Annotated in this window: 59 protein-coding genes and 4 tRNA genes (1 of these 63 running past the window's edge); 22 read left to right on the top strand and 41 right to left on the bottom strand. The window is 71.1% G+C overall.

Features of this window, described 5'->3' with window-relative positions:
* The coding region (locus ACWD6P_RS15465) for a PAS domain-containing protein (protein WP_451444586.1) at positions 1 to 2683 on the bottom strand (2683 nt) is incomplete at its 3' end.
* A 191-nt stretch (positions 2684 to 2874) separates the two neighbouring features.
* Positions 2875 to 3318: an SSI family serine proteinase inhibitor gene (locus ACWD6P_RS15470; RefSeq protein ID WP_451444677.1), complete on the bottom strand. Its 444-nt coding sequence runs from the start codon at positions 3316 to 3318 to the stop codon at positions 2875 to 2877.
* 537 nt (positions 3319 to 3855) lie between these two features.
* Here ACWD6P_RS15470 and ACWD6P_RS15475 point away from each other — a divergent pair.
* Positions 3856 to 3946: transfer RNA gene (locus ACWD6P_RS15475), tRNA-Ser, on the top strand.
* A 493-nt stretch (positions 3947 to 4439) separates the two neighbouring features.
* A tRNA-Arg gene (locus ACWD6P_RS15480) sits at positions 4440 to 4512 on the top strand.
* Positions 4513 to 4592: 80 nt separating this feature from the next.
* Here ACWD6P_RS15480 and ACWD6P_RS15485 read toward each other — a convergent pair.
* From ACWD6P_RS15485 to ACWD6P_RS15510, 6 genes are all read right to left on the bottom strand, one after another.
* Complete coding sequence (locus ACWD6P_RS15485) at positions 4593 to 5876, bottom strand: tyrosine-type recombinase/integrase (RefSeq protein WP_451444587.1); 1284 nt, start codon at positions 5874 to 5876, stop codon at positions 4593 to 4595.
* Complete coding sequence (locus tag ACWD6P_RS15490; RefSeq protein WP_451444588.1) at positions 5876 to 6073, bottom strand: helix-turn-helix domain-containing protein; 198 nt, start codon at positions 6071 to 6073, stop codon at positions 5876 to 5878. Before ACWD6P_RS15490 ends, ACWD6P_RS15485 begins: the two co-directional genes overlap by 1 nt.
* Positions 6074 to 6125: 52 nt before the next feature.
* Entirely contained in the window at positions 6126 to 7427 is a 1302-nt protein-coding gene (locus ACWD6P_RS15495) for a DNA primase family protein (RefSeq protein WP_451444678.1), read from the bottom strand.
* A gap of 81 nt (positions 7428 to 7508) precedes the next feature.
* Positions 7509 to 8114, bottom strand: coding sequence for a hypothetical protein (locus ACWD6P_RS15500; protein WP_451444589.1), 606 nt, complete (start codon positions 8112 to 8114; stop codon positions 7509 to 7511).
* A complete protein-coding gene (locus ACWD6P_RS15505) occupies positions 8114 to 9145 on the bottom strand; it encodes a ParA family protein (RefSeq protein WP_451444590.1) in 1032 nt (343 codons plus the stop codon). Before ACWD6P_RS15505 ends, ACWD6P_RS15500 begins: the two co-directional genes overlap by 1 nt.
* A 925-nt stretch (positions 9146 to 10070) precedes the next feature.
* Positions 10071 to 10454, bottom strand: a complete 384-nt coding sequence (locus tag ACWD6P_RS15510) for a DUF5958 family protein (RefSeq protein ID WP_451444591.1) — start codon at positions 10452 to 10454, stop codon at positions 10071 to 10073.
* A 119-nt stretch (positions 10455 to 10573) separates the two neighbouring features.
* Here ACWD6P_RS15510 and ACWD6P_RS15515 point away from each other — a divergent pair.
* A tRNA-Met gene (locus ACWD6P_RS15515) sits at positions 10574 to 10647 on the top strand.
* Between the two features lie 146 nt (positions 10648 to 10793).
* Here the strand turns inward: ACWD6P_RS15515 and ACWD6P_RS15520 are convergent.
* A complete protein-coding gene (locus ACWD6P_RS15520; RefSeq protein WP_451444592.1) occupies positions 10794 to 11585 on the bottom strand; it encodes an NAD(P)H-dependent oxidoreductase in 792 nt (263 codons plus the stop codon).
* A 72-nt stretch (positions 11586 to 11657) separates the two neighbouring features.
* Between ACWD6P_RS15520 and ACWD6P_RS15525 the strand changes: the two genes are divergently transcribed.
* From ACWD6P_RS15525 to ACWD6P_RS15535, 3 genes are all read left to right on the top strand, one after another.
* Positions 11658 to 12752, top strand: a complete 1095-nt coding sequence (locus ACWD6P_RS15525; protein ID WP_451444593.1) for a GlxA family transcriptional regulator — start codon at positions 11658 to 11660, stop codon at positions 12750 to 12752.
* Between the two features lie 228 nt (positions 12753 to 12980).
* Positions 12981 to 13853 (top strand): DUF2797 domain-containing protein, encoded by an 873-nt coding sequence (locus tag ACWD6P_RS15530; protein ID WP_451444594.1) that lies wholly within the window; start codon positions 12981 to 12983, stop codon positions 13851 to 13853.
* Between the two features lie 110 nt (positions 13854 to 13963).
* Complete coding sequence (locus ACWD6P_RS15535; protein WP_451444595.1) at positions 13964 to 14854, top strand: amidohydrolase family protein; 891 nt, start codon at positions 13964 to 13966, stop codon at positions 14852 to 14854.
* On the opposite strand, the gene ACWD6P_RS15540 is transcribed toward ACWD6P_RS15535, so the two are convergent.
* On the bottom strand, positions 14844 to 15389 hold the full coding sequence (locus ACWD6P_RS15540) for an NADPH-dependent FMN reductase (protein ID WP_451444596.1): 546 nt from the start codon (positions 15387 to 15389) through the stop codon (positions 14844 to 14846). The genes ACWD6P_RS15535 and ACWD6P_RS15540 overlap by 11 nt on opposite strands.
* A 445-nt stretch (positions 15390 to 15834) precedes the next feature.
* Between ACWD6P_RS15540 and ACWD6P_RS15545 the strand changes: the two genes are divergently transcribed.
* From ACWD6P_RS15545 to ACWD6P_RS15570, 6 genes are all read left to right on the top strand, one after another.
* Positions 15835 to 16536, top strand: coding sequence for a response regulator transcription factor (locus ACWD6P_RS15545; RefSeq protein ID WP_451444679.1), 702 nt, complete (start codon positions 15835 to 15837; stop codon positions 16534 to 16536).
* A gap of 223 nt (positions 16537 to 16759) precedes the next feature.
* Positions 16760 to 18334 carry a sensor histidine kinase gene (locus ACWD6P_RS15550; RefSeq protein ID WP_451444597.1) on the top strand — a complete coding sequence of 525 codons (1575 nt, stop codon included), beginning with the start codon at positions 16760 to 16762 and terminating at the stop codon, positions 18332 to 18334.
* 85 nt (positions 18335 to 18419) lie between these two features.
* A complete protein-coding gene (locus ACWD6P_RS15555; protein ID WP_451444598.1) occupies positions 18420 to 19778 on the top strand; it encodes a glycosyltransferase in 1359 nt (452 codons plus the stop codon).
* The gene (locus tag ACWD6P_RS15560) at positions 19775 to 22126 is read left to right on the top strand and encodes an ArnT family glycosyltransferase (protein ID WP_451444599.1); all 2352 of its coding nucleotides are present in this window, start codon (positions 19775 to 19777) and stop codon (positions 22124 to 22126) included. Before ACWD6P_RS15555 ends, ACWD6P_RS15560 begins: the two co-directional genes overlap by 4 nt.
* A 368-nt stretch (positions 22127 to 22494) precedes the next feature.
* Positions 22495 to 24018 carry an MFS transporter gene (locus ACWD6P_RS15565; RefSeq protein WP_451444680.1) on the top strand — a complete coding sequence of 508 codons (1524 nt, stop codon included), beginning with the start codon at positions 22495 to 22497 and terminating at the stop codon, positions 24016 to 24018.
* Between the two features lie 135 nt (positions 24019 to 24153).
* The gene (locus ACWD6P_RS15570) at positions 24154 to 24960 is read left to right on the top strand and encodes a TetR/AcrR family transcriptional regulator (protein ID WP_451444600.1); all 807 of its coding nucleotides are present in this window, start codon (positions 24154 to 24156) and stop codon (positions 24958 to 24960) included.
* An 18-nt stretch (positions 24961 to 24978) separates the two neighbouring features.
* Here the strand turns inward: ACWD6P_RS15570 and ACWD6P_RS15575 are convergent, their stop codons facing one another.
* The 4 genes from ACWD6P_RS15575 to ACWD6P_RS15590 form a co-directional block, all read right to left on the bottom strand.
* A complete protein-coding gene (locus ACWD6P_RS15575; RefSeq protein ID WP_451444601.1) occupies positions 24979 to 25164 on the bottom strand; it encodes a hypothetical protein in 186 nt (61 codons plus the stop codon).
* A gap of 13 nt (positions 25165 to 25177) precedes the next feature.
* Entirely contained in the window at positions 25178 to 26020 is an 843-nt protein-coding gene (locus ACWD6P_RS15580; RefSeq protein ID WP_451444602.1) for a YceI family protein, read from the bottom strand.
* Between the two features lie 256 nt (positions 26021 to 26276).
* A complete protein-coding gene (locus ACWD6P_RS15585) occupies positions 26277 to 28883 on the bottom strand; it encodes an MFS transporter (RefSeq protein WP_451444603.1) in 2607 nt (868 codons plus the stop codon).
* Positions 28884 to 28894: 11 nt separating this feature from the next.
* On the bottom strand, positions 28895 to 29368 hold the full coding sequence (locus ACWD6P_RS15590; protein WP_451444604.1) for a MarR family winged helix-turn-helix transcriptional regulator: 474 nt from the start codon (positions 29366 to 29368) through the stop codon (positions 28895 to 28897).
* 323 nt (positions 29369 to 29691) lie between these two features.
* Here ACWD6P_RS15590 and ACWD6P_RS15595 point away from each other — a divergent pair, with 323 nt between their 5' ends.
* Positions 29692 to 30270: a Uma2 family endonuclease gene (locus tag ACWD6P_RS15595; RefSeq protein WP_451444605.1), complete on the top strand. Its 579-nt coding sequence runs from the start codon at positions 29692 to 29694 to the stop codon at positions 30268 to 30270.
* 85 nt (positions 30271 to 30355) lie between these two features.
* Entirely contained in the window at positions 30356 to 30574 is a 219-nt protein-coding gene (locus ACWD6P_RS15600; protein WP_451444606.1) for a hypothetical protein, read from the top strand.
* 69 nt (positions 30575 to 30643) lie between these two features.
* Here ACWD6P_RS15600 and ACWD6P_RS15605 read toward each other — a convergent pair whose 3' ends face one another.
* From ACWD6P_RS15605 to ACWD6P_RS15615, 3 genes are read right to left on the bottom strand one after another with little or no spacing between them, the layout of a single operon-like run.
* Entirely contained in the window at positions 30644 to 31192 is a 549-nt protein-coding gene (locus ACWD6P_RS15605; protein ID WP_451444607.1) for a hypothetical protein, read from the bottom strand.
* A 19-nt stretch (positions 31193 to 31211) separates the two neighbouring features.
* Positions 31212 to 31490: a hypothetical protein gene (locus ACWD6P_RS15610; protein ID WP_451444608.1), complete on the bottom strand. Its 279-nt coding sequence runs from the start codon at positions 31488 to 31490 to the stop codon at positions 31212 to 31214.
* Complete coding sequence (locus ACWD6P_RS15615; protein WP_451444609.1) at positions 31487 to 31735, bottom strand: hypothetical protein; 249 nt, start codon at positions 31733 to 31735, stop codon at positions 31487 to 31489. The genes ACWD6P_RS15610 and ACWD6P_RS15615 overlap by 4 nt, the downstream gene beginning before the upstream one ends.
* Positions 31736 to 31892: 157 nt before the next feature.
* Between ACWD6P_RS15615 and ACWD6P_RS15620 the strand changes: the two genes are divergently transcribed.
* Both ACWD6P_RS15620 and ACWD6P_RS15625 read left to right on the top strand, forming a co-directional pair.
* Positions 31893 to 32168, top strand: a complete 276-nt coding sequence (locus ACWD6P_RS15620; protein ID WP_451444610.1) for a GntR family transcriptional regulator — start codon at positions 31893 to 31895, stop codon at positions 32166 to 32168.
* Positions 32169 to 32286: 118 nt separating this feature from the next.
* A complete protein-coding gene (locus ACWD6P_RS15625) occupies positions 32287 to 32571 on the top strand; it encodes an SCO0607 family lipoprotein (RefSeq protein ID WP_451444681.1) in 285 nt (94 codons plus the stop codon).
* On the opposite strand, the gene ACWD6P_RS15630 is transcribed toward ACWD6P_RS15625, so the two are convergent.
* Entirely contained in the window at positions 32511 to 32930 is a 420-nt protein-coding gene (locus ACWD6P_RS15630; protein ID WP_451444611.1) for an alpha/beta fold hydrolase, read from the bottom strand. The two genes, ACWD6P_RS15625 and ACWD6P_RS15630, sit on opposite strands and share 61 nt — an antisense overlap.
* Before the next feature lie 96 nt (positions 32931 to 33026).
* Here ACWD6P_RS15630 and ACWD6P_RS15635 point away from each other — a divergent pair, with 96 nt between their 5' ends.
* The gene (locus ACWD6P_RS15635; protein ID WP_451444612.1) at positions 33027 to 33380 is read left to right on the top strand and encodes a peptidase inhibitor family I36 protein; all 354 of its coding nucleotides are present in this window, start codon (positions 33027 to 33029) and stop codon (positions 33378 to 33380) included.
* An 89-nt stretch (positions 33381 to 33469) separates the two neighbouring features.
* Here the strand turns inward: ACWD6P_RS15635 and ACWD6P_RS15640 are convergent, their stop codons facing one another.
* The 6 genes from ACWD6P_RS15640 to ACWD6P_RS15665 form a co-directional block, all read right to left on the bottom strand.
* Positions 33470 to 33943 (bottom strand): VOC family protein, encoded by a 474-nt coding sequence (locus ACWD6P_RS15640; RefSeq protein ID WP_451444613.1) that lies wholly within the window; start codon positions 33941 to 33943, stop codon positions 33470 to 33472.
* Between the two features lie 159 nt (positions 33944 to 34102).
* Positions 34103 to 34879, bottom strand: coding sequence for a hypothetical protein (locus tag ACWD6P_RS15645; RefSeq protein ID WP_451444614.1), 777 nt, complete (start codon positions 34877 to 34879; stop codon positions 34103 to 34105).
* 178 nt (positions 34880 to 35057) lie between these two features.
* A complete protein-coding gene (locus tag ACWD6P_RS15650) occupies positions 35058 to 35894 on the bottom strand; it encodes an RNA polymerase sigma factor SigF (protein WP_006604265.1) in 837 nt (278 codons plus the stop codon).
* 190 nt (positions 35895 to 36084) lie between these two features.
* The gene (locus ACWD6P_RS15655; protein ID WP_451444615.1) at positions 36085 to 36894 is read right to left on the bottom strand and encodes an RNA polymerase sigma factor SigF; all 810 of its coding nucleotides are present in this window, start codon (positions 36892 to 36894) and stop codon (positions 36085 to 36087) included.
* A 265-nt stretch (positions 36895 to 37159) separates the two neighbouring features.
* Entirely contained in the window at positions 37160 to 37453 is a 294-nt protein-coding gene (locus ACWD6P_RS15660; RefSeq protein WP_451444616.1) for a Dabb family protein, read from the bottom strand.
* 75 nt (positions 37454 to 37528) lie between these two features.
* Positions 37529 to 37693 carry a hypothetical protein gene (locus ACWD6P_RS15665; protein WP_384424520.1) on the bottom strand — a complete coding sequence of 55 codons (165 nt, stop codon included), beginning with the start codon at positions 37691 to 37693 and terminating at the stop codon, positions 37529 to 37531.
* A gap of 463 nt (positions 37694 to 38156) precedes the next feature.
* On the opposite strand from ACWD6P_RS15665, the gene ACWD6P_RS15670 reads away from it, so the two are divergent.
* Positions 38157 to 38642: a hypothetical protein gene (locus tag ACWD6P_RS15670; RefSeq protein WP_451444617.1), complete on the top strand. Its 486-nt coding sequence runs from the start codon at positions 38157 to 38159 to the stop codon at positions 38640 to 38642.
* Positions 38643 to 38724: 82 nt separating this feature from the next.
* Here the strand turns inward: ACWD6P_RS15670 and ACWD6P_RS15675 are convergent.
* The 4 genes from ACWD6P_RS15675 to ACWD6P_RS15690 form a co-directional block, all read right to left on the bottom strand.
* Positions 38725 to 38811, bottom strand: a tRNA-Ser gene (locus ACWD6P_RS15675).
* Between the two features lie 90 nt (positions 38812 to 38901).
* Complete coding sequence (gene tadA, locus ACWD6P_RS15680) at positions 38902 to 39414, bottom strand: tRNA adenosine(34) deaminase TadA (RefSeq protein WP_451444618.1); 513 nt, start codon at positions 39412 to 39414, stop codon at positions 38902 to 38904.
* A 23-nt stretch (positions 39415 to 39437) separates the two neighbouring features.
* Positions 39438 to 39956, bottom strand: coding sequence for a tRNA adenosine deaminase-associated protein (locus ACWD6P_RS15685; RefSeq protein WP_451444682.1), 519 nt, complete (start codon positions 39954 to 39956; stop codon positions 39438 to 39440).
* A 211-nt stretch (positions 39957 to 40167) separates the two neighbouring features.
* A complete protein-coding gene (locus tag ACWD6P_RS15690) occupies positions 40168 to 40398 on the bottom strand; it encodes a hypothetical protein (RefSeq protein WP_451444619.1) in 231 nt (76 codons plus the stop codon).
* Positions 40399 to 40572: 174 nt separating this feature from the next.
* Between ACWD6P_RS15690 and upp the strand changes: the two genes are divergently transcribed.
* The gene (upp, locus tag ACWD6P_RS15695) at positions 40573 to 41208 is read left to right on the top strand and encodes a uracil phosphoribosyltransferase (protein ID WP_451444620.1); all 636 of its coding nucleotides are present in this window, start codon (positions 40573 to 40575) and stop codon (positions 41206 to 41208) included.
* Positions 41209 to 41283: 75 nt separating this feature from the next.
* Here upp and ACWD6P_RS15700 read toward each other — a convergent pair whose 3' ends face one another.
* The 8 genes from ACWD6P_RS15700 to ACWD6P_RS15735 all read right to left on the bottom strand — a co-directional run bounded on the left by ACWD6P_RS15700 (position 41284) and on the right by ACWD6P_RS15735 (position 45853).
* Positions 41284 to 41931 carry a LytR C-terminal domain-containing protein gene (locus ACWD6P_RS15700; protein WP_451444621.1) on the bottom strand — a complete coding sequence of 216 codons (648 nt, stop codon included), beginning with the start codon at positions 41929 to 41931 and terminating at the stop codon, positions 41284 to 41286.
* A gap of 98 nt (positions 41932 to 42029) precedes the next feature.
* Positions 42030 to 42326 carry a type II toxin-antitoxin system VapB family antitoxin gene (locus ACWD6P_RS15705; RefSeq protein ID WP_362912149.1) on the bottom strand — a complete coding sequence of 99 codons (297 nt, stop codon included), beginning with the start codon at positions 42324 to 42326 and terminating at the stop codon, positions 42030 to 42032.
* A gap of 183 nt (positions 42327 to 42509) precedes the next feature.
* Positions 42510 to 43136, bottom strand: coding sequence for a DUF4232 domain-containing protein (locus ACWD6P_RS15710; protein WP_451444622.1), 627 nt, complete (start codon positions 43134 to 43136; stop codon positions 42510 to 42512).
* A 116-nt stretch (positions 43137 to 43252) separates the two neighbouring features.
* Positions 43253 to 43810 carry a hypothetical protein gene (locus tag ACWD6P_RS15715; protein WP_451444623.1) on the bottom strand — a complete coding sequence of 186 codons (558 nt, stop codon included), beginning with the start codon at positions 43808 to 43810 and terminating at the stop codon, positions 43253 to 43255.
* Positions 43807 to 44520, bottom strand: coding sequence for an RNA polymerase sigma factor (locus ACWD6P_RS15720; RefSeq protein WP_451444624.1), 714 nt, complete (start codon positions 44518 to 44520; stop codon positions 43807 to 43809). Before ACWD6P_RS15720 ends, ACWD6P_RS15715 begins: the two co-directional genes overlap by 4 nt.
* Before the next feature lie 32 nt (positions 44521 to 44552).
* Positions 44553 to 45119: an LAETG motif-containing sortase-dependent surface protein gene (locus ACWD6P_RS15725; protein WP_451444625.1), complete on the bottom strand. Its 567-nt coding sequence runs from the start codon at positions 45117 to 45119 to the stop codon at positions 44553 to 44555.
* A 161-nt stretch (positions 45120 to 45280) separates the two neighbouring features.
* The gene (locus ACWD6P_RS15730) at positions 45281 to 45517 is read right to left on the bottom strand and encodes a hypothetical protein (RefSeq protein ID WP_451444626.1); all 237 of its coding nucleotides are present in this window, start codon (positions 45515 to 45517) and stop codon (positions 45281 to 45283) included.
* A gap of 12 nt (positions 45518 to 45529) precedes the next feature.
* Complete coding sequence (locus tag ACWD6P_RS15735; RefSeq protein WP_451444627.1) at positions 45530 to 45853, bottom strand: ArsR/SmtB family transcription factor; 324 nt, start codon at positions 45851 to 45853, stop codon at positions 45530 to 45532.
* 304 nt (positions 45854 to 46157) lie between these two features.
* Here ACWD6P_RS15735 and ACWD6P_RS15740 point away from each other — a divergent pair, with 304 nt between their 5' ends.
* Complete coding sequence (locus tag ACWD6P_RS15740; protein WP_451444628.1) at positions 46158 to 48362, top strand: MMPL family transporter; 2205 nt, start codon at positions 46158 to 46160, stop codon at positions 48360 to 48362.
* Here the strand turns inward: ACWD6P_RS15740 and ACWD6P_RS15745 are convergent.
* Positions 48329 to 49384, bottom strand: coding sequence for an NAD(P)-dependent alcohol dehydrogenase (locus ACWD6P_RS15745; RefSeq protein ID WP_451444629.1), 1056 nt, complete (start codon positions 49382 to 49384; stop codon positions 48329 to 48331). The genes ACWD6P_RS15740 and ACWD6P_RS15745 overlap by 34 nt on opposite strands.
* A gap of 65 nt (positions 49385 to 49449) precedes the next feature.
* Positions 49450 to 50046: a PadR family transcriptional regulator gene (locus ACWD6P_RS15750; RefSeq protein WP_451444630.1), complete on the bottom strand. Its 597-nt coding sequence runs from the start codon at positions 50044 to 50046 to the stop codon at positions 49450 to 49452.
* Positions 50047 to 50173: 127 nt separating this feature from the next.
* Here ACWD6P_RS15750 and ACWD6P_RS15755 point away from each other — a divergent pair, with 127 nt between their 5' ends.
* Positions 50174 to 50632, top strand: a complete 459-nt coding sequence (locus ACWD6P_RS15755) for a nuclear transport factor 2 family protein (RefSeq protein ID WP_451444631.1) — start codon at positions 50174 to 50176, stop codon at positions 50630 to 50632.
* A gap of 75 nt (positions 50633 to 50707) precedes the next feature.
* On the opposite strand, the gene ACWD6P_RS15760 is transcribed toward ACWD6P_RS15755, so the two are convergent.
* On the bottom strand, positions 50708 to 50914 hold the full coding sequence (locus tag ACWD6P_RS15760) for a ferredoxin (RefSeq protein WP_451444632.1): 207 nt from the start codon (positions 50912 to 50914) through the stop codon (positions 50708 to 50710).
* 53 nt (positions 50915 to 50967) lie between these two features.
* On the bottom strand, positions 50968 to 52206 hold the full coding sequence (locus ACWD6P_RS15765) for a cytochrome P450 (protein WP_451444633.1): 1239 nt from the start codon (positions 52204 to 52206) through the stop codon (positions 50968 to 50970).
* Positions 52207 to 52486: 280 nt separating this feature from the next.
* On the opposite strand from ACWD6P_RS15765, the gene ACWD6P_RS15770 reads away from it, so the two are divergent.
* Positions 52487 to 52966: a MarR family winged helix-turn-helix transcriptional regulator gene (locus tag ACWD6P_RS15770; RefSeq protein WP_451444634.1), complete on the top strand. Its 480-nt coding sequence runs from the start codon at positions 52487 to 52489 to the stop codon at positions 52964 to 52966.
* Between the two features lie 102 nt (positions 52967 to 53068).
* Here the strand turns inward: ACWD6P_RS15770 and ACWD6P_RS15775 are convergent, their stop codons facing one another.
* On the bottom strand, positions 53069 to 53744 hold the 3' portion of the coding sequence (locus tag ACWD6P_RS15775; protein WP_451444635.1) for an SPFH domain-containing protein. Its footprint extends 488 nt past the window's final position; the window shows 676 of its 1164 coding nt (coding positions 489–1164); the start codon falls outside the window, past its right edge; it ends in the stop codon at positions 53069 to 53071.

A 53744-nucleotide genomic window follows, 5' to 3' on the forward strand; every position in this document is an offset into this window, starting at 1 on the left:
CCAAGACGGACATCGCCGAGGCGGTCCGCTTCGACGAGGCGGAGTTCCGCGCCAACGTCGAGCGGATCAACCCCGGCGTGGCGCCGTCCTGCGCGGCGGCCGCCTGCGCGGGCACGTGGCCGGCGGCCGCGGGCAGCGCCGGCAGCGCGGACTGCGCCGGCTGCGGGGTCTGGTCCGCCGCGGCAGGAGGCAGCGCGAAGGCCGTACGCGCACCGCCCGACTGCTGGGCACCGGCAGCCGCGGCCTGCGGGGTGCGCTCGGGCGCCTCGGCCAGCGCCCGGCGCGCCCGTCGGCCGCTCGGCTGGACGGGGCCCAGGCCCTGCGGCTGCCCCGCGAGCTGCGCCTGGCCGGGCGCGTGGGCCTGGCCGGGGATGTGCGCCGAGGGATGGGCCGGGGCCTGGCCCTGCGGCGGAACCGGAGCGACCTGCCCCGCAACGGCGGGCTGCGGCTGCCCGGGACCCGAGGCGGGACCCGGCGCCGAGGGGCCGGCACCGGCCGGAGCCCCCGTCGGCCCGTTGGCCGGAGCACCCGTCGCCGGCTCCTGAGGACCGGCTGGACCGGCTGGACCGGCTGCCGGACGGCCCGGCTGCTGCCCGGACGCCTGGCCCGCGCCGGCCGGGAGCGCGGGCAGCCCGCCGCCCTCCGGCGCGCCCTGCCGGGCCCGACGCCGCCCGGTAGGCGGTACGGCCTCGGCCCCCGCCATACCCGGCGGCAGCCCCCTGCCGTCCGTGCCCGCCGCCGCACCGCCGTCCTGCGGCCGCGCCTGCGGGCCCCGTTCGTCGCCCTGCGCACCCTCACCGGCTCCGTCATGGGCCTCGTGCCCACCACCGGTGCCGGGGCCGCCGTCCGCCGCCGTCGTGGACGACGCCGCGTCCTGCTCGGCACCCGGGCGCCGGGCCCGCCGACGACCGGTCGGCTGCGCCCCACCGCCCTCCGTACCGGGACCGCCCGCGCCACCGGCCACCGGCCGGCCGGCACCCGCCGCCAGGCCGTGCTCGGCACCCTCCGCACGCTCGCCCGCGGCCGCCTGGCCGCCGTCCGCCGCATCCCCCTGCGTGCCGCGCGCACGGGCCGCCGGTACCGGCATCACCGTCGTCTCATTGCCGACCGGCCCGACCACCCCGTCGGCCTGGTCCGCGCCGGCCGCCGCCGTGCCGTCCGCCGCCACCGGCAGCTCCAACACATACGCGCTGCCGCCCGCACCGCCACCCGGCGCCCCCGGAATGTCGTGCGTCTGCATCAGCCCGCCGTGCTGCCGCACGATCCCGCGCACGATCGGCTCATGGACCGGGTCGCCGCCGCCGAACGGCCCGCGCACCTCGATCCGTACGACGTCGCCGCGCTTGGCCGCCGCCACCACGATCGTCGAGTCGCCGGGGATCGCCCCCGTACGCCCGCCCGCGCCGGGTGCACCCGCACCGGCCGGCATCCGGCCCGTGGAGTCCACCCCCGCGACGTCCGCGATCAGATGCGACAGTGCCTGCGCGATCCGCTCCGCGTCGACCGTCGCCTCTATCGGCGGCGCGTGCACCGCGAACTGCGCCCGACCGGGCCCGATCAGCTCGACCGCACCCTCCACGCCCGCCGCCACCACCGCGTCCAGCGACACCTTGGTGCGGTTGAGCTTCTCCCGGCCCGAATCCAGCCGCTGGTAGCTCAGCACGTTGTCCACCAGCGTCGTCATCCGGGCGTGACCGGCCGCGAGGTGGTGCAGGATCTGGTTCGCCTCGGGCCACAGCTGGCCGGCCGGATCGGACGCGAGCGTGCCCAGCTCGCCCTTCAGCTCCTCCAGCGGACCGCGCAGCGCCTGCTCCAGCACGGCCAGCAGCTGCGCGTGCCGCGCCGCCAGCGCGTCGAGGGCGCGCCGGTCGGTGAACGTCATCACCGCGCCGACCAGCTGTTCGCCGTCCCGCACCGGCGCCGTCGTCAGATCGACGGCCACCGCCCGCCCGTCCTTCGCCCACAGCGCCTGCCCCCGCACCCGGTGCTTGCGCCCGGACTTGAGCGTGTCGGCCAGCGGCGTGTCCTCCCACGGCAGCGCCGACCCGTCCGCCCGCGAGTGATGAATGAGCGGATGCAGCTCCTTGCCGCCCAGCTCACTCGCCCGGTAGCCCAGAATCTGCGCGGCCGACGGATTGACGAGAACGACCTTCCCCTCCGCATCGACCCCGACCACACCCTCGGCCGCAGCCCGCAGGATCATCTCGGTCTGCCGCTGCTGGCGGGCCAGCTCGGTCTCGGTGTCCAGCGTCCCGGTCAGATCCCGCACGACGAGCATCAGCAGCTCGTCGCCCGTGTAGCCGTTGCGGTGATCGGCGTAGGCGGCCTCGAAGGCGCTCTCGTACGGGGTGCGCCCGTCCTCCAGATTGGCGCTGGTCACCTCGACCAGCAGCTCGGTCCCGTCCGTCCGCCGCGCGACCATCCGCGTCGGCTTCGTCCGGCCCCCCTCGCTCTCCTCGTCCCGGCGCCGCATGGAGCCCGGAATGCGCTTGGAGTCGAAGGACGGCAGCAGATCGAGCAGCCCGCGCCCCACCAGGGCCGTACCCGGCGCCTCGAAGGTCTCCAGCGCGATGGTGTTGGCGTTGACCACCGTGCCGTTGCAGTTGACCAGCAGCAGGGCGTCGGGGAGGGCGTCGAGTATGGCTGCGAGGCGAGCAGCGCCTCGGGATGGCCTGCTGCTCACGAGACGCTTCCCTCCTGTTACCGCACCGTGCCGACCCGCCGGGACGGATCGCTGAGATGGAGTCTACGGGCACTTGCCCGCGACGCGGAGGCGGATGACGAGGAGGCAATGCCACGCCGGTGCGCGTCTCACCGCACGCCCGACATGTGCCCCTCGTCCTGACCTGGCGCGCTACTACGGCACGAAACGGGTCACAAAGTCGTCCGGGGCAGCACGGGTTCAAAGCGGCTCCAGCGGCTGATCTCACATCCGTCGGTGCGCTTGAACTCGGCGTCGACGGGACGCCCCGCCCAGATCCCGATGACACGCGCGGTGGCCGGCCCGCCGTACATCATCGTGCACTGCGCATCCCTCGGCACGGGCGCGAACGGGTCCTTGCCCCACTTCGTCATCTGGTCCAGCTTGTCGCAGGCGCCCTTGGCATCGGCGTGGTTGCCGCGCCCGGGGTGGCAGTACAGCTCGAACGTGCCATCGGTGTCGGCCGACCCGGAGTTGCGCACGGCAATGGTGAGGTGGTCCCCGGGCGCGTGCGCGCGCGCCGCCTGACGACCGCCGTGCCCGACGGGCCCGTGCTGATCCACCACCCCGTAGTCACCGATGGCATCGGGAACCCCGGTGAGGTCGCTGACCTTCATGGCCTTCGCGATCTTCGTGAACTTGGTGATCTTGGTGAGCCTGGCGAGGTCGGAGACGTTGCCCGTGTCCGTGGCGACGGTGCCCCCGAGAAGCCCCGGACGACTTCCCGACCCGTGGCGACCATGCCCCGCCCCCGCCCCCGCCCCCGCCTTCGCCCCCACCACGCCGTCTTCGGCCCGGTGGTGCGGCAGCGGGATCGGGGCGGCCGACGCGGCGGGCGACACCAGGGCCAGCGCGGCGGTGGCGGCGGTGGTGGCCGCGGCGAGGAGATACGGGGTCCGGCGGTGCAGCATCACAGGCTCCAGAGAGGCGAGTGCGAGGCGGTACGCGGTACGTACACGCCGGGGGCGCACGACACGCGTGTCGCCACGGCCCCACACTCCCTAACGCGTCGCCGCCCCCGACGTTGCGCCGCAGGAACGTCTTTGCCGGGTGGCCCGCGCGCCTAGTACCGTAGGGGGCGATTGGTGACAGCCCTTGTAGCTGTGCCATCATCTGGACACACCACAGCGTGCATGCGCGCGTGTGGGGTGCGTGGAGGCGTCGCCTAGTCCGGTCTATGGCGCCGCACTGCTAATGCGGTTTGGGGCTTACCCCCCATCGAGGGTTCAAATCCCTCCGCCTCCGCTCTCCTTCGTTCAGGCCCCGGTCACTCCGACCGGGGCCTGAACGCTTTTTGTGCGGGGTGCGTGGGCGTGCCTGGGGCGTGCGTGGCCTGCGTGGGTGTGCGTGGGGCGTGTGTGAGGGGTGCGTAGGGGCTCAGGGCTGGAAGTGGGGAACCGGCGGAGGGCACCGAAACCGGCGGAGGCTGCGGAGGCCGGCGGAGGTCACCGAAACCGGCAGGGGGCGCGGAGACCGCAGAGGACGCGGAGACCGACAGAGGCCGACCGAGCCCCAAAGTGACCCGCAAGCGACCCCGCAAGCGACTCGCAAGTGGCCCGCGTCACAGCAGGCGTAGAACTCGCCCTTCCCCCGGCCCCGGCAGCTCCCCGGATTCCCGCCCCCGAGGGCATTTCCGCAGGTCAGAGCCGCTACGCCTAATGGATTTCGCCTCACGCCGCAGGTCATGTAATGTTGTTCCCGCAACGCCGACCGGCAAGAAAAACCGCCGGAAAGCCAAGCGCTCGTAGCTTAACGGATAGAGCATCTGACTACGGATCAGAAGGTTGCAGGTTCGAATCCTGCCGAGCGCACACAGGTCAAAGGCCCCCTGGACATCGTCCAGGGGGCCTTTGACATCAGCGGGTGACATCAACGCGGGGGTCGGTCTCCGTCACGCGGCCGGCGCGCACCCCGGACCGCCCTCCTCGTCCTCGGTCGGCTCGTCAACCCCCAGGGCGTCGTCCATCCGGTCGGCCGCCGCCTTGAGAGTGGTCTGCATCACGTGCGCGTAGGTGTCCAGCGTCATCGTGATGGTGCTGTGGCCGAGTGTCTCCATGATCGTGCGGGCGTCGACGCCCTGGGCCAGCAGCAGTGAGGCGCAGGTGTGCCGGAGGTCGTGCACCCGTACGCGCCGCACCTTGGCGTCCCGGCAGAGGATCGTGAGCATGCGGTTGAGGCTGCGTGGGTCCGTCGCCCGGCCGGTGGCCGTGGTGAAGACCAGGCCGCTCGGGTGCCCGGGGACCGGCTGCCATTTGGCGCCGGCCACCTTCCGCTCCTGCTCCTGCTGCGCCTGGTGGTCGATGAGGGCGGCTACGCACTTCCGGGGCAGCGACACCGTCCGGAGCGACCGAGCCGTTTTCGGCGTGCCAAAGAGCAGCTCGCGCTTGATGCGCTGGAGATTGCGACGGACCCGGAGCTGGCCGGCCGCCAGATCGATGTCCGACCAGCTGAGCCCGAGGGCTTCTCCGCGGCGCAGGCCGGTGGAGATGAGCAACAGCCACAGGGCGTAGAGGCGGTGGTTGCGGGCCGTCCTGAGCAGGATTTTCGCCTCTGCGGCGTCCAACGGGCGTACCTCCTGGCGTTCGATGCTGGGCGTCTCCACGATCCGGGCGACGTTGCGGGCGACGAGTTCTTCACGGACGGCCTGCTGGAGCGCGGACCGGAGTACGGCATGGACGTACTGGACGGTGCGTGCCGACGGCCGCCGCTTGCAGCACTTGTTCACGGCGCAGCACGTCCGGTCTTCCTTGGCGCGTGCGGCGTCGACGCCTCGCAGGCAGCAGAGGCAGCCGCCCTTGAACTCCGCCAGGAACAACCGGATGTCGGTAGGGGAGAGGCGGTTGAGCTTCTTCTTGCCGAGGGCGGGTTTGATGTAAAGCCGCGAAAGGCCCTCATAGCTGTTGAGCGTCGCGGGCTTGAGGCGGGCGGGCGCGATGGCGGCGAGCCAGTAGGTGAGGAAGTCGCCGAACGGTATGGCGGACGTGGCGGCCGGGATGCCCTGCCGGGTCTTCTCCTGGAGTTCGATGAGCTTGCCGCCCACCTCCTCGCGCGTCTTGCCGTAGACGAACTTCCGCACTCGTGTGCCGTCGGGCCGGTAAACGTACGCGGCTGCCTGATAGCGGCCGTCGGTGCGCTTCGTGATCGTGCCTTCTCCGTTGGCGCGCCTCTTCGCCATCAGGCAGCCTCCTCAAGCTTGTTGTGGATGTAGGTGCGGAGTGCGTCGAGGGGAATGCGGCGGGTGCGGCCCTCGGTGAAGCTCGGCAGGGTGCCGGAGCGGATCAGGTCGTAGACCTTGCTGCGGCTGAGCCGCAGGGCCGCCATCACCTCCGGTACGGTGACGGCGGTGGGCATCTCGGGCAAGGCGATGCTCACGGGGTGCCCCCTTAGGGGAGGGGCCGATATGGCGGCCCCTCCCGGTCGCGGTTCAGCGGCAGTCGCGGCAGTGCGGGTTTCCGTACGGGCCGTACCGGACGGTGGGGGTCTGGCAGCGGACACGGGGGCCGACGTTGGGCCCGGAGATGCCGACGGGTTGGGCGTCGTCCTGTTGAGTCCGCAATGCGTTGGGTCGCGTCTCATCGCGACTCAAGGTCGGTTCGATGGTGCTGAGTCGCGTTGAGTCCCGGCCCGGGTGACTGTGGGGCGAGTTGATCAGCGTGATGCCCGTGTAGGTCGGCACCTGCTTGCCGGTGTCGTTGCGGGGGCGGGTACGCCGCAGCTGCGGGACGACGGACTGGAGGTTGCGGCCGAACATCTGCTTCGTGCCGACGCTGCGTACGCCGTTGTCCTCGGCCCAGTCCTTCCAGACAGCCCACAGGGCGTCGACGGTCACGTCTACGGCCGGGCCGGTCTGGCAGCACTCGCGGACGAAAGCCGAGGTGGGCGAGGCCGTGTCCTGCATGGTCGTGACCGCCTCCCGTGAGGAGGGCGGTTCGGTGATGCGGCCCTTCTCCTCGAGGCGGGCCAGTCTGTCGAGGGCCCAATTGAGGATGCCGGGCATCTCGGCGGCGAGCTTGTCCGTGAGATCGGTGTCTTCCTTGCCGAGCCCGGAGACCGTCATGTTCAGCGCGATGAAGCGGCGGGCGATCACGCCGGAGGAGTCGCCGAAGTTCGGCAGCTCGTTGGACAGGATCATCAGGCGGGTGGGCAGCTTGCCCGTCCACGGGTCGCGGAACTTGCGGTCGATGTCGATGGTGTCTTCGCCCGAGATGGTCAGCAGGCGCTCGACGACCTGCCCGCCGTCGCGGCCGGAGAGCCGGGCGTCGGAGATGATGGCCAGCGGCTTGCCCAGCAGCGTGGAGAGCCCGAAGTTGCTGCCCAGACCGGCGAGGGTGGGGCCGGCCAGGTTGCCGCGACCCACCAGCTCGGCCATGACGCGGGCGATGGTGCCTTTGCCGGACCGGGTCGGGCCGACGATGAGCAGGATCTTCTGCTGGTCGGTGCGGCCGGAGAGCACGTAGCCGAACCACTCCTGGAGGGCGTCGATGGAAGCCTGGTCATCCGGCCAGACCTGGTGCAGGAACCGTTCCCAGTTCGGTGCGGTGGCCCGCGGGTCGTAGGAGAAGGGGACGGAGACCAGGTTGAAGAAGTCCGGTGTGAGGGGCAGGAGTTCGCGGTTGCTGACCCGTAGGAGCCCGTGGAGGCGTACGGGGTGCGGGTGCTTGATGGGCTTAATGCCGGGGGGCGCAGGTGCGGACCCGCGATGGCCGTCGGCTGTTGGGAACCTGATTTTGGAAGTGCTTGCGCGCCGGCATCCCCGCCTATATCGAGCGCCATACGGGGTGAAGGACGGCGACCAATGCGGGCCCCATCAGCAGCACGCATCCAACCTGACAACGATGCGCTCGATTGTGGAAATAGCGTCCAGTGCATCTTCTGGAGTGATTGGCGTGGTGTTGCCACCCGGCAGAGGGTCAAGATCGCATTGATGGACTATGCGATTTCGGCGACTCACAATTACTCCGAGGGCTGTTTTGTGTGCATGTGCATCGATGGGGAAGGCCTTTGACCAGATCTTCGAAATTCCCACCATCGACAAGGCCGAGCCGATGTCATCCGGACGTTGAAATGTTTCTAACCCAAGCCGCTCGGCAACATAAGTTCGAGCGCTAAGTTCGACAGCCGCGCTACCCGGGGGGCCCGCAGACATGATATTTCCGATAGCTGAGAAGCTCAAGCCAACCTTCGATGCGGCGGCGATTTTAAGGCGACCCATCAAAATGTCCACAGCTCTGTCCAACACAACGCCGTGAATGTAAGAGTCAAGGGCTGCCACTGCGTGCACTAGCGCCGACCTGAAGTGGTCCTCTCCGCCTACCAGGCCATTCGTGATAGATGACAGCGACTGGCCGATGCCGACCAGATCGCGTGCACGCTTGACTTCAATTTCGAAGTCAAATAGGCGCTTAGTGGACACTACTGGGACTGCCCTGTCAGCTGCTCGACTCGGCCGGCCAAGCTGTCAAAAGTTTCGTGGAACTTTCGAATGTTGACCTCGGTCGCCTCCCATACGCTACCGCCGCGGCCTACATCCTCTTTCGTCAGCATGAAGACCGGCTTTCGACTCTGCTGGGAGTTGGCGATCAGGGTATTGAAGTCCGGAATTGAGGCAAGGCGGTAGGGCGGCTCCTCGCCGACTCCTGAATAGGCGGCCTCGCTGAGCATCAAGTCGCTGGATCGAAGCGCAGGGACGAGTGTGTTGGTAATGGCTCCATCGAGCGCGTCGAAGTACTCTTGAAACGCAATAGTCGGTGCGCCATTTTTGAGCCTGTAACGCTGCACGATGGTGCCCATGAACTTGAGCTTGGGTCGGGGGAAAATGTAGTCCGCTTTAGCCAGTGCATCCAATTCGGCTGCCCGTTCCGCCCAGCGCATCCATTTTGGCAAAACTCGCGCTAGTGAATCCATCGCCATCACGGAGAAGACATCTGGGCTTGCAGGGACAATGAAATAGTCGGAGATGGATACGAGGTTCTGATTGATCGACCCTAGGCCCGGGCTGAGATCGAGAATCACGTAGTCTGCTTTATATTTCTCGGCGGTAATATCGAAGAGGTGGGAGAAGCTTCCGGGGAGATTCTTCAAGGCCTGAATCGATTCCGAAAGCTGCTGCGCAACTCCTAGGGACACCTCATCTTCTGCCAATCCGACGTGCCCAGGGATTAGGTACAGCCCCTCGCGTCCCTTGACGGGGACGCAATCTACAGGGACAAGAGGGCGAGGGCGAGATTGGAATGCCGGGTCGAGGGCGTCCCGGAGATTCTGGTTGGGGTGATCTGAATAGAATTGATCTAGTGCATCGACCTGAGTTAGATCGAGGACCATGCCGGTGAGATTGCATTGCGGGTCGGCGTCAACCATGATTACAGTTTTTCCGCGCTCGGCAAGCATCCAGGAAAGATTGAAGCAAGTCGTCGTCTTGCTGACGCCACCCTTGTTATTGAACATGGCGATAACTTGAGCCATTTCATTCCCCCAGCCAATCCGCACCGACACGAGCCGGGCTGCGGCTCGTGCAGGAACCGTACCGTGCGTGACGCCTCTGTGACGCCTCGTTGGCGAGATTGGTTAACGGCTGACAGTGACTGGAGATCCAGCGCCGGGGCCTGGTGGGGCGTCTGCCTGGGTTTGTTGATGAATCAGCGCACTGAGTCATGGTGCGCTGCGGTGGATCATGCGGTGGCACTTGCCATCGTGCAGGAGCAGGTAGGCGCTCGTGAGACCTGAACCCGGGTTGCCCGGCCCGGGAAGCAGGTCCCCCTCCCGGCCTGGCGAGTGGAGAGTCGCCGGTCTGCTTGGTCGGACCGACTGACATCAATCCCTGACATCAATGGTGGCGTATGTAGGGCGACTCATGTAAACGGTCAGGTGGTGAGCCACGGGCCGCAGAGGCTGCGTTTCGACCTGCGGGATACAAGCGCACCCGCCTACGGATCAGAAGGTTGCAGGTTCGAATCCTGCCGAGCGCACAGCAGGTCAAAGCCCCCGCCGGGTCATCCGGACGGGGGCTTTGTCGTGCCGTACAGCAGCGAAGTACGGCAACCGGGTCAGCCGGTGCCACCCCTCGCCTCGGAGGGCTGGCCCAGGGGTGATCGCAGCTCTTGCTTACTCGCCTCGGCGGGGGCCTCCATCGTCATCGCGGTGTGTGGTTGCCGCAGGATGCGCTGAGTGATCTTCGGTGGATCTTCAGGGCGGCCAGAAGCGAGCTGGAGGTGTGTCTGGTGTTCCGCGGCGGGGCGATCCGGAGGTTGGTCCGACGAGCCCGCGGCGCGGGCCCTGGTGAAGCGTTCAAGGCTTAAGTCCCGCACCAGAGTTGCTGGTCAGGGGTGGTCTATCGGCTACCTGTGGGGTGACGTTGCCGCCACGGCGGGTTTCAAGACTGCTCCGCGAGGTTGTGCCACTCGTGACTGCAGCTGCCGATGCAGTGCAGCGTTCGCCTGCGGGTATCGGCGATGGTGAAGAGGGCGACGAGTAGGCGAAATGACTTCGTGAGTTCGTAGGCAGGAAGTCGGTCCATTCCGAAGCGCCATTTCGTGAGCATCACTGCGGGTGTGTGAGTGGGGCGAATGCCGGAGCGCGCGATGCTCGCCGGCACATCGTCCTCCCGCGCGCGGGCCTGCCCGCAGAACAGCGCCAGTGCGTGCACGGTCTTGCGCTGGTCATCCTCCGAGAGGCCCTCGAACCACTCGACCCCCTCAGCCACAGGTCTGAGCCCTTGCGCGAGTTCGTTGAGGATCACCTCGTGTGCGTACAGCACAGCCGCTCCCTCCCCCATGCGGTCAGGCCCGACGGTACGTGTCTACGGGGGTGTCTGAGGGGGAATGGGAGAAACGATTAGGCGTTGGTGCGGGAGTCGCGTACTGTTAGGGCAACCGACGCGGGGTGGAGCAGCTCGGTAGCTCGCTGGGCTCATAACCCAGAGGTCGCAGGTTCAAATCCTGTCCCCGCTACTGATGCCGCAGGCCCAGTGGATTTACGTCCGCTGGGTCTGCGGCTTTTTTGCGTGCCCTTGCGTGCCCTTGAGTGCCCTTTGTGGGTATTTTCTGGGGCTTTTTGCGTTTTGGTGCCCTGTGGGTGTGGGGGTGGGGGTCGGGCGTCAGGTGTGTGCGGGTGGGGGTGGGGCGGTGTAGTGGGCGGCTGGGCCTGTGGGGGGCGGGGGGAGGTGGGGGTGGAGGAGGAGGTTGTCGTCGTAGTCGCCGGTGTTCTGGTGGCGGAAGGGGAGTGGGGTGGTGGTGGGGAGGGTGTGGAGGCGGTCCCGTAGGCGGGTGGTGGCTGTCGCGTAGGTGGTGGGGGTGGTGCGGTCCGCGCCCGGTATCAGGAGGGGCGGGACGACGGAGATCCCCGTGTACCAGAGGGTGCCGTGCTGGAGGGGGAAGAGGAGGTCGTTGAGGTCGCCGTTGACGCCGCGCGGGCCGAGGGTCGCGGCGCGGGCGCCGGCGGTGGTGACGACCATGGCGCGCTTGCCGGTGAGTCTGCCGTCGCCGTAGCGGCGGGGGCGGCCGGTGGCGGGGTCGGTGAGGCCGAAGGCGAAGCCCTTGATGAAGACGCGGTCGAACCAGCCCTTGAGGATGGCCGGCATTCCGTACCACCAGAGGGGGAACTGGATGATCAGCGTGTCCGCCCAGGTGAGCTTCTGCTGTTCGGAGGCGATGTCGGGACTCAAGTGGCCGTGGGTGTAGGCGTGTTCGGAGGCCTCGCCGATGTGGAGGCGGGCTGCCGGGTCGTGGTCGTAGTCGGCGGCGTCGACCACCGGGTTCCACTTCATGGCGTACAGGTCGGAGACGCGGTACTGGTGGCCGTGGGCTTCGAGGGTGCGCAGGCCCTCCGTCTTGAGGGCGCCGCTCAGGGAGCGCTGGTCGGGGTGGGCGAACAGCCAGAGGACCTTCATGGCGTCCACTGTCCGGCGGGGGCGGGGCGGCGGACGAGTGGCCGGATGGTCATAGTGTGCAAGGATCGGGCCATGGGAGCCGAATGGGTGGAGCAGGGGGCCGGTGGGCGGCGGCATCGGGTGGCGGTGCTGGTGCGGGACGGGATGCTGCCGATCGAGGTGGGGATCGTGCACCGGATCTTCGGGGAGGCCAGGTCGGCCGACGGGGAGAAGCTCTACGAGCTGGTGACGTGCGCGCTGCGGCCCGGTGAGGTGCGTACGGATACCGACTTCACGGTGAATGTCGCGCACGGTCCGGAGGCGCTGGCGGAGGCCGACACCGTGGTCGTACCGGCGTCCGGGGCGGACTACGACCTCGGGGAGGAGCGGTGTGCCGGGCTGCTGAGCGGTGCGATGGCCGAGGCGCTGCGGCTGATCCGGCCGGGGACCCGGATCGCGTCGATCTGCACGGGGGCGTTCGTGCTGGCCGCGGCCGGGCTGCTGGACGGGCGGCGGGCGACCACGCACTGGCGGTCGGTGGACGACTTCCGCCGGCTGTTCCCGGCCGTCGAGCTGGATGCGGATGTGCTGTACACGGACGAGGGGGACGTCCTGACGGCGGCCGGGGTCGCCTCGGGGATCGATCTGTGTCTGCACATGGTCCGATGTGATCACGGGGCGGCGGTGGCCAACGATGTCGCCCGGCGCACGGTCGTGCCGCCGCACCGGGAGGGCGGTCAGGCGCAGTACATCCGGCGGCCGATGCCGGAACCGCAGCTGTCCTCCACGGGGGCGGCGCGGTCCTGGGCGCTGGAAAACCTGGAGCGGCCGCTGAGCCTGCGGGAGCTGGCGGCGCGGGAGGCGATGAGCGTACGGACCTTCACCCGGCGCTTCCGGGAGGAGGTCGGGGTCTCGCCGCTGCAGTGGCTGACCCAGCAACGGATCGAGCGGGCCCGGCAGTTGCTGGAGGAGACGGATCTGACGGTGGACCGGATCGCGGCGGAGGCGGGCTTCGGGACGGCTGCCTCGCTGCGGCAGCATCTGCAGTCGGCGCTGGGGGTGTCGCCGCGGGCGTATCGGAGCACGTTTCGGGGTGCGGGTGCGGGTGCGGGTGCGGGTGTAGGTGCGGGTGTGGGTGCGGGGCCGGGTGCAGGTGCAGGTGCGGGGGGCCGTGGGTTGGTGGCGTGAGAGTGGCGCGGGTGGAGCCTGGCGGCGCGGCTGGAGCCGGCGGCGCGGGAGTCCGGTGTGGGCGGGGGCGTTGTCAGTGGGTGGTCGTACGCTGGCGATGTGTGGCGATGTACGGGACCGCGCTGGTCAGGTAGTGGGTCAGGCGGCGGGTCGGGGTCGGTGCCGGGGCCAAAGGGGCGGTTCGGGCAGCGGCTCGGTTGGTACTGCGCCGAGCGGGGCGAGGAGCGGGTGAGCATGCTTCCGGAAGGCAAGCCGCTCGCGTTCGCCGCGCTGGGGGAGCGGCGCTGCCTGGGCGTGCGGCGGGCCGGCCGCTGGATCGTGTGCCCGTATGCGGCGGTGCTCGACGGTGCGAGCGCCAGGGACCAGTGCGCGCGCTGTGCCCAGCTGGACCGTTCGCGGTCGGTGGCCGCCGACACCATGGCCGACGATCCGCGTCCGTACGGCGTCTATCTCGCGTACTTCGGCCCTGGCCTGCTCAAGGTGGGGATCACGGCCGCCGAGCGTGGTCCGGCGCGCCTGGTGGAGCAGGGCGCGGTGGCGTACGCCTGGCTGGGGCGCGGGCCCTTGATGGCGGCGCGGCGGGCGGAGGCACTGCTGGGGAGCGCGCTGGCGGTGCCCGACCGGTTCGCGAAGGCGGCCAAGCGGGCGGCGCGCGGGGCGCTGCCGCCGGTGCCGGAGCGGGCCGCCGAGCTGGCTCGACTGCATGAACGGGCAAGGGGGTTGACGGGCTGGCCGGAGGCGCTGGAGCCGGTGGAGTTCGCCTGTACGGACCATACGGAGCTGTTCGGGCTCGACCGCATTCCGGCCGGGGCGGCGGAGCTGGGCGGAATGGCGCCGGGCGCGGAGATCGTGGGCGAGGTGCTGGCCGGGGTGGGCTCGGATGTGTATCTGCGGCTGGCGGGGGAGGCGGACGCGGCCGGTGGCGGCGGTGGCGGCGGTGGGGACGTCGCGGTGCTGGATGCCTGGGTGTTGTCGGGATGGGTGCTGGGGGCGGCTTCGGGGCGGCGGACGACCGTTCCGGTCCGGGCGGCGGCGTACCGGACGGGGGCGCGGGCCGGGAGGGAGGAGGGGAAGGAGGGGGAGCAGGAGGGGCTTTTCTGATGGGGCCGCCGGTCCGATAGTTCTGATGGGGGCTGCCGGTCCGATAGTGGGGGCTTGGGGCTTGGGGCTGGGGGCTGCGAGGTGGCCGGAGCCGTGGGGAGGGGGCCTGGGTGGCGGATGGTGATGAGCGGGTCGGTGCGTTCTGGCGGGAGTTGGGGCTGCCGGGCCTGATCGATGTGCATACGCACTTCATGCCCGCACGGGTGATGGCGAAGGTCTGGGCGTACTTCGACGCCGCCGGGCCGCTGGTGGGCCGCACCTGGCCGATCGCCTACCGCGTCGAGGAGGACGAGCGGCTGGCGGTGCTGCGCGGCTTCGGCGTACGGGCGTTCACGTCGATGGTCTACCCGCACAAGCCGGGGATGGCGCAGTGGCTCAACGGCTGGGCGGCCGATTTCGCGGCTCGTACGCCGGACTGCCTGCGGACCGCGACGTTCTTCCCGGAGGACGGGGCCGGGGCGTATGTCCGGGCCGAACTGGCCGGCGGGGTCCGGGTCTTCAAGGCACATGTGCAGGTGGGGGCGTACGACCCGGCCGGTGTGCTGCTCGATCCGGTGTGGGGGGCCATAGCGGAGGCGGGGGTTCCGGTGGTGGTCCACTGCGGGTCGGGGCCCGTGCCGGGGAAGCACACCGGGCCCGAGCCGATCGCGGCGCTGCTGGCCCGCCACCCTCGACTGCGGCTGATCATCGCGCACATGGGGATGCCGGAGTACGCCGACTTCCTGGACCTCGCGCAGCGCTACGCAGGGGTGTACCTCGATACGACGATGGCCTTCACGGACTTCTCCGAGCGGGCCGCGCCCTTTCCGCCGGCGGAACGCGGCCGGCTCGCGGACCTCGGCGAACGGGTCCTGTTCGGCAGCGACTTCCCCAACATCCCCTACGGGTACGCCCATGCGCTGGAGGCGCTGACCCGGTTGGAGATGGGGGAGGAGTGGCTGCGGGGGGTTTGTTACGGGAACGCGGCGCGGCTGTTCGGGGTGCGGGCCGTCAGCGGGTGAGGGGGGCGGCGGTCGCCGCGGCCAGGTGAGCCATGGCGGTGGCCAGGTCGGCGAGGGTGGGCTCGTCCGTGACGCGTTCCGTGGCGGGGTCGATCTTCGGGCCGATGGCGGGGATTTCGCGGCAGGCAGCCGTGACGACCTCGCCGGTCATCATGCGAAGGGTCTCGCGGAGCTGGGCGTTGGCGTGGTCGCCGCCGGTGGGGAACGGGGACGCGGTGAGCACGGCTACCGGCTTGTGGACGCATTCGCCGCTGCTGACCAGCCAGTCGAGCGCGTTCTTGAGGACACCGGGGACTCCGTGCGCGTACTCGGGGCTGACGAGGAGCAGCGCGTCGGCGGCCGCGACGGCGGTGCGCAGGGCGGCGACGGGGGCGGGGGGCGTGGCGTCCTCGCCGTCCAGATCAGGGTTGAAGTGCGGCAGCGCGCCGATGTCGGCGGTGGTCGCCGGCCCGTCCCAGAGGCCGAGCGCGGAACGCAGCACCGCCCCGTTGGAGGAGCGGGCGCGCAGACTGCCGGAGAGGGCGAGGAGTCTCATGGGGCGACGGTACGGGGCGGGGCGACAGGCGCGGGACCTGGGGCGGTAAGTGGCCGTAAGGGGAGCGAATGCGCTGGTCAGAGTGATTGTCAGTGGTGGCTGCAATGCTTGGGGAGTGGTGATGGACCTGGACCGCGCGGGGGGCGGCCCAGGTCGGTCGCGGGCGGGGGCGAGGGGGAGCTAGGGGCGAGGGGTAGCTAGGGGGAGGGGAAGCGCGGGGGAAGGAAAGCGGGGGAGGGGGGACGGGAAGAGCGGGGGCAGGGCAGGGGCAGGAACGACAGGGGGAGGTGGATTCTCAGGAGATTCACAGAAAGGGGCAAGGGAGCTCTCACGGGGGCGGGACAAGCTCGCGGGCATGACCGTGATTTCGTCGTCCGCAGCGTCCCTTCGTGTGCCGGGTTCGGCCTCGTCTTCCAGGGGCGCGCCCGGGAAGCAGCCGGAGCTGTTGCGGGCCGACGGCAGCCCCGTACGGGTGCTGGTCGTGGACGATGAGTCCTCGCTCGCCGATCTGCTGTCGCTCGCGCTGCGCTACGAGGGCTGGGACATCCGCTCGGAGGGCGATGGCGCAGGCGCGCTGCGCTCCGCCCGTAGCTGGCGGCCGGATGCGGTGCTGCTCGACGTGATGCTGCCGGACATGGACGGGCTGACGCTGCTCGGGCGGCTGCGCAGGGAACTCCCGGATGTGCCGGTGCTGTTCCTGACCGCCAAGGACGCGGTCGAGGACCGGATCGCCGGGCTCACGGCGGGCGGCGACGACTACGTCACCAAGCCGTTCAGCCTGGAGGAGGTGGTGGCCCGGCTGCGGGGGCTGCTGCGCCGGGCCGGGGCGGCTGCCGCACGGAGTGAATCGCGGCTGACGGTGGGCGACCTGGTGCTCGACGAGGACAGCCACGAGGTGTGGCGGGACGGCCAGGAGATCCATCTGACGGCCACCGAGTTCGAGCTGCTGCGGTATCTGATGCGCAATCCGCGCCGGGTGCTGAGCAAGACGCAGATCCTCGACCGGGTCTGGAGCTATGACTTCGGCGGCCAGGCGAACGTCGTGGAGCTGTATATCTCGTATCTGCGGCGGAAGATCGACGCGGGGCGGACGCCGATGATTCACACCCGGCGGGGCGCGGGATATCTGATCAAGCCGGGCGGATAGGCGGGTGTCCACTTCACCGGCCTGCTGGATCACGTCATCCATGGCCGGGTCGGGCTTCAGTCCCGGGTCGGGCTTCAGTCCCGGTTCCGGTTCCGGCCCCAGCCCCGGTCCCGGCCTCTGTCCCGGTTCCGGTCCCGGCCTCGGTCCCGGGCCTAGTTCCGCGTCCGCCTCCACTCCCGCACCAGCGACCCGGCGCCGCTGGTCCCTCCGTACGCGGCTCGTTGTGTCGGCCGTTGCGCTGATCGCTGTCGTCGGGGCCGTCATCGGCGTGGTGACGACGATTGCGCTGCATTCCTATCTGCAGGGGCAGTTGGACCGGCAGCTCGGGGAATCCGTGGGGCGGGCGCAGAGGCCGCCGCCGCATGACCCGATGCGGGGCGAGACGCTCGACTTCGTGGCGATGGGAGGCCAGCCGCTGGGGACGGTGGGTGCGCGGGTCGGGCCCGGCGGCACGATCGAGACCGGGGCGAAGCTGAGCCACTCGACGAGCCGGGTGCCCGCGGAGCGGCTGGCAGGGCTGACCGGTGAGCAGATCGCGGCGCTGAACACGGTGCCGCGGGACGGCGCGCCGCACACCGCCGAGCTCCCCGGGCTCGGCGACTACCGCGTGAAGTCCGCCAAGGACGGCTCGCTGGTGCTCGGACTGCCGCTCGGCTACGTCCAGGACACGGTCGGCAGGCTCGTACTCATCGAGCTGTGTGTGACGGTCGCCGGACTGATCGCGGCCGGAATCGCCGGCTCCACCATGGTCGGGATCGCGCTGCGGCCGCTGCGCAGGGTCGCCGCCACCGCCACCCGCGTCTCCGAACTCCCGCTCCATCAGGGCGAGGTGGCGCTGCACGTACGGGTGCCGGGGCCCGAGGCGGATGGCCGTACGGAGGTGGGGCAGGTCGGTGCGGCGCTGAACCGGATGCTGGGGCATGTCGGCTCGGCGCTCTCGGCCCGTCAGGAGAGCGAGATGCGGGTGCGGCGGTTCGTCGCCGACGCCAGCCATGAGCTGCGTACGCCGCTGACGTCGATCCGGGGCTATGCCGAGCTGACCCGGCGCGGGCGCGAGCAGCCCGGCCCGGAGACCCGGCACGCGCTGGCTCGGATCGAGTCGGAGGCGGAGCGGATGACCGGGCTGGTGGAGGACCTGCTGCTGCTCGCCCGGCTCGATTCCGGACGCCCGCTCTCGTACGAGAGCACTGATCTCTCGCCGTTGGTGGTGGACGCGGTCAGCGATGCGCGGGCGGCCGGCCCCGGCCACCGGTGGCGGCTGGAGCTGCCGGACGACCCGGCGCTCGTGTACGGCGATGGCGGGCGGCTGCACCAGATTCTGGTGAACCTGCTGGCCAATGCGCGTACGCACACGCCAGAGGGGACGACGGTGACGGCTCGGGTGCGCGCCTCGGCTGCCGCACGGCACGGCGACGCCCCCGGCCCCGTCGTCCAGTTGGAGGTGCAGGACGACGGCCCCGGCATCCCGGCCGGTCTTCTCCCGCATGTCTTCGAGCGGTTTGCGCGCGGTGACGCCTCGCGGTCGCGTGCCGCCGGAAGTACGGGCCTCGGGCTGGCGATCGTGCAGGCGGTGGTGGCCGCGCACGGCGGCACGGTCGGGGTCGACAGCGTGCCGGGGCGGACGGTCTTCACGGTGACGTTGCCGGCGGCGGGGCCCGGGAGCCGCCCTGGCCGGGAGGGTGACCGGCCTCCGACCGTGGCCTCGCCTGCCTCGCCTGCCTCGTCTGCCTCGCCCGCCTCGTCGGCCCTGCCCGTCTCGCCCGCCTCGCCAGCGTCACCCACCTCGCGGGCCCCCTAGGTGCGACCGCGGCTCACACGGACTCACAGCCCGGCCACAGGCTCACCACACGGCCATGACAGCGGAGTTGGCGAGTGTCGTTGTCATGACGACGACTCAGCCGCCCCGCATGCCACTGGGCTCCCTACCGCCACGCGAGCATCTGCGTCTCGGCCAGATCGCCACCGTCCTCGATGTGGTCATCCCCGTCTACAACGAGGAACGTGATCTCGAACGATGCGTCCGGCGCCTGCATGAACACCTCGCCCGGACCTTCCCCTACGGGTTCCGGATCACCATCGCCGACAACGCGAGCACCGACCGTACGCCGGATGTCGCCGCCCGCCTCGACGACGCGATCGACGAGGTCACGGCCGTACGGCTGGAGCAGAAGGGGCGCGGCCGGGCGCTGCGTACGGTGTGGTCGCTGTCCGAGGCGCCGGTGCTGGCATACATGGACGTCGATCTGTCCACCGACCTGAACGCCCTGCTGCCGCTGGTCGCGCCGCTGATCTCCGGGCATTCGGATCTGGCGATCGGCTCCCGGCTCAGCCGCAGCGCACGCGTCGTGCGCGGGCCGAAGCGGGAGTTCATCTCGCGGACGTACAACCTCATCCTGCGGGGTTCGCTCGCCGCGCGCTTCTCCGACGCGCAGTGCGGATTCAAGGCCATACGGGGAGACGTGGCGGAACGGCTGCTGCCGTTGATCGAGGACACCGGCTGGTTCTTCGACACCGAGATGCTGGTGCTCGCGGAGCGGGCCGGGCTGCGGATCCACGAGGTGCCGGTGGACTGGGTCGACGACCCCGACAGCACCGTGCACATCGTGCGGACGGCCGCCGACGACCTCAAGGGCGTATGGCGGGTGGGGCGGGCGCTGGCGACCGGCGCGCTGCCGCTGGACCGGCTGGCCCGGCCGTTCGGGGACGACCCGCGGGACCGCGAGCTGTCCGGAGTGCCGGGCGGGCTGGCACGTCAGCTCGTCGGCTTCTGTGTGGTCGGCGGGCTCAGCACCCTGCTCTATCTGGCCCTCTACTCCCTTTTCCGGCTCGGGGCGGGCCCCCAACTGGCCAACGCCGCCGCACTGTTGGTGTCGGCCATCGGCAATACGGCCGCCAACCGGTGGCTGACCTTCGGCGTACGGGGGCGGGACCGGGCGGTCCGCCATCAGGCGCAGGGGCTGGTGGTCTTCGCCATCGGGCTGGCCCTGACCAGCGGATCCCTCGCCGCCCTCGACGCCGCGAGCGGCGATCCCTCGCACGGCACCGAACTCGCGGTGCTGATCGCGGCCAACCTCGCGGCGACGGTGCTGCGCTTTCTGCTCTTCCGGGCCTGGGTCTTTCCGGAGCGCGAGCGCCGCGATCCTGCTGCCAGGGACACCGGCACCGCCACCGCCACCGCCCGCGCCAGCGACACCGAGACCCACACCGCCACTCCCACCGCCCCCTTCAGGAGCGCTCGATGACCCCGCACCCGTCGCCGCACCCGTCCCCGCCTCCGTCCCCGCTCCCGTCCACCACACCGGCCGCAACGCCGTCGTGGCCCGTGCGGATCCTGCGCGGACACCCCACCGATCCGCGCTGGGCACGGCCCGCACTGCTGGCGTTGCTGCTGGTCACGGCCGTGCTCTACCTCTGGAGCCTGTCCGCGTCCCAGTACGCCAACCAGTTCTACTCGGCCGCCGTACAGGCCGGCAGCGAGAGCTGGAAGGCGTTCTTCTTCGGCTCCTCCGACGCCGCGAACTCCATCACCGTCGACAAGCCGCCGGCCGCGCTGTGGCCGATGGCGCTGTCCGTACGCCTCTTCGGGCTCAGCTCCTGGGCGATCCTGGTGCCCGAGGCGCTGATGGGCGTGGCGACGGCCGGAGTGCTGTACGCGGCCGTACGACGCCGGTTCGGGGCCGGCGCCGGGCTGCTCGCGGCCGGGACGCTGGCGGTGACGCCGGTCGCGGCCCTGATGTTCCGCTTCAACAACCCCGATGCGCTGCTGTGCCTCCTGATGGTCTGTGCGGTCGCCGCCGTGCTGCGCGCCCTTGAGGGCGGCCGTACTAAGTGGCTGGTGCTGGCCGGGCTCTGCTTCGGGCTCGGGTTCCTCACCAAGACGCTGCAGGCGTGGCTGATCCTGCCGCCGCTCGCCGTGGTCTACGCCTGCTGCGCACCGGTCGCGCTGCGCCGACGGCTCGGGCAGCTGCTGCTCGCCGGGCTGGCGGTCGTGGTGTCCGGCGGCTGGTGGGTGGCCATCGTCGAGCTGTGGCCGGCCGCCTCGCGCCCGTACATCGGCGGTTCGCAGCACAACAGCTTCCTGGAGCTGACCTTCGGCTACAACGGCCTCGGGCGGATCACCGGCGAGGAGACCGGCAGCGTCGGCGGGGGCGGCGGCCGCCCCGGCGGTGGCGGATGGGGGGAGACCGGGATCACCCGGCTCTTCTCGGCCGACATGGGCGGGCAGATCGCGTGGCTGCTGCCCGCCGCGCTGATCCTGCTGGTCGTGGCGGTGTGCGTGCTGTGGCGCGCCCGGCGTGCGAGCGACGCGGAACAGGCCGGTCAGCGGGCGGAGTTCCTGGTCTGGGGCGGCGCGCTGCTGATGACGTTCACGACCTTCAGCTTTATGTCCGGGATCTTCCACCAGTACTACAACATCGCGCTGGCCCCGTATATCGCGGCGCTGGTCGGGACGGGCACGTCGCTCTTGTGGCGGCGCGGCGGGCGGCTCGCGTCGATCGTGCTGGCCGCGACGGTCGCGGTGACCGCCGCATGGTCGTACGTGCTGCTGAACCGGTCACCGGACTGGCTGCCGTGGCTGCGCTGGACGGTGCTGGCGCTCGGGGCGCTGGCGGCGCTGGGGCTGCTGGTGTGCCTGTGGGCGGGAGCGGCGGTACGGGACGGCGGTGTGGCGGCGGTACGGGTACGGGGCGGTGCGGCGGCGGTACGGGACGAACCGCCGGTGGACGGTGGGGTGGCCGGGGCCGACGGCGCGTCGGATGCGGGCGGGGCGCCGGTGCGGGCGGGCGCGCGGGTGCGTCTGGCCCGCCGGGGCGCCGTGTTGGCGGCGGTGGCCGGGCTCGCGACGGCGCTGGCCGGGCCGGTCGCGTACACCCTCGATACGGTCAACACACCCAAGGGCGGCTCGATCATCACGGCCGGGCCTTCCGTGCGGGGCGCCATGGGCGGGCCCGGCGACGGGGGCTTCCCGGGCGGCGCACAGGGCGGCTCACCCGGTGCCGGCCAGCAGGGCCAAGGTCCGCAGGGTCAAGGCCAGCCGGGCCAGGGCCAGCAGCCGGGCCAGGGCCAGCCGGGCCAGGGCCAGGGCCAGCCGGGCCGGCCCGCCCAGGGCAAGACGCCCGGCGGCCGGCTCCTCCCTCCTGGCCAGCAGGCCTTCCCCGGCCGGACGGGCGGCCTGGGCGAGCGCGGCGCCGGGCGGATGGGCGGCGCGGGCGGTATGGGTGGTCTGCTCAACGGCAGCAAGGTCAGCGCCAAGGCCAAGGCGCTGCTGAAGGAGGACGCCGGCGACTACACCTGGGTGGCGGCGACCATCGCCTCCCAGAACGCCGCGAGCTACCAACTCGCCACCGAGAAGCCGGTGATGGCGATCGGCGGCTTCAACGGAAGTGATCCGTCGCCGACCCTCGCCCAGTTCAAGGAGTACGTCGCGGAGGGGAAGATCCACTACTTCATCGGCGGCGGACGGGGCGGCTTCAACGGCCCCGGCGGTGGCCGGGGCGGTTCGTCGAAGATCACCTCCTGGGTGGAGAAGACCTTCAAGAAGGTCACCGTCGGCAGCGTCATCTTCTACGACCTCACCCAGAGGGCGTAGCGGCGACGGACCTGCCGACGTAGCGGCGAGGGCGGGCCTGAGGTCCGCCCGGGGGAGCACCCACAGGCCTGACGGGGCCTCAGGGTGCTCCCCTAGGGGGTCTGTGCGCCCCTTGCAGATCCCTTCCCCGGCGGAGGCCCGAGCTCCCCCATCGAGCTTGCAGTAATTTAAATGTACGGCGTATAAGTCTCCCTGTACGGTGTAAAGCGATGACCCGAACGACTGTCCGTACCGCCCGTACCGCTCTCATCGCCCGTACCGCTCGCACGGCCCGCACCGCCCGCAGCGGCACCGGCACCGCTCACGACGTTCCCACCGCTCACAACGCCCCCACCGCTCACGACGCCCGCACCGTAAAGGGAGCCCATATGACCTCCGTGGCCTCCGAAGCCACCACCCTTCAGCCGCAGGGCCGGCACTCCGCCCGCTGGCTGATCCTGGCCGTGATCTGCATCGCGCAGCTCACGGTCATCCTCGACAACACCGTCCTCAACGTCGCCATCCCCTCCCTCACCGAGGAGCTGGGCGCGACCACCGCCGACGTCCAGTGGATGATCAACGCCTATTCGCTGGTCCAGTCCGGTCTGCTGCTCACCGCGGGCAACTCCGCCGACCGCTACGGCCGCAAGAAGATGCTCGCCATAGGCCTGGTGCTCTTCGGCATCGCCTCGCTCGGTGCCGCGCTTGCCCAGTCACCCGGCCAGCTGATCGCCGCCCGTGCCGGCATGGGCGTCGGTGGCGCGCTGCTGGTGACCACCACCCTCGCGGTCGTCATGCAGATCTTCGACGACCAGGAGCGCCCCAAGGCCATCGGCATCTGGAGCTCGGTCAACTCTCTGGGCTTCGCCGCCGGGCCGCTGATCGGCGGCGCACTGCTCGACCACTTCTGGTGGGGCTCGCTGTTCCTGGTCAACCTGCCCGTCGCCGTCATGGCGCTGGCGGCCGTCGTCACCCTCGTCCCCGAGTCCAAGAGCCGCGCGGGCGAACGCCCCGACCTGCTGGGTGCCCTGCTGTCCATGATCGGAATGGGCGCCGTGGTCTTCGCGATCATCTCCGGGCCGCACTCCGGCTGGCTGTCCGAGCCGGTGGTGCTCTCCGCCGCCATCGGGATCGCCGGCCTCGCCCTCTTCGTCGGGTGGGAGCTCCACGTCCCGCACCCCATGCTGGACATGCACTTCTTCCGGAACCGCCGCTTCATCGGTGCGGTTTCCGGCGGCATCCTCGTCGCCTTCGGGATGGGCGGCTCGATGTTCCTGCTCACCCAGCACCTCCAAATGGTGCTCGGGTACGGCCCGTTGGACGCCGGACTGCGGATGGCCCCGCTGGCGGTGACCGTCATCCTGATCAACTTCACCGGTCTGAGTGCCCGTCTGGCGCCCAAGCTGGGCACCCCCGGCATGATCGTCTCCGGCATGTCGCTGCTCGCGGCCGGCCTCGGCGCCATCTCGCTGCTCGGCGGCCACAGCTACGGCGGCATGCTGACCGGCCTGATCGTGATGGGTGTCGGCGTCGCGCTCGCCATGCCGACCATGGCCAACGCCATCATGTCCGCTATCCCGCCCGCCAAGGCCGGCGTGGGCGCCGGCGTCAACGGCACCCTGATGGAGTTCGGCCAGGGCCTGGGCGTCGCCGTCCTCGGCGCGGTCCTCAACTCCCGCTTCGCGGCGCTGCTCCCGCTGATCGCCGCGGGCGCCGGCTCGCTGCCCGCGGCGCTCGCCAGGGCCCATACGGACGCCGAACGCATGGCCGTCCAGGACGCGTTCGCCTCCGGCATCGGCACCAGCCAGGTCGGCGGCGCGGCCGCCGTGTTCGTCGGCGGACTGCTCGCGGCCGTACTGCTGCGCCGGGCCGAGCGCACCGGCCCGGAACCGGCCGCCGCCGTGGCGAAATAGCATCGGTGGTGTAGGTGATCGTGTACGTGATCGCTTAGGTGATCGCGTACGTGATCGTTACGTGGTGTCCGTGATTGCGTAAGTGCGGCAAGGACGAAACGACGCTCAGGAACAGGCAGGAACAGGGAGGGCACCATGGCAGCGACGGACAGCCGCGCCGGAAAGCGGCCGAGCAGCGTCTGGCTGGCCCAGCGCCCTCCGGTCAAGCGGAAGGCGGAGCAGCCGGCCGGCCTCGACCTCGACAAGATCGTCGCGGCCACGGTCCGGCTGCTGGACGCCGAAGGCCTGACGAAGTTCTCGATGCGCCGGCTCGCCGCCGAACTCGGCGTCACCGCGATGTCCGTCTACTGGTACGTCGACACCAAGGACGACCTGCTGGAACTCGCCCTGGACCGGGTCATGGGCGAGATGCGGCTGCCGGACGAGACCGACGCGGAGCAGGACTGGCGCGACCATCTGCGCTCACTGGCCGGTGAGTACCGCGACCTGCTGACCGGCCACCCCTGGGTGGTCCGGCTGCTGGGCACGTACATCAACGTCGGCCCGCACTCCATCGCCTTCTCCAACGCCAGCATGCGGGTGATGAAGCAGAGCGGGCTGTCCCTGGAGCAGATCACCGGCGGGCTCTCCGCCGTCTTCCAGTTCGTCTACGGCTTCGCCACCATCGAGGGCCTCTTCGACGCCCGCTGCGCGGAGGCCGGCATGCCCGTCGACGAGTACTTCCAGCAGGTGATGTCCGCGGTCCAGGGCCGCCCGGAGTTCGCCGAGACGCTGGAGAACTCCACCAAGGTCATGGAGGCCCGCGGCGGCTCCACCGTACGGGAGATGCGCGACCGCGACTTCGCCTTCGCGCTCGATCTGCAGATCGCGGGCATCGAGGCGCTGCGGGGGCGCAGCGACGACCGCGGGCCGGACCCCCGGCAGGGGACCCGGCCCGCGTGAACCCGCGCGCGGCGGACGCTACGGCCTGACGAGGACGATCGAGTTGATCGGCGTGAGGTCCTTGTCCACGTCGTAGCCGGGGTCCATGAAGCCCTGGCAGTCCCCCGTGCCGCCGGAGAGCCGCCGAAAAGCCGCTGAAGGCAGGCAGCCGCTGCACCCACCGGCCGACTCACCCACCGGCCAGTGCGCCACCAGCCAGCTCACCCCACCGCCCGACTCACCCCACCGGCAACCCCTCCCCCCGCACCGCCTGAATATCCAGCTCCACCCTCAGCGTCGTCCCGATCGCCGCGATACCGGCCGCCACCACCTGGTTGTAGTTCATCTTGAAGTCCTCGCGGCGCAGTTCGGCCGTCGCGTGGAAGGCGGCGCGCACCCCGCCCCACGGGTCGGGGCCGGTGCCGAGATAGCTCAGTTCGAGGTCCACCGGCCGTACGACGCCGTGCAGCGCCAGCTCGCCGTGGACGGTCCAGCGGTCCGGGCCGGCCGCCGTCAGGCCCGTACTGCGGTAGGCGAGCTCCGGGAACTCCTCGACGTTCAGGAAGTCGTCGGAGCGCAGATGCCCGTCCCGCATCCCGTTCCCGGTGTCGATCGACGCGGCCTTGATGACCGCCTCGACCCGCGACTTCTCCAGATCCTCGGCGATCTCGATCCGGCCGCCGAACTCGGTGAACCGGCCGTGCACGCTGGAGATCCCCAGGTGCTGGGCGACCGCGGCCACCGTCGAGTGCATCGGGTCGATGGTCCACGGTCCCGGCGGCGGCAGCTCGGCCCCGCCCTGCCTGGCCAGTACGACGCTGCCCACGTCCATCCGGCCGCTGGCCGTCACGATCGCGCTGGAGGCGACCGGTGCGTAGCCGACGGCCGTGACGATGACCGTGTACGGGCCGGCGGGCAGCGGCCGGCCGTCGCGGACGGCGCCTTCCTCGTCCGCCGTCGCGCGCAGCACCTGCGCGCCCGTCATGTCGGTGACGGTCAGTACGGCGTGCTGGACCGCCCAGCCGTCCCGCGTGCGGATCTGCGCCCTTACGCCCGCAGCTCCCGCGCCCGTCGAATCCATTGTCTCTCCTGTGTGTTGCTGATGGGGCTGTCCCCTGCCCATGGGGGTCCCCCCGCGCGAGCGAAGCCGAGCGTGGGGGAGGAGTCGAGAGCTCGGGGGCAAAGAATCGGGCTCCGGGCGGCGGCGTGCAGGCCGTCCCCTGCCTGTGCGCAACGCCGCCGCCGGAGCCCTGGTGCCGGTCCGGGGCGCGTCTCCGCTCAACGCGCGCCCCGGACCGGGGCTGTGCCGCCTCGGGGGGATGTCCCGAGGCCCGGGGTCAGTCCCCGGGGTGTGCGAGCTCGACGTCGTAGCCGTCGACCCCGCGTACGTCGACCGAAAGGCCCGTGGCGACCGGCGGGTAGCCGCTCGCGATGACCGTGTAGTCGCCGGCGTCCAGGTCAGTGAAGGCGTAGGCGCCGTCCTCCCCGGTCGTCGAGGTGGCCACGACGTTGCCCGCCGCGTCCACCAGCGTGACCCGCGCGTCCGGCAGCGGCCGGCGGTCCGCGCCGGCCCGCACGACGCCCTGGACCCGCGCCCCGGACAGCAGCTCGACCTCGACATGGGTCGTGCCCTGGCCGCCGACCTCGACCGGCAGCGCGGCCGGGCGGTGGTCGGGGGCGTTCACCGCGACGGTGAAGGTGCCCGGCGCCAGCTCGTCGAAGGCGAAGTAGCCCTCGGCGCCGGTCTTTCCGGTGGCCAGCACCTCACCGCGGACGTCGGTGACGACGACCATCGCCCCGTCGACCGGCTCGCCGGTCGCCGCGCTGCGGACCTGGCCGGCGAGGCCGCTGGTGCCGCTGAGCAGGATGTCGTAGGCGTAGGGCTGGTCGCCGACGACGACCGTGGACGCCTGCGGCTGGTGCCCGTCGGCCGCGGCTATCAGCACGTACGAGCCGGCGCCGGGGGCGTTCAGTACGTACGAGCCGTTGGCCTGGGCGACCGCGCGGCCCAGCTGACGCCCGCTGAGCGAGATCAGCGTCACCGCGGAGCGCGGGACGGGGCTGCCCTCCGCGTTGCGGACGAAACCGTGGACCGACGGGCCGGCCGGGGTGGCATCGCCGCCACCGGCGGAGGCGTGGGCCACCAGCGGCTGTGCGGCAGCCGACGCGGCAGCCGACGCGGCAGGCTGCGCCCAGGAGGGCGTGTGCGCGTCGTCGTCCGAGGCGAGCGGGGCGCCCACCAGGGCCGGCTCGCGCTCCCCGGCCGCCGCCGAGGCGGCGGCCCGAGCCGGGACACCGGCGTCCGACGGGCCGGCCGCCGCGTCCGCGCTCTCCGAGCTCTGCGACAGTCCGCCCCGCGTCTTCAACGCGACCTCCTTGATGAACAGGGTGAAGAGGAACGCGAGCAGCGCGCAAGGCGCCGCGTACAGGAACACATCGGCCACACCGTGCCCGTAGGCGCTCTCCATGACGGTGCGCAGCGGCGCCGGCAGGGCGTCCAGGTCCGGGATGCCACCGCCGCCGGTGCCGGCGCCGTGCGCCGCGGCCTTGGCGGCCTTCGGCCCGAGGTCGGCCAGCCCGTCCTTGACGTAGTGGGTGACGCGGTTGGCGAGCACCGCACCGAGCGCCGAGACGCCCACCGCGCCACCGAGGGAGCGGAAGAAGGTCACGACGGACGAGGCGGAACCGAGGTCCTCGGGGGCCACCTGGTTCTGCGTGGCCAGCACCAGGTTCTGCATCATCATGCCGATGCCCAGGCCCATCAGCGCCATGAAGATCGCGATGTGCCAGTACTCGGTGTCGTAGCGGATGGTGCCCAGCAGACCCAGGCCCGCGGTCACCAGCACACCGCCGCTGACCAGCCACGCCTTCCACTTGCCGGTCTTGGTGATGACCTGGCCCGAGACGGTCGACGAGACGAACAGCCCGCCGATCATCGGGATCGTCATCACACCGGACATCGTCGGCGACTTGTCGCGCGCCAGCTGGAAGTACTGGCTGAAGAAGACGGTGCCCGCGAACATCGCGATACCGACGAACAGCGAGGCCAGCGAGGCGAGAGTGATCGTCTTGTTGCGGAACAGCCGCAGCGGGATGATCGGCTCCTTGGCCCTGGACTCGACGAAGACGAAGACCGCGCCGAGCACGACCGCGCCCCCGACCATCGCCGCCGTCTGCCACGACATCCAGTCGTACTTGTCCCCGGCCAGCGTCACCCACACCAGCAGCAGCGAGACCGCGGCGCTGATGAAGAAGGCACCCGCCCAGTCGACCTTGACGCCCTCCCGCTTCACCACGGGCAGCTTCAGGGTCTTCTGCAGCACGATCAGCGCGATGACCGCGAACGGCACACCGACGTAGAAGCACCAGCGCCAGCCGAGCCAGCTGGTGTCGGTGATGACGCCACCGAGCAGCGGACCGCCGACGGTGGCGACGGCGAAGACCGCACCGAGATAGCCGCTGTAACGGCCGCGCTCCCGCGGCGAGATCATCGCGGCCATCACGATCTGCGCCAGCGCGGACAGCCCGCCCACGCCGATGCCCTGCACCACACGGCAGGCGATCAGCATGCCGGTGTTCTGCGACAGACCCGCGACGACCGAGCCCGCGACATAGATGACCAGCGCGAACTGCACCAGCAGCTTCTTGCTGAACAGGTCGGAGAGCTTGCCCCACAGCGGAGTGCTCGCCGTCATCGCCAGCAGCGCGGCGGTGACGACCCAGGTGTACGCGCTCTGCCCGCCGTCCAGATCATGAATGATCTCGGGCAGCGCGTTCGAGACGATCGTCGACGACAGTATGGCGACGAACATGCCGAGCAGCAGCCCGGACAGCGCCTCCATGATCTGACGGTGCGTCATGGGCGCCCCGTCGGAGGTGCTGTGTCCGCCTCCTCCGTGCTTGGCGTGGCCGCCCCGCACACCGGCTGGTGTGGTCGTAGCCATGTGGTTCCTTTTCATCCTGCGGGTGTACGGGTGGTGGAGTCGTGATGCGCCCGGGTGCGGCAGTCGCCGAAGCTCGTACGGAGCCTGGCGAGCAGTTCGACGAGGTGCCCGACGTCGCTGTCGGTCCAGTCGTCCAAGTACCGGGCGAGCGCCGCCGTATAGCGCTCGGCGAGCTCCTGGAGGAGCCGCTTCCCGCTCGGGGTCAGGCGCAGCAGCCGCGAGCGCTTGTCGGCCGGGTCGGGCTTGCGCTCGACCCATCCGCGCTCGCAGACGTGCGCCACGTGCCGGCTGGTGACGGACATGTCGATCGCCAGCAACTCCGCCAGCTGACTCATCCGCATCTCACCGTGCCGGTCGAGAAGGGTGAGCACACCGGCCGAGGCGGGCGGGCACTCCTGGGGCAGCATCCGCCCCATCTCGCGTTTGACGGCTCCGATGGCACTGAGTTGCCTGGCCAGCTCCTCGTACTGACTGTGAGCGGCCACCGGCTCCTCCATGCATCGCCCAGATCGCACATCTTTTGTTGCTTAGGGCAACCATAGGCAAGGTTGGTTGCTGAAGGCAAACGAATACGTGGGCGATGCAGGTAAAGGAGCTCAAAAGTCTGACCCCGCCGGAGGTCAATGAGGCCAAAGACGCACGTAAACCCCCAGGTGGGGCGGACCGCAACCCAAGGTGGGCCGGGCCGCGCGCGGAGGCTGCCCGCCGGGCTCGCCCGCAGTCCCGCGAACGGGGAGGGGAGGGGCGGGACGGGAGACACTGCCCCTCTCCGCAGGCCAGACTGTCAGTACGTCATGGAGGTGAAGGGATGGGCGTTGCCGGCTTTACGCACCATGGGCCCTGGACTGTCGACGACGTCCTGGGTCTGCCCGAGGACCGGTCCGTCCGCTACGAGCTGCTGGGGGAGTCGCTCGTGATGTCCCCCGCCCCCGGCCTGCGCCATCAGCGTGCCAGCTTCCGGCTTCACGTCGCCCTGGACGAGGCTGCCGGCGCCGCCGGCGCCCCGGTCGAGGTGCTGGAGGCCGTCAACGTCATCCTGCCGTCCGGCCTGGTCGTGCCGGACATCGTCGTCGCCGATGCGGGCGCGACCGCCGAGGACGGCGTCAGTATCGACGCCGATGCGGTGCAGCTGGTGGTCGAGCTCGTTTCACCCGGCAACAAGACCATGGACCGCAAGCTCAAGCCCCTGCTGTACGCGGAGGCCGCGATCCCGCACTACTGGCGTCTGGAGTTCGACCCGGCCCCGCGCCTGATCATCAGCGAGCTGGACGGCGGCCGGTACGTCGAAAGGGCGACCGCCCTTCCGGGCGTCGTGACCGGCGTCAAGGAGCCCTTCCCCTTCGAGATCGACCCGGCAGCACTCACTCGGCCGCGGCACAGCGGCTGAGGCTTCGGCGCCGCTGGCCGGGGCGACGCCTCGTAACCGCCCCAGGGGGTGCCCCCTCGCCCCGGGTTCGCTAGGGTCCTGCCCCATGGCGATCAACCCGCAGAACCAGGCCGACGGCAACTACGACCCGGCGGGCAGCACGCAGATGTTCCGGGCCTTCGTGGACGAGGGCGGCACCCCGCAGGCCGGCAGCCGCCGCGCCCCGGCCCCGCAGCAGTCGGCGGGCCCCCGCGTGGGCCTCATCGTCGGCGTGATCGTCGCCATCCTCGCCGTCGCGGGCGCGGCCTGGCTCGCCCTGTCGTAACGAGTCGTCTCTCCGTGTCGTCCCGCCGCCCGACGGCGACGGGACGGGGACGCACAAGGGCCCCTACGGTCAGCTTCGCGAGCTCTTGGAGCCGGTCCCGCCGGGCTCCTCTGGGGCCCAGGCGGGCTTGCGGGTGGCCTCCTTGAAGTCGGTCTCCTTCATCAGGACCCGCCACCCTTCCTCGCCGGCATGACCGTCGAGGCGCATGCTGAACTCCTTGACCTGCTTGGTGTCGTGGAAGTACAGCACGACGACCTGGCGCTCGGAGCCCTCGTCGTAGAAGTCGGCCGTCACCTTGCCCTGGGCGCCGTCTTCGAAGCCCCTGACCCAGTTTTCGGCCGTCTTCCTGCTCTGGGTGTCGTCGCCGTCGCTGGTGGCGAGGGAGCGGAGATCGTCGGTCTTGCCGTCGGCGATGTGCCAGACGAGTTCCTGGGTGACGCGAAGAGAGCCCGTGGAGGGGTAGCCGACCACGCGCAGCGCTTCATGGTTGGCGTAGGCCTCCGCATACTCGGCGTCGGCTCCTCTGGCATCGGCGGGACCGCCGCAACCGGCCAGGGTCACCACCATGCCCAGTGCCAGCGCGGCAGCCGCCCCGTATCCCCGCTGAGTCCTCTTCATTCCACTTCCTCCCCCTCGCCTACACGATGCGCCCGCCCCTGCTGTCGGCGATCCGCCGCGCATCGCGCAGCGCTTCACACAGCCTGTGGACACAGAACCGGAGTTCCTCGACGGACGCCGTCCTGGGCCCGCCGAGCAGCGCGGCAGCGTGGTCGAGCAGCTCCCCGCCCGTGGCGAGTTGGACCTCTTCCATCTCGTCCGCCAGCTGCGAGACGTAACTGCCGCCATCATCGCTGGAGAGGTAACACCGCTGCCCGTCCGGGCCCGCCCAGGGCAGCAGCCGCATCCTGTCCTTCATGAGGCCACCGCCATCTCGCGCAGGAACGCCGCCTCGCGCTGCGCCGCCTCGTGCTCGTACGCGAGGAGGTACGGGCGTACGAGGCGCGACGCGTCGCCGTCGAGGAGGGATTCGGGGCGGCGGGGGAGGAGAGGGAGGGGGACGGGTTGGTGGGGCGGCCGTGGTGGCCGGTACGTGAGGGTGGGGGCGGGGTGAGTCCGGCGTTTCGGCAACCGGGAGATGAGGTTGCGCATAAGGTTTCGCACGTCGACCTGCTTTCTTCAGACGTCAGGTTGGCCATGCCCCGGGGCCGATGCAGCGGTCGCCGGGGTCTTGACCTCGGTGCGTGAGGTATACCTTGGTATACCAAGAGACTGTAGGGGCCTCTCGCCACGCATGCAATAGCTTGCTTACCTTGGTCAAGTGATCGAATTTGCCCCCGACCGGCCCAGGTGGCGCCAGGTAGCCGATGTGATCCGTGCGCGCATCGCGGACGGCACCTATCAACCCGGAACGCGAGTCCCATCCGTGGTCGAGATGCTGGAAGAGTTCGGCATCGCCACGACTACGGGTCAGAAGGTTCACCGCGGCCTGCGCTCCGAGGGCCTCATCTACACCGAACCCGGCATGGGCTCATTCGTCGCGAAGGACGCCGCGCAGATCCTGAAGGACGCCGGTCACGGCTCCGACGCCTCCTAGGCCGCGCCTGCCCGACGGTCCGCATGAGTACTTTCGCTCATGTGGAATCCGTCCGCGTGCGCAAGAGTGGGTGGGCCAACACCCCCACAGGAGGCACCCATTGTTCGCGAACCGCCGTATGCGGATCGTTCCCGCGCTCGTCCTTACGGGCGTCACCGCAGCGATGACGCTCACCGCCTGCTCGCTACCGCCGGACGCGATCTGTATGAGCGACGAGTACCCGGTAATGCCCGTGGGCGGCACCGGGGGCTCCTGCGTCCCCAAGGACGAGGAGCCTCCGGCCGGCCACGTCCGCTACCCCGAGGGCAAGGTCCCCGAGCACGTCGACGACAAGTGGGACATCTACTGGGACACCCACACGATCGACAAGAACGGCAAGATCATTAAGGTTCCGAACAAGTAGGCCGCTGCCTCAGAAGCCCTCAGAAGCCCTCGAACGCCCGGCGCAGCGCCCCCGCGACCGCCGTAGCTGGTGCCGAAGACGTACGCCGGCTCGTCGGCGGCGACCTCGGTCAGCAGCAGGTGGGCGTCGTGGCCGTGCTCCTCGATCCGCTGCTCCGCGGGTGGGCCGGTGAGGCGGCTGCGGGAGTTGCCGCGCAAGTCGTAGGTGATGACGGTGTGGTCCTCGGCCAGCAGGGCGGCGAGCGGGCCGAACATGGCCGCGTCGCCGTCACCGCCGTTGACGAGCAGGACGGCCGGGCCGGATCCGCGCACTTCGTAGTGGATCTCTGCGCCGGGCGCGGTCATGGTGCCTGTCTTCACAGGAGTGGCACTCCCTTAGGCTTGGCGGTGCGACCTTGGCGAACGCCTTACGTTCTGTGGCCGTACGTCAACTTTATTGATGCAAGGTGGATTTCGGTGCGTTCTTTCCAGCACATGGCACGCTCGGCGAGTGTGGTGGCCGCGGCCGCATGTATCGGTGCGGCGGTGCTGACGGCTCCTGCCCACGCCGCGAGCGGCAGCTGTGCGAGGAACTACGCCTGCGTCTGGTTGAAGCCGCACTACCAGGGCAAGGTCGGCAAGCTCCATGTGAAGCCGGGCCAGTGTTACAACAGCCGGTCCGAGCCGGCGCGGTCGATCAACAACAACACCAGGTACCTGCTCAACATGTATGCGAAGGCAGGCTGCAAGGGGAAGTCCTTCAGGGTCAGCTGGGGCACGAAGAAGGGCAGCTTCCCCTTCGGCGTGATGAGCTTCAAGAGCGTGGGCTGAGGTCGACGGCCGACAGCCGGCGGTCGGCCTCTCGCGGCCTCGTCGGGGCCGGGTCGGTACGACTCCGCCCGGCCCCCGGCCGGGGCCTGCTACGTCGCGTCCGCCGCCGCCTCCAGGGCCGCGATGTCGATCTTCTTCATGCCGAACATGGCCTTCATGGCGCGGGCCGCCCGCTCCTGGTCCGGGTCGTTCAGCATCTCGGCCATGCCGCCCGGTGCCACCTGCCAGGACAGGCCGTACTTGTCCTTCAGCCAGCCGCAGGGGCCCTCCTCGCCGCCCTCGGAGAGCTTGGCCCAGTAGTAGTCGATCTCGTCCTGGTCCGCGCAGTTGACCAGCAGCGAGATCGCCTCGGTGAAGGTGAACTCCGGGCCGCCGTTGATCGCGATGTACTCCTGGCCGTCGAGCTCGAACTCGACGGTCAGTACGGTGCCGGCCGGGCGCGGGCCCGCCTCGTTGTAGTGGGTGACGTCCTTGATCCTTGAGTTCGGGAACACCGAGCAGTAGAACTCGGCGGCCTCCTTGCCCTGGGTGTCGAACCAGAGGTTGGGCGTGATCTTGGGCATGGCGCTCTCCTGGCGTTGGCTGCGGGCCGGCCTCGTGTCGGGACGGGCCACTGTGTGTATTGACCGCGGCGGCGGGAGAAAGTCATCGCTGCTCGCCGAACGGGTGTGGCCAGTCCTCCGCATCCCGCCTCCCGGCGTCACTTCCAGGAGAAGGCCACGTCACTTCCAGGAGAAGGTCACGTCCTTGGTGTCGATGTGCATGCCCGGCGGCACCCGCCAGGCCTCCAGGCACACCCGCCAGGTGCCGGTCTTCCTCTGGCCGGGGGCGAGGGGCAGCGGGAGCTTGTGGCGGGAGGTGACCGTCGTCCAGTCGATGCCGAGGGCGCCGATGACATGGGTGCCGAAGGTGACCTTGCCGGAGGTGACGGGGCGGTCGCCGGTGTTGAGCAGGTCGAGGGTGACCTTCTCGCACCAGCGGACGTCGGTGTCGGCGAGGCCGGGCCGGCCGACGACGAGGCCGGCGGGGGCGTCGGGGCCGGCGGGGATGGTGGGGGAGGGCGGCTCGGGCGCGGGCGAGCCGGGAGAGCTGTGCGGCGGGGTGGATGTGCCCGGCGGGGAGGGCGCGTTGGGCGAGGCGCCGGGACCCGTTCCGTCCGCGTCGGAGGGCGGGGACGGGGCGGCGGAACCGGAGGGGCCGGGGGAGCTGCCGGGGGCGGGGGCCGGACGGGCGCGGCGCTTGCCGTCGCCGTCCGCGGTGTCCCTGCCGTCGTCCCGGCGGGCTGCGTGGTCTTCGGCGGCTTCGTGGCCGTCCAGCGGGGTCAGTTGCACGCCGTCCCGTGGCGGTACGGGCCTGACCGGCGCGTGGCCGTCGGCGGGGCCTGCCGCGCCCACCGCGACATAGCCCTCTTCGGCCGCGCTCCCGCAGCCGGTGAGCAGGACACCCAGACACAGTGCGGCCGCCGAGGCGGAGGCGTAGGTCGTTGTCGTCCGTCGCATCGGCACAGTGTTGCTGACGACGCGTCAGGTGTATAGGGGGCCGCCGGGCGACGACGCCGCATCGGTACGGAGCGGCCGGTCGGTACGGAGCGGCGGGTCGATGCGGAGCGGCGGGTCGGTGCACATGTCCGCCGAGCGGCGCGGAGCGTTTGACGGCTGCCCCTCGGCGGACCGTTCCTCAGTCGGAGATCAGGCCTTCGCGCAGCTGCGCCAGGGTGCGGGTGAGCAGGCGGGAGACGTGCATCTGGGAGATGCCGACCTCCTCGCCGATCTGGGACTGCGTCATGTTGGCGAAGAAGCGCAGCATGATGATCTGGCGCTCACGGGCCGGGAGTTTGGCCAGCAGGGGCTTGAGGGACTCGCGGTACTCCACGCCCTCCAGGGCGCTGTCCTCGTAGCCGAGGCGGTCCGCGAGGGAGCCCTCGCCGCCGTCGTCCTCGGGGGAGGGGGAGTCGAGCGAGGAGGCGGTGTACGCGTTGCCGACGGCCAGGCCGTCGACGACGTCCTCCTCCGACACCCCCAGGCAGAGGGCGAGTTCGGGGACGGTCGGGGAGCGGTCCAGCTTCTGCGAGAGCTCGTCGCTGGCCTTGGTGAGGGCGAGCCGGAGCTCCTGGAGCCGGCGCGGCACCCGTACCGACCATGAGGTGTCGCGGAAGAAGCGCTTGATCTCGCCGACGACCGTCGGCATCGCGAACGTCGGGAATTCCACGCCGCGTTCGCAGTCGAAACGGTCGATCGCCTTGATCAGGCCGATCGTGCCGACCTGGACGATGTCCTCCATCGGCTCGTTGCGGCTGCGGAAGCGGGCGGCCGCGTAGCGCACGAGCGGGAGGTTGAGTTCGATGAGTGTGTCACGGACGTACGTACGCTCCGCGCAGTCCTTGTCGAGCGAGGCCAGCCGCAGGAACAGGGAGCGGGAGAGCGTGCGGGTGTTGATGGCGTCGTCGTCGTGCACGTGCGGCGCGGGCGCGGGAATCGCGGAAAGCACCTTCGAGCTGCCCAGTTCTACGGACATGCCACCCCCTTGAGGTCGCGGACGGGTCGCTGCGGCGTCCCCGGCCCGTGGTGGACCGAGGAGTGATACCTCCACCTGAATACCGGAGGCAGCGCTACGGCAAACGCGGTTCCTGCAGAATGTCACATGTCGGCAACACGCTGTAGCGCCATGTCGACATATCTGCGCAGGAACGGGTCGCCCGTCCCGGTTATGCGTCGATCCTGTTTGCGGATCGGAGGCGGGCGAAGCTCCGCGACAGTAGCCGCGACACATGCATCTGCGACACCCCCAGTTCGGCACTGATCTGTGACTGCGTCAGATTGCTGTAGTAACGCAGCAGAAGGATCCGTTGCTCGCGCTCGGGGAGCTGGACGAGGAGGTGTCGTACGAGGTCGCGGTGCTCGACGCCGGCCAGCTCCGGGTCCTCGTAGCCGAGGCGGTCCAGCAGTCCGGGGAGGCCGTCGCCCTCCTGGGCGGCCTCCAGAGATGTGGCGTGATACGAGCGGCCCGCCTTCAGGCAGGCCAGTACCTCGTCCTCGCCGATCTTCAGCCGCTCGGCGATCTCGGCGGTGGTGGGGGAGCGCCCGTGCAGCACCGTCAAGTCCTCGGTGGCGCCGTTGACCTGGACCCACAGTTCGTGGAGGCGGCGCGGGACATGGACCGTACGGACATTGTCTCGAAAGTAGCGTTTGATCTCGCCGACGACGGTGGGCATCGCAAAGGTCGGGAACTGGACGCCGCGGTCCGGATCGAACCGGTCGATCGCATTGATCAGGCCGATCGTGCCGACCTGGATGACGTCCTCCATCGGCTCGTTGCGGCTGCGGAAGCGGGCTGCGGCGTAGCGGACGAGCGGCAGGTTGGCCTCGATCAGTGCGGCCCGGACGCGGGTGTGCTCGGGGGTGCCGGGTTCGAGGTCCGCCAGCTCCGCGAACAGCACCTGTGTGAGCGCCCGCGTGTCCGCGCTACGGCTCTCGCGGGATGGAGCCTTGGACGCAGTACGGGCCGTCACGGTCACGCCACCCTTCACAGTGCTCGCAGTGCAGCTACTCGCTGTGGATGTATCTGGGATGTATCCGGCAAAAGCGGTCATAGCATTACAAGACAGGGCACTGTGCGCAAGCACCTCATCACTCCGTGTTGAACAGAGAGTTGGCTGGTGAGAGCGGGGTAGTGGGGGAGGCGCGCGGGGCGGGCGGGTGGCGGCACCGGGGTGGGGTATGGCAGAGCCCCCCGCCCGTGGGGCGAGGGGCTCGGTGTGCGGCGTATCGGGGTGCCGTGGCTCAGAACTCGTAGTCGGCGATCACCCAGGTGGCGAATTCGCGCCACTGGGCGGCGGCCGCCTGGTGGGCCGGGTGCTCCAGGTAGCGCTTGAGGGCGTCCTTGTCGGCCACGGCCGAGTTGATCGCGAAGTCGTAGGCGATCGGGCGGTCGGCGATGTTCCAGGCGCACTCCCAGAACGTCAGCTCCGCGATCTCGCCCTTGAGGGCCTCGAAGGCGCGGGCGCCGGCCTGCACCCGCTCCTCGTCGCGGGAGACGCCGTCATTGAGCTTGAACAGGACCAGGTGGCGGATCACGGGGGCCTCCGTACGGCGGACGATCACCAGGGGGCCGCCCGGCCGGGCGGCGGATCCCCGGTCGTCCGGGGAGCCCTAGTTGATCAGCTGGGTCATGAACTCGCCGACGCCCTGAGCAGCGGACGAGATGCCCTCGAAGCCTATCTGGACCAGGTCGGCGGCCCGCTGCGGGGACGTGATGATCGTGTACAGCACGAAGACGATGATCAAGTACATCGCGATCTTCTTCGCCTGTGCCATCAGTCCCGTCTCCCCTACGGCAGTCCCCTACGGCAGTCTCTGCAGTTCCCGGTTGCAGTCGGGTGAGTGTAACCACACGTGTTCGAGCGCGGGAGTCGCGCCGGGGCGGAGTCGGCGTGGCGCCGGGGTACTGATCAGGACTTTATGGACCAAAGGCCCGCCAAAGAAGGCCCTTTGCCTGGCCGTTGGGGCACACGCGGACGGCACCATGAGTGAACTGGCCCAGTGGATCTGGCAGGAATCCACGGGGCCCGGGACCCGGACCCCACTGCGGGGTCCACGCCGCGCACATCCCCCTGACGCGGCGCGGACTTGGGGGTTCGGTCCACGTCGGGGGAAGCGGTTGTCCCCCGATGCCGCTTCCCCCGGCCTGCGACCGCCGCTTCCCCCGCCCTGTGGATGCCTCTTTCCCCGGCCCATAATTGGCGGGACGCATCACCCGAGGGGGAACCGCAGTATGTCCATGAACTCCGCACGGCCTCAGTCCGATCCGTCGTACCCGTCCGGCCGCCGGCCCGGTCCGGCCCGTCCGGCCGTCGTCCTGGCGCTGCTGATCGGCCTGCTGGCCGCGGCCGTCGCACCGGCAGCGGCGGCGGCCCGCGGTACGGGGGAGGCCACGCGGGCGCTGGCCGCCACGAGCGCCCCGAGCCGCGCCGCCGAGGCCCCCGCCGCCTCGGTACGCGCCGCCGCGCAGCCGGCCTCGCACCGCCACCACACCGCCCAGCACGGCCCGCACCACTCCTCGCACCACAAGACGGCCTTCAAGCCCAAGACGTCCAAGAAGTCCAAGTGGCAGTCGAAGGCCAAGAAGAAGACGCGCGGCTTCTTCAAGAAGCTCGGCATCTTCCTGATCGTGCTGTTCGTGCTCTTCCTGCTCGTCATGATCCTGGTGATCTGGCTGATCGTCCGCTTCGTCCGCCGCGCGGTGGGCAGGCGCCGCGACGCGTAGCGCGCGGCGCGCCGTTCGGCCCCGGCGCACCCGGACATGACGAAGGCCCCGATCCTTGAGGATCGGGGCCTTCGTTCTCGAGCGGTAGCGGTGGGATTTGAACCCACGGAGGAGTTGCCCCCTCACGCGCTTTCGAGGCGCGCTCCTTCGGCCGCTCGGACACGCTACCGAGAGAGAGCTTAGCCCACGGGTGGCCGTGCTCTGAAATCGGATTCCGGGGAGCGGGCGGTGAGCGGTCCGCGCGGGCCCGTGCCGCCGGTCAGCGGTCGCGGAAGAAGGCGGTGAGCTGGGCCGCGCACTCGGCTTCGAGGACGCCGGTGACGACTTCGGGGCGGTGGTTGAGACGTCGGTCACGGATGACGTCCCACAGCGAGCCGGCCGCGCCGGCCTTGGCGTCACGGGCGCCGTAGACGACCCGGTCGACGCGGGAGAGCACGATCGCGCCGGCGCACATCGTGCAGGGTTCGAGGGTGACGACGAGCGTGCACCCCGTCAGCCGCCACTCTCCGACGGCACGCGCGGCCGCTCGCAGCGCGAGGACTTCCGCGTGTGCCGTCGGGTCGCCGGTGGCCTCGCGCTCGTTGTGACCGGTGCCCAGGACCGTGCCGTCCGCGGACAGCACGACGGCGCCCACCGGGACATCACCGGTCCCGGGGGCGCGGGCGGCCTCGCCCAGCGCCTGCCGCATCGGCGCGATCCAGGGATCACGCAGCGGGTCAGGCGCGGGGGAGCGGGTGGAATCGTGCAGCGGATCGGACTGGGGGGCGCTCATGCCACCCAGTGTCGGTGACGGGGCTACCGGACGGCCTCCAGGACGTCCGTGCAGCCGAGGGCGTCGGCGATCTCGGAGAGGGCGTCCTCGTTGAGGGCGAGCAGCTCCTTCTCGCTGACGCCGAGGTCGTCCAGGAGCCCGGCGTCACCGAGCGGGCCGACCGGGACGGGGGTGTCCGTCTCGTCCTCGCCCTGCAGTGTCTCGGGTTCGCCGTCCTCCGTGCCGTCCAGGTTGAGGCTGTCGAGTTCGTCCTCGACGTCCTTGTCGCGGCCGAGCAGCTCGTCGGTCAGCATGGCTCCGTACGAGCTCCGGGCCGCGACGGCGGCGTTCGAGATGAAGATACGGGGGTCGTCGTCGCCGTCCAGCCGGAGGACGCCGAACCACGCGTCCTCCTGCTCGATGAAGGCCACCACCGTGTCGTCGTCGACCGCCGCCTCTCGGGCCAGATCGGCCAGATCGGTGAGCGTCTCCACATTGTCGAGCTCCGTATCGCTCGCTTCCCACCCGTCTTCGGTGCGCGCGAGCAGTGCGGCGAAGTACACCGTGACTCTCCCACTGGTCATAGGCGTGCCGGGCCGGGGCGGGGCGGCGCTGCACGCCGTTGGTCCCGCCCCTTCGGAATCGTGGCAGAAACATGGCGTTCGCGCGGGGTCTTCGGCGCTGCGTCGTGCGGATGATCTGCGAGATGTCGCTCACGTGCCGCAGCGCAGACGGGTGCACGGACGGGTTCCGCTACCGGCGGAACGGCATCCGCTACCAGCGGAATGTGCGCATCCGCATGGCCATGCGCATCCGTTCGGCCCTGACGCGGCGTGGCTGCACGCGATTGCGCAGCTCCTTGGCCTCGTGCAGTTCCCGCAGGAACTGTGCGCGGCGCCGTCGGCGCGCCGCTTCGCTCTCGGGGTCCCGCTCGGCGCCGGGGCCCGGCCCCTGGGCGCCGGAGACGGCGTCGTTCGCGTGATCGGTCCGCTGACGGTCGGGCACGGTGCACCACCTCGGGCGGGTTCTTCGCCCGATGACGGGACGGCCGATCGGGCGTACGTGCCTACTTTCCCTCGTTCCGGTGGTCCGATGCCAGCCAAGTCGCGCAGCCGTGGCCGGTGGCCGGGCGCCGCACGGCGGGCGTCACGGGTCTCCGGCTCGGTTACTGTCGATGTCATGCGGATCCACGTCGTCGACCACCCGCTGGTGGCGCACAAACTCACCACACTGCGCGACAAGCGCACCGATTCCCCCACCTTCCGGCGGCTCGCCGACGAGCTGGTGACCCTGCTCGCCTACGAGGCCACCCGTGATGTGCGCACCGAGCAGGTCGACATCGAGACCCCGGTCACCGCGACCACCGGCGTGCGGCTCTCGCACCCGCGCCCGATGGTCGTACCGATCCTGCGGGCCGGTCTGGGCATGCTGGACGGCATGGTCCGGCTGCTGCCCACCGCCGAGGTCGGCTTCATGGGCATGGTGCGCAACGAGGAGACGTACGAGGCGCACACGTATGCCACGCGGATGCCCGATGACCTCTCGGGGCGGCAGGTCTACGTCGTGGACCCGATGCTGGCCACCGGCGGGACGCTGGTCGCGGCGATCCGCGAGCTGATCAAGCGGGGTGCGGACGACGTCACCGCGATCTGTCTGCTGGCCGCTCCGGAGGGCGTCGCGGTCATGGAGAAGGAGCTGGCCGGCACGCCGGTGACGGTGGTCACCGCGGCCGTCGACGAGCGGCTGAACGCGGACCGCTACATCGTGCCGGGCCTCGGCGACGCGGGCGACCGGATGTACGGCACCGCGGGCTGAGCGAGCGGCTGCGCTCCCCCCTGAACACCGATGGGCCCCGCACCGAGAACCGGTGCGGGGCCCGTCTGCGTGCGATCAGCACGTGTCCCCGGAGGGGGCGGGGGACGGGTGGGTCAGCAGGGCCAGGGACTTGGCGGCGGCCTGCTGGGTGGCCAGGTCCTTGAAGGCGTCACCGAGGATCAGGTCGAGCTCGGTGCCCTTGCGGTCGTCGGTCTTCTGCTGGGCGCCGGCGAGCTGGGTGGCCAGGACCTTCATCGGGCCGTCGGCCGATGCCCGGGGGCCGAGCAGTATCCCGGCGCCCTTGATCTTCTTGTCGTAGGCGGCCGGGGCGTTGCCCACCTTGCCGATCTTGAAGCCGCGCTTCTTGAGTTCGTCGGCGGTGCGCTTGGCGAGCCCGGAGCGCGGGGTGGCGTTGAAGACGTTGACGGTCAGCGTGCCGGGCGCGGGCGGCTTCTGGGCCGCGTTCTGGGCCTGCGCCCCGTCCTTCTTGCCGCCGTCCTGGCAGTGCTTCTTTTCCTGGGCGGCCTGCGCGGTGCTGCCCTTGCCGCCGAAGACGTCGATGAGCTGCAGGGTCCCCCAACCGACCAGGCCGAGGGCGCAGACGGTGGCGATGACGGTGAGGACGATCCGGCGTCGATGTCGGGGGCGGCGCATCCGCGGATACCTGTCGCCCGTGATGCGGTACTTCTTACCGCCCATGCCTGGGGGCGTCAGCATGCTCATGGGCGCAGCGTAGTGCGGGCGGCAGTCCGTGCCTACTAAATGATCAACGCGTGGCGTGAGACCCAACCCAAAAGGGCCAATTCGGGCGGGAGATTGCGTCAGTCGAGCTCAAGTACGCGCGCGTGCAGCACCTGGCGCTGCTGGAGTGCGGCGCGCACCGCGCGGTGCAGTCCGTCCTCCAGATAGAGGTCGCCTCCCCACTTCACGACGTGCGCGAAGAGGTCGCCGTAGAACGTCGAGTCCTCGGCGAGCAGCGTTTCGAGATCGAGCTGCTGCTTGGTCGTCACCAACTGGTCGAGGCGTACCGGGCGCGGGGCGACATCCGCCCACTGGCGGGTGCTCTCCCGGCCGTGGTCGGGGTACGGCCGCCCATTTCCGATGCGCTTGAAGATCACACGGAAAGCCTACCGGGCGAGCGGCACCGGGCGCAGCCATGCCGCAGCGGCGCAAAGGGATCATTGGCGGCAAATTTGGATCATTGGCGGGCGCCGGGCCGGGGGATTTGGCCGGATCCGACCCGAACGGACTACGCGCGTCCCGCCCCGGCGCCCGCCGCCCCGTTGCGCGGCCGGCGCCCGTCACCACTTCCGGGCGGCCGCCAGGCTCGTCTGCCAGTACGTGACCTCGGCGGTGTGCGGATCGACGGGGACCGGGGTGCGGTCGTCCAGACCGACCTGGGCGGGGCGGGCGCGGACGGCCAGCGCGACACCGAACTGCGAGATCTTCTTGCGGTCCCGGCCCCGTCCGTGGTGCGGGCCGCCGCCCGCGGAGGTGGTGATCGTGGCGTACGCGGTCGCGCGCGGTGCGAGGGTGACGGCGGACCGCGGCCGGCTGTCCTCGATCACCGGGATCGCGGGCTGCCGGTCGTCGCCGAAGCGCAGCAGGGGGTAGCCCTGGGCGGCGAAGTCGCACGGCCGGTCGGAGTCGTTGGTGACCGTCAGCAGCATGCGGTGGGCCCGGTGCGGCAGCGCGCCCGCGTGGAACCTGAGCATCTCGGGCGTACAGGCGATGCGCCCGCCGGGGCCGGGCGGCGGGGTGTCGCCGTCCGGCGGGGCGGGTGAGGTGGGGGCCGGCGATACGGCGGTGGCCGGTTCGTCGGCCCTGGTGGCGGTGGCGTGGCAGGCGGCGGTCAGCGCCAGTGCGGTGGTGGCGGTCAGGCCGGCGGCAAGGGCCCGGCGCGCGGTGACGGCGGAGAGGGGCGGCATACGGGACTCCCGGGACGGTGGCGTGTGCACGACCTTCGGCGCGGGCGCTGGTGATCGACTAACGCGCCGCTAACGCCTGCCCTGACGCGCCCCGCCGGGGCCCGTGCGCAGCGCCGTCAGGGGGCCGTCGGTGTGGGTGAGCCGGAGCCGTGAGGGGTGGCCGACGGTGTCGGTGAGGACGGCGGCCGGACGGACTCGGTGGGGCTCTCGCTCCTGGGGGACGTGGGGGTGGCCGTCGGGGTGCGGCGGGGCGGGCCTGCGGGGTCGGCGCCGGGCGTCGCCGAACCGGAGGGGCGCGCGGTGCGGCCGGGGTCCGCCGACGTGCCGCGCGGTGACGGCGCGGGGGGCGGGTCGCTGGGCGTGGGGGACGGCGAGGGGCCGACCGGGCTCGGGGAGCTCGCCGGTGGCGCGGGGCGGCGGACCGGGGGGCCGTCCGGGGTGATCGCCAGATAGCCGAGCGCAGCGGCGGCGGCCGCGGCGGCCGCCGCCAGCGGCAGGCCGAAGCGGCGCAGCCAGGGCCGCGCCGGGAGGGCCGGCCGGCCGCGGCGCCGCGGCGGTCCCGGGGGCGCGGCGGGCCGCAGGTCCCGGATGCCGATGCTCTCGGCGCGGGCCGCGAACGCCCGCCGCAGCCGCTCCTCGACGCGCCGCTCGGGCTGTGTGCCGGGGCCGCTCATGACCGCGCCTCCAAGATCTTCTCCAGTGAGTCCAGGGCGCGGCTGGCGAGGGACTTCACCGAGCCGCGGCTGATGCCCAGCGTCGTGGCGATCTGCTCCTCCGTCAGATCGCACCAGTAGCGCAGCACGAGGACCTCGCGGCGGCGCGCGGTCAGCCCGCTCAGCGCGGCGAACACCTCCCGGTGCTCCTCGTCCAGCACGATCCGCTCCTCCGCGGAGGGCGCGTCGGCTTCGTACGGCGGGGTGTAGTCGCGGGCGGTGCGCCGGCGCCGCAGCACCGAGCGGGCGGCGTTGACGACCGCGGTGCGCAGATAGGCCGGTGCGTTGTCGACCTCGCCGAGCCGGTCGCCGTGCCGCTTGTAGAGCGCGGCGAAGGCGTCCTGGACGACGTCCTCGGCGGTGGCGCGGTCGTCGACGAGCAGGACGGCCAGCCGGACCATGGCGAGCCGGTGTGCGTGGTAGAGCTCGCTGATCGTGGGCCGGGGATCGGGCGGCGGGGCGGCGCTCGCGCCGTCGTCGGGCAGCCGGTGCGGTCCGTGCGGCGGGTGGCCGTAGCCGGGCTGCCGGGCCGGCGGGCCGGTGCGGTGCGGGGTCTCGCGGTGGGCGGCGGCCGGGCGGGCGCTGCGCAGCAGCCACCGCCACAGGGCATGCCGGGGCCCCGGCAGGGCGAACCGTACCGGGGCGCTGTGCGGGCCGGCGGAGTACTCCATCGATTCCTCGGGGCGGGCGGCCGGGTGCAGGCTCAGGCGCGCCGGCGCCGTACGGCGTAGACGGTGCCGCCGCCCGCGGCGAGCAGCGCCGCGGCGCCGCCGCCGAGTGCCGCCGTGGTCGCGGACGAGGCGCCGGTGCGCGCGAGTTCCTTGCCGCCCCCGCCGCCCTTGGTGGGGGCGGTGCTCGGCTCGGCACTGGGGCGGGGCGAGCCGTCGGTCGGCTGCGGTCCCGGGCGGGTGGGGGTGGCGCTGGGCCGGGGGCTGGTGGGCGAGCTGGGCCGGGCGGTCGGGGACGGGGTGACGCTGGTGTCCGGGGTGGGCGTCGGCGTCCCGCCGCCTTCGGTCGGCTGCGGGGCTGGCGAGGGGGTCGCGTGGCCCGGCTGTGTGCTCTGCGGCGTGGGCGTGCGGTCGTCGGCGTGCGCGGTGCCCGCCGCCGACAGCGCGGTCAGCGCCAGCGCCGCGAGCAGCCCGGCGCCGGCCGCGCCGCGCAGACCGGGGCGGGCGGCGGAACGGGCGGCGCGCTGCGGAGTGTCCTCGGCCGCGGACGGCCGGGAGGCTCGGGTGCTGCGGATGGCGCGGTGGGTGCGGATGGGCTTCACGGTCGGCTGCTCCACGTTCTCGGGCGGGTGGCGCCGGAATGGCGCCCTCACCCGTGACGACGTGCGGCGGGCGCGGGGGTTGCCGGTCGGTTCGGAAAACTTCCGGGGGTTGGTGCGGCGCGCCTCCCGCAGACCGGCCGACGCCTGGTGCGCCGCCCGTCTCAGCCCACGCTGTGCAGCAGCTTCTCCACGGCCCTGACCCGTTCGCCCAGCTCCGCCAGCTGCGCGCTCATCGTCTCCTGCTGGACGGTGACCCGCTCCGCGAGCTTGCGGTACTCGGCCAGCGCCGCGGCATCCGCGCGATGCCGCTGGAGCTTGAAGTAGGAGGCCACGATCGTCGTGACCGAGGCGAAGACGATCAAGAGGATGGATATCGGGATGATGGTGCTGCCGCTCATGTAGGCGTCCCCCTAGGGTCGTTCGTCCGGTGTCGTCGCCCCGGCCCGGTCCTCCTGGAGGGCGGCGAGGACGGTGGCCACGTTCAGCTTCAGCTCGAACGGCGTGAGTTCGAAGTACTTCAGGGCCTTGCCGTCCTCGGACAGCTCCAGTCGCCCCACCACCAGACCGGCCTTCTCCAGCCGGTCCAGATGCATGTAGAGCAGCGGCCGGGACATCTCCAGCCGGCGGGCCAGCTCGCTGACGTACAGCCGTCCTTCGGCCAGCTCGGCGATCACCCGCAGTCGCTGCGCATGGCCCACGGCGGACAGCAGGGCCAGCAGCTCCTCGCTGTTCATGGCCCACCTTCTTGCCGTTCCGGACGCCCTGTCAGCGGAGGTTTTCGCATGCCGCGACGGGCTGTCAAACGAGCCCGCCACCCTCCGGCCACCACAATCTTACGGTTGACGCTTCACTAAGACACCTGTAATTCTCGACTTACATGTAAGTCCCGACTTACATATGCACCGGTGGGGGCGTCCAACGGGGGCGCGACATGACGTCGAAGGAGCTGGGCACGTGAACGTAGCTGTGGGCAGGCGGCCGGCAGGGGGCCGGACGAGGGGGGAACGGCCCGCGGGCGGGCGGCCGTTGACCGTACGGATGGCGGTCGCCAGCGCCCGGCACCCCTGGCGGGCGCTGGCCGGATGGCTGGCGTTCGTGGTGCTGTGCCTGGGGGTGGGCAGCGCGCTGGGCACCCACCGCGCCACCGCGGAGGACTACCGCGTCGGCGAGGCGGGCCGCGCCGAGACCATGGCGGCCGAGGGCCACGTGGAGCGGGCGCCGCTCGAACAGGTGCTGATCTCCGCCCGGTCCGGCCCGCTGCCGCGGACCGCGGCCGATGCGGCGGTACGGGACCTCACCGCCCGGATGCACCGGCTCCCGGAGGTGGCCGGGGTCGCCCGCCCGGTCCGCTCGGCCGACGGCCGCGCGCTGCGGGTCGCGGTGACCATGAAGGGCGCGGAGGCCGACGCCAAGGATCATGTCGCGCCGCTCGCCGCGCAGACCGCGGCGGTCCAGCGCAGCCATCCGGAGCTACGGGTGGAGGAGACCGGCAGCCCGTCGGTGTCCGTCGGCGTCGACACCCAGCGCGGCCAGGACCTGGCCCTGTCCGAAGCGCTCACGCTGCCCGTCACGCTGCTGACGCTGCTGGCGGTGTTCGGGTCCGTGCTGATGGCGGCCGTGCCGCTGCTGCTCGCGCTGACCTCGATCGCGGCCGCCATGGGCCTGTCGATGGTGGTCTCCCACGTACTTCCGGACGCCGGGGTCGGCAACAACGTCATCCTGCTCATCGGGATGGCCGTCGGCGTCGACTACACGCTCTTCTACCTCAAGCGGGAGCGCGAGGAGCGGGCCCGCGCGGGCGGCCGCCTCGGCACCGAGGCGCTGGTGGAGCTGGCCGCCGCCACCTCCGGCCGGGCGATCGTCGTCTCCGGCTTCGCGGTCGTGGTCTCCACGGCCACCCTCTACCTGGCCACCGACGTGGTCTTCTCCTCGCTCGCGACCAGCACCGTCATCGTCGTACTGGCCGCCGTGCTCAGCTCGTTGACCGCGCTGCCCGCGCTGCTGGTCAAGACCGCCGAGCGGGCCGAGCGCCGCGCGGCCCGCAGGGCACAGCGGAGCACCCGCCGGCGCCCGGCGTGTGGCCGGTGGCGGGACCGGACGACCGGCGGCGGGCGCCTGTGGAGTGCCCTGCTGCGCCCGGCCGGCCGGCGCCCGGCCGCCACCCTCTGCCTCTCCGTCCTCCTCCTGCTGGGCCTCGCCGCTCCCGCCCTGGGCATGCAGCTGCGCGTCCTCAACAAGGACAGCCACTCGCGCGAGATCCCCGCCATGCAGACCTACGACCGCCTCACCGCGGCCTTTCCCGACCTGCGCGTCCAGCACCAGATCGTGGTCCGCGCCCCCGCCGACCGGGCACCGCAAGTAGCCTCGGCCCTGCGGCAGTTGAGCGCCCGCACCGCGTCCGACCGGCTCTACGCGGAGCGCGCCACCCCGGCCCTGCGCACCTCGCGGGACCACCGCACCACCACCATGGAGCTGTCCACGCCGCACAAGGTCAGCTCACCCGAGGCACGCGCCTCCCTCGACCGGCTCCGTACGGCCTATCTGCCGGCCACCGTCGGCACGGTGCCCGGTGCGCACTTCGCGGTCAGCGGGGATGTCGCGCACGACACCGACTACCTGGCCCACCAGGACGAGAAGCTGCCCCTGGTGGTCGGTGCGCTCCTGCTGCTGACCTTCCTCATGACGGCCCTGGTCTTCCGCTCCGTCGTCATCGGCCTGCTCGGCGCCGCCCTCAACCTGCTCTCCGCGGCCGCCGCCTTCGGCCTGGTGGTGATCTTCTTCCAGCACGGCTGGGCCAGCGCGCTGTTCGGCTTCGACACGTCCGCGACCAGCGCGATCGGCTCGCGGGTACCGCTGTTCCTCTTCGTGATCCTCTTCGGCCTGTCGATGGACTACCAGGTCTTCGTCGTCAGCCGGATACGCGAGACGGCACTGGGCGGCGTGCCGACCCGGGAGGCGGTGCTGCAGGGCATCGGCGCCTCCGCCAAGGTCGTCACCAGTGCGGCGGTGGTGATGGTGACGGTCTTCGCGAGCTTCCTGTTCCTGCACCTCGCCGAGATGAAGCAGATCGGCTTCAGTCTCGCGGCGGCCGTCCTGCTGGACGCCTTCGTCATCCGCGTCATGGTCCTGCCGTCGGCGCTGATCCTGCTGGGCCGGCGCAGCTGGTGGCCGTCCCGGCTCGGGCGCGGCGCGGAGCACGGCCGTTCCGCTCAGATCGTCGCGGCGTCGATCACGAAGCGGTAGCGCACATCGCTCGCCAGCACCCGCTCGTACGCCTCGTTGATCCGGTCGGCGCTGATCACCTCGATGTCGGCGGTCAGCCCGTGCGCACCGCAGAAGTCGAGCATCTCCTGCGTCTCGGGGATGCCGCCGATCATCGAGCCGGCCAGCGACTTGCGCCCCGGGATCAGCGCGAACGCGGCGACCGGCAGCGGCCGTTCGGGAGCGCCGACCTGCACCAGCGTGCCGTCGGTGCGCAGCAGACCGAGGTAGGCGTTGAGGTCCAGGTTGGCGGAGACGGTGTTGACGATCAGGTCGAAGGTGCCCGCCAGCGCCTCGAACGTGGCCGGGTCGGAGGTCGCGTAGTAGTGGTCCGCGCCCAGCCGCAGGCCGTCGTCCTTCTTGCGCAGCGACTGGCTCAGCACCGTGACCTCCGCGCCCATCGCATGCGCGATCTTCACGCCCATGTGGCCGAGGCCGCCGAGGCCGACGATGGCGACCTTCTTGCCGGGGCCCGCCTTCCAGTGCGCGAGCGGGGAGTACAGGGTGATCCCGGCGCACAGCAGCGGGGCCGCGGCGTCCAGCGGAATGCTGTCGGGGATGCGCAGGGCGTAGTTCTCGTCGACGACGATATGCGTGGAGTAGCCGCCGTAGGTGGGCTCGCCGTCCCGGCCGGTCGCGTTGTACGTGCCGACGTTGCCGAGCTCGCCGGTGCAGTACTGCTCCCGTCCGGCGCGGCAGTTCTCGCACTCCCGGCAGGAGTCGACGAAGCAGCCGACGCCGACGCGGTCGCCCGCCCGGTAGCGGGTGACCTCCGCGCCGACCTCGGCGACCACGCCCGCGATCTCATGGCCGGGGACGATCGGGAAGTTCCCGCCGTCGCCCCACTCGGCACGCACGGTGTGGATGTCGGAGTGGCAGATTCCGGCGTACTTGATGTCGATCAGGATGTCGTGGGCACCCAGCTCGCGGCGCGGAATCGTGATCCGCTCCAGTGGGGCCTTGGGGGCGGGTGCGGCGTACGCGGAGACAGAGGTGTGGGTCATGCCATCGAGAATCCGACGTTCCGCTTCCCGTAACCAGTGCACCCTTCAACCCAGGCACGGCATGCCTAGCACTGGCGGGACCCCCCTGCGCTGCGGTGCCGTGCGCCGCCTGCGGTGCGGGACCTCAGGACGCCGGCGATCCGTTCGCACCAGTCGCGGGTCTCCCGTTCGAACCCGAGCCCGCGCAGACATGTCAGATACGGGCCGATCCGCGCGCCACTGGCCAGGAACTCCGCCTCGTCCCGCTCGCCGCGCAGCCGTACCAGCAGCTTCTCGAAGATCTCGACCTTCGCGGCGGCGGTCCGGGCCCGCTCGTCGAGCTGCTCGATCACCGGCGCGGCGTCGATCAGGTCCACGGCCTGCACCTTCACCAGCAGATCGTCGCGGATGAAGGACGGCTTGGCGGTGGCCGCCGCGAACCGCTCCAGCTCGGCCAGGCCGTCCTCGGTGACCCGGAACAGCCGCTTGTTGGGCCGGGTTTCCTGCACCACCTGCCGCCCGGCGACCAGCCCCGCCGCCTCCAGCCTGGTCAGCTCGGCGTAGAGCTGCTGCGGCAGCGCATGCCAGAAGTTGGCGACACCGACGTCGAACGCCTTGGCCAGCTGATATCCGCTGTACTCACCGTCCAGCAGCGCCGCCAGCACCGCGTGCCTGAGAGCCATCGCCCGGCTCGCCCCTTCCCCGCTCTTTCTGTACCGCTCTTCCCATACTCAAGAATGTGACTAATCATAGTCGCGACTATGCCGTGCCGGAACAGGGGCAGGGACGGGAAGAGGCGAGAGGGGAAGCATGGCTACTGCAGAGGTGACCGCGGCGGCGAAGGCGACCGCGGAGCGGTTCAGGGCGGCGGTGGAGGCGCGCGAACTCGCCGCGGTGGAAGGGCTGCTCACCGAGGACATCCGCTTCTACAGCCCGGTGAAGTTCACGCCCTTCGAGGGGCGGCCGATGGTCCTGGGGCTGTTCGGGGTGCTGCTGCGCACCTTCGAGGACTTCCGTTACGTGGGCGAGCTGGCCGGCGGCGCGGAGACGGCGGCCGGGGCGGCGGGCGGCTCCGCCGACTCGGCGGTCCTGATCTTCCGGGCCACCGTGCACGGCAAGCAGATCCACGGGATCGATCTGCTGCAGTTCGACGAGGCGGGCCTGATCAAGGAGTTCACGGTGATGGTGCGACCGCAGTCCGCGGTGCACGCGCTGGGGGAGGCCGTGCTGTCCGGGCTGGTCGCGGACGGGCTGGTGCCGCAGCCGTAGGACGCGCGGGAACGTGACGCGAAGGGCCTCGGCGCGGCGGCCGCGGGCGTCGGCCGAGGCCCTGTCCGCGTACGGCTACACGCGCTCGGTCTGCTCCACCGAGATCGCGGCGGCCGGGCAGATGGCCGCCGCCTCGTGTACCGCGTCGTGCAGTTCGGCCGGCGGCTGGGCGTCGAGGAGGACGACGATGCCGTCCTCGTCGCGCTGGTCGAACACCTCGGGCGCCGACAGCACACAGCTTCCGGCGCCGCAGCACTTGTCCTGGTCGATGTGGATGCGCATGGTTCTCTCCGTGGTCGGTCGTCGGGCGTGTGGTCGTGGGCGTACCGGTCCGGTCACCACGCGACCGGGAGCGAGTGCACCCCGTAGATCCCCATGTCGTGCCGGAACGGGACGTCCTCGAAGGGGACGGCGAGCCGCAGGCCCGGCAGCCGGCGCAGCAGCGTCTCGACGGCGACCTGCAGCTCCACCCGGGCCAGCGGCTGACCCAGGCACTGGTGGACGCCGAAGCCGAACGCGACATGCCGGCGGGCGTCGCGGCCGACGTCGAGCCCGGCGCCGCCGGGGAAGACCTCCTCGTCGCGGTTGGCGGTGTTGAGCGTGCACAGCACGCCCTCGCCGGCGCGGATGGTGACGCCGCCGACGGCGACGTCCTCGGTCGCCACCCGCGGCAAGCCGTTGTGGACGATCGTCAGATAGCGCAGCAGCTCCTCGACCGCACCCTTGATCAGCGAAGGGTCCGTGCGCAGCCGCGCCAGCTGGTCGGGGTTGCGCAGCAGGGCGAGGGTGGACAGCGCGGTCATGTTCGCGGTGGTCTCATGGCCTGCGACCAGCAACAGCCGCCCCATGGCGGCGATTTCGTCGGCGTCGGTCTCGCCGCGGGCGATCAGCCGGCTGACGATTCCGTCGTCCGGCGCATGCCGCTTGGACTCGGCGAGTTCGCACAGATAGCGGTGCAGCTCCGCCTGCGCGGTGCGGACCTCCCCCGCCGCCGAACGGAGACTGAGCAGGATCCGGCTGCGCTCCTGGAAGAACTCGTGGTCCTCGTACGGGACACCGAGCAGCAGGCAGATGACCAGGGACGGCAGCGGCAGCGCGAACTCGGGCACGAGGTCGGCGCGGTCGCGCCCGTCGGTCATCCGGTCGAGCAGCCCATCGGCGATGCGCTGCACCTCGGGGCGCATCGCCTCCACCTTCTTGACCATGAAGTCGGAGGTGAGCATGCGGCGCGCCCGCGCGTGCTCGGGGTCGTCCTGGCGGAGGAAGGTGGGGGTGCTGGTGACCAGCTCCCGCCCGCCGGCAGTGAGGAAGGGGAACCCGGGGCGGGTGGCGTCGGCGCTGAACCGCGGATCGCCGAGGACCGCCCGTACGTCCTGATGCCGGGTCACCAGCCAACAGGAGGAGCCGTCCCACAGCGTCGCCCGGGTGACCGGCTCCTCCCGGAGGGCGCGTTCGACACCGGGCGCCGGATCGAAGGGGCAGCCGCCGGCCCGCGCGGCGGGGACGGCGAGGGCGGCGGGGCCCTCGCCCGGGCCGGCCTCGCGCTCCGCCTCGATACGTTCTGCAGTCGTCATGCCGCTGGTCCTTCCACGATCGGGATCCGGCAGGTACGACCTGCCGTGGCGAAACGGTGCGGGTGGCGCCACTCCTCGACGGGCTGTGCACGGAACGTTTGGGCCCCAACTAGTTACCTAAGTTAAGCAACTAAGTTTCGCCACGCTAACTCACGCCGAACGGGGGAGGGAAGAGCCGATCACGGCCGCCCGGAGGTTGGCTCAAACCGAGCGTGGCGGCATACGGAGCGTGCGCGGAGCATCGCGTTCCCGTGGTCGCGGGGGCCGCTAAAGTGCCTGCATGTCGGACCCCGGAAGAGACCAGGACCCCATCGCCGCACTGCAAAGAGTGCTGGCCACGCTGTCCTACCTGCTCACCCGCTCCCGGCCGCACGAACGCCAGGCGGCCCAGGCGGGCGTCACGGCGGCCCGCTCCGCTCTCTGGCTGCTGATGGCCCTGGAGGACAGCGGAGGGGTCAGCAGGGTCGGCGATCTGGCCGCCACGCTGATGGTCGAGCCCCCTCATGTCACCCGCCAGATCGGCCAGTTGGAAGCCCAGGACCTGGTCGAGCGCACCCCGGACACGCTCGACCGCCGCGCCCGCCAGGTCGCCATCACCCCGCACGGCAAGGCCGTCCTCCAGCGCCTCCAGCACACCAGCCGGGCCGGCCTCCATGAGGCCCTCGACGGCTTCGACGACGCCGACATCGCCAGCACCGTCGCCGTCCTCAACCACCTGGTCGCCTGGGCCCGCCACAAGCACGCACAGGAAGGGCGGTAGCGGGGACCCCGGGCGACGGACGGGGACCCGGGCGACGGACGGGGAGCCGGGCCGACGGAGAGGGCGGCCCGAGGCCGCCGTGCGGTGCGGTCCTCCCCGGGACTACTCGATCTCGACGCGGCCGTTGCCGCCCTGGCCGCCGTTGCCCTGGGAGTTGGGCGTCTGGTTGTCGGGGGAGGCGGCGGTGGGGGTGCCGAGGTTGCGGCGGACGGAGTCGAGGATGGTCAGGCCCTGGCCCACCAGGCCGGCGGCGATCTCGCCGAGGCCGTCGGTGCCGTTGAGGACGTTGACGTTGGCGTTGGCCAGGCCCGCGGAGGCCTCCTTGACGATCTGCGGGAGCTGGTCGATGAGCATGCGGTCCAGCGCGACCCGGTCGTACGAGGCGGCGGCCTCGGCCTGGATCTTCATGCGCTCGGCCTCGGCCATGGCCAGCAGCTTGATCCGCTCGGCCTCGGCCTCGGCGGGCTTGACGACCTCGGCGACCAGTTCCTGCTGGCGCAGCCGGGCCCGGCGCTCGGCGAGCTCGGTCTGCGCGGCGAGGACTTCCTGCTGGGCATGGGCCTGGGCGAGCGGGCCGGCCTGGGCGGCGTGGGCCTGGGCGCGGTCCACCTCGGCGGAGTACTCGGCCTGCACCACGGCGGTCTGCCGGGAGTATTCGGCCTGATTGCGCGCGGCGGCCTGCTGCGCCTCGACCGATGCCTGGGTGGCCTGGGCCTGGGCGATCTGCGCCTGGCGCTGGATGGCCGCCTTGTGCGGGGCGGACATCGCCTCGATGTAG

The organism is Streptomyces sp. NPDC002446, from assembly GCF_053595675.1.

Excerpts from the sequence above, each read along its gene's own strand:
- ACWD6P_RS15605 (WP_451444607.1), bottom strand. The coding sequence starts at position 31,192 with ATGAAGAGGACTCAGCGGGGATACGGGGCGGCTGCCGCGCTGGCACTG.
- ACWD6P_RS15730 (WP_451444626.1), bottom strand. The coding sequence starts at position 45,517 with ATGAGCGGCAGCACCATCATCCCGATATCCATCCTCTTGATCGTCTTC.
- upp (WP_451444620.1), top strand. The coding sequence starts at position 40,573 with ATGCGGATCCACGTCGTCGACCACCCGCTGGTGGCGCACAAACTCACC.
- ACWD6P_RS15625 (WP_451444681.1), top strand. The coding sequence starts at position 32,287 with ATGCGGATCGTTCCCGCGCTCGTCCTTACGGGCGTCACCGCAGCGATG.
- ACWD6P_RS15760 (WP_451444632.1), bottom strand. The coding sequence starts at position 50,914 with ATGCGCATCCACATCGACCAGGACAAGTGCTGCGGCGCCGGAAGCTGT.
- ACWD6P_RS15595 (WP_451444605.1), top strand. The coding sequence starts at position 29,692 with ATGGGCGTTGCCGGCTTTACGCACCATGGGCCCTGGACTGTCGACGAC.
- ACWD6P_RS15525 (WP_451444593.1), top strand. The coding sequence starts at position 11,658 with ATGGGAGCCGAATGGGTGGAGCAGGGGGCCGGTGGGCGGCGGCATCGG.
- ACWD6P_RS15720 (WP_451444624.1), bottom strand. The coding sequence starts at position 44,520 with ATGGAGTACTCCGCCGGCCCGCACAGCGCCCCGGTACGGTTCGCCCTG.
- ACWD6P_RS15645 (WP_451444614.1), bottom strand. The coding sequence starts at position 34,879 with ATGCGACGGACGACAACGACCTACGCCTCCGCCTCGGCGGCCGCACTG.
- ACWD6P_RS15735 (WP_451444627.1), bottom strand. The coding sequence starts at position 45,853 with ATGAACAGCGAGGAGCTGCTGGCCCTGCTGTCCGCCGTGGGCCATGCG.
- ACWD6P_RS15600 (WP_451444606.1), top strand. The coding sequence starts at position 30,356 with ATGGCGATCAACCCGCAGAACCAGGCCGACGGCAACTACGACCCGGCG.
- ACWD6P_RS15670 (WP_451444617.1), top strand. The coding sequence starts at position 38,157 with ATGAACTCCGCACGGCCTCAGTCCGATCCGTCGTACCCGTCCGGCCGC.
- ACWD6P_RS15665 (WP_384424520.1), bottom strand. The coding sequence starts at position 37,693 with ATGGCACAGGCGAAGAAGATCGCGATGTACTTGATCATCGTCTTCGTG.
- ACWD6P_RS15470 (WP_451444677.1), bottom strand. The coding sequence starts at position 3,318 with ATGAAGGTCAGCGACCTCACCGGGGTTCCCGATGCCATCGGTGACTAC.
- ACWD6P_RS15650 (WP_006604265.1), bottom strand. The coding sequence starts at position 35,894 with ATGTCCGTAGAACTGGGCAGCTCGAAGGTGCTTTCCGCGATTCCCGCG.
- ACWD6P_RS15485 (WP_451444587.1), bottom strand. The coding sequence starts at position 5,876 with ATGGCGAAGAGGCGCGCCAACGGAGAAGGCACGATCACGAAGCGCACC.
- ACWD6P_RS15610 (WP_451444608.1), bottom strand. The coding sequence starts at position 31,490 with ATGAAGGACAGGATGCGGCTGCTGCCCTGGGCGGGCCCGGACGGGCAG.
- ACWD6P_RS15710 (WP_451444622.1), bottom strand. The coding sequence starts at position 43,136 with ATGCCGCCCCTCTCCGCCGTCACCGCGCGCCGGGCCCTTGCCGCCGGC.
- ACWD6P_RS15560 (WP_451444599.1), top strand. The coding sequence starts at position 19,775 with ATGACCCCGCACCCGTCGCCGCACCCGTCCCCGCCTCCGTCCCCGCTC.
- ACWD6P_RS15585 (WP_451444603.1), bottom strand. The coding sequence starts at position 28,883 with ATGGCTACGACCACACCAGCCGGTGTGCGGGGCGGCCACGCCAAGCAC.
- ACWD6P_RS15700 (WP_451444621.1), bottom strand. The coding sequence starts at position 41,931 with ATGAGCATGCTGACGCCCCCAGGCATGGGCGGTAAGAAGTACCGCATC.
- ACWD6P_RS15750 (WP_451444630.1), bottom strand. The coding sequence starts at position 50,046 with ATGGCTCTCAGGCACGCGGTGCTGGCGGCGCTGCTGGACGGTGAGTAC.
- ACWD6P_RS15640 (WP_451444613.1), bottom strand. The coding sequence starts at position 33,943 with ATGCCCAAGATCACGCCCAACCTCTGGTTCGACACCCAGGGCAAGGAG.
- ACWD6P_RS15540 (WP_451444596.1), bottom strand. The coding sequence starts at position 15,389 with ATGAGACTCCTCGCCCTCTCCGGCAGTCTGCGCGCCCGCTCCTCCAAC.
- ACWD6P_RS15570 (WP_451444600.1), top strand. The coding sequence starts at position 24,154 with ATGGCAGCGACGGACAGCCGCGCCGGAAAGCGGCCGAGCAGCGTCTGG.
- ACWD6P_RS15555 (WP_451444598.1), top strand. The coding sequence starts at position 18,420 with ATGACGACGACTCAGCCGCCCCGCATGCCACTGGGCTCCCTACCGCCA.
- ACWD6P_RS15565 (WP_451444680.1), top strand. The coding sequence starts at position 22,495 with ATGACCTCCGTGGCCTCCGAAGCCACCACCCTTCAGCCGCAGGGCCGG.
- ACWD6P_RS15715 (WP_451444623.1), bottom strand. The coding sequence starts at position 43,810 with ATGAGCGGCCCCGGCACACAGCCCGAGCGGCGCGTCGAGGAGCGGCTG.
- ACWD6P_RS15755 (WP_451444631.1), top strand. The coding sequence starts at position 50,174 with ATGGCTACTGCAGAGGTGACCGCGGCGGCGAAGGCGACCGCGGAGCGG.
- ACWD6P_RS15770 (WP_451444634.1), top strand. The coding sequence starts at position 52,487 with ATGTCGGACCCCGGAAGAGACCAGGACCCCATCGCCGCACTGCAAAGA.
- ACWD6P_RS15580 (WP_451444602.1), bottom strand. The coding sequence starts at position 26,020 with ATGGATTCGACGGGCGCGGGAGCTGCGGGCGTAAGGGCGCAGATCCGC.
- ACWD6P_RS15745 (WP_451444629.1), bottom strand. The coding sequence starts at position 49,384 with ATGACCCACACCTCTGTCTCCGCGTACGCCGCACCCGCCCCCAAGGCC.
- ACWD6P_RS15520 (WP_451444592.1), bottom strand. The coding sequence starts at position 11,585 with ATGAAGGTCCTCTGGCTGTTCGCCCACCCCGACCAGCGCTCCCTGAGC.
- ACWD6P_RS15740 (WP_451444628.1), top strand. The coding sequence starts at position 46,158 with ATGGCGGTCGCCAGCGCCCGGCACCCCTGGCGGGCGCTGGCCGGATGG.
- ACWD6P_RS15505 (WP_451444590.1), bottom strand. The coding sequence starts at position 9,145 with ATGTTCAATAACAAGGGTGGCGTCAGCAAGACGACGACTTGCTTCAAT.
- tadA (WP_451444618.1), bottom strand. The coding sequence starts at position 39,414 with ATGAGCGCCCCCCAGTCCGATCCGCTGCACGATTCCACCCGCTCCCCC.
- ACWD6P_RS15765 (WP_451444633.1), bottom strand. The coding sequence starts at position 52,206 with ATGACGACTGCAGAACGTATCGAGGCGGAGCGCGAGGCCGGCCCGGGC.